Origin of the sequence: Flavobacterium sp. CAN_S2, assembly GCF_015752255.1 — a bacterium.
In the GTDB taxonomy this organism is placed as follows: Bacteria; Bacteroidota; Bacteroidia; order Flavobacteriales; family Flavobacteriaceae; genus Flavobacterium.
Genome location: NZ_JADOVA010000003.1, coordinates 1 through 57,671, shown reverse-complemented (window position 1 = coordinate 57,671; position 57,671 = coordinate 1). Strand labels below are relative to the sequence as shown.

The window sequence follows — 57,671 nt, the reverse complement described above, 5'->3', positions numbered from 1 at the left end:
CATTAACTGCTGCTATTTTCGTTTTCGATTCTCCTTTACTTATTACAAAATAATTATCTTCAATAAAAGCAGCTAATCCGCCTTCACTGCAATGTTTTTTTATCCGTTCATTATTGGCATGCATGCTGAACAATGCAATATTACATTCCAGATTATTTTTCATTTGATAAACCAAATCGTCATCCGCATTCAGAATCGCAGTTCCGGTTTCAAAGGTACTTTGCGCTACCACTGCTTTTACCCGTGCTAATTGTTCAATGGTGTCAATATCATTTAATCCTAAATGATCCTCAGTAACATTGGTTACCACACTGATGTTGCATTTATCAAAACCTAAGCCGGATCTGAGTATTCCGCCTCTGGCACATTCGAGCACTGCAAAATCAACAAGCGGATCACGAAGCACGGTAGCAGAACCGCCGGGTCCGCTGCAGTCTCCAAAACGAATTGTGGTTCCATCGATATAAATTCCATCTGTTGTTGTATATCCTGTATGATGTCCTGCGGCTTGAGCCAAATGAGCAATAAGACGTGTAACCGTAGTTTTCCCATTGGTACCTGAAACAGCAACAACCGGAATCCGACCGTTGGCATTATTAGGGAAAAGCATATTTACTAAAGGCTTAGCCACATTTCTTGCCATTCCTTCAGTAGGGGAAAGGTGCATTCTCAAACCGGGACCTGCGTTTACTTCGATCACAGCTCCGTTTTTTTCGGTGATGGGAATAGTGACATCTTCTGCCATAATATCGATACCACAAATGTCTAAATTCATCAGACGCGCAATGCGTTCTGCTATAAAAACATTCAGCGGATGCACCAAATCCGTGACATCTGTTGCAGTTCCGCCCGAGCTTAAGTTGGCAGTATCTTTTAAAAATAAAATTTCTCCAAGTGGTAAAACCGAATCCAATCTAAGTTCTTTTGCCGCCAAAATGGATAATGTTGCCGCATCAATTGCTATTTTGGTGAGTACTTTTTGGTGACCTTCACCTCTGTTTGGATCAGTATTCGTTTCATGAATCAGTTCCTCAATAGTTGCTATGCCATTGCCTGTCACTAAAGCTGGCGTTCGTTTCGCTACTGCCGCCAGTTTGTAATTGATAACCAAAAAACGATAATCATTACCTGATATAAAACGCTCGATTATTACATCTTCGGAAATTTTTTGAGCATCATAAAAACCATTTTGTGCCTGTTCTAGAGTTGTTATTTGTGTTGTAATTCCTCTGCCGTGGTTGCCATTCACCGGCTTAGTCACCAGTGGAAATCCAATTTTCTTTAAAGCTTCTTCCAGTTCAGTGATCTTATCGATTAGCAAACCTTTAGGTACGGGAATGTAAGATCGGGATAATAGGTCGCGGGTAGCATTTTTATTAGAAGCCATATCAACTGCTATGCTACTTGTAGTTGATGCAATGGATGCGCGGATAATTTTTTGATTGCAACCTTGTCCCAACATCAACAGAGAATCATCATTTAATCTGGTGTAAGGAATATTTCTGCTTTCTGCTTCGTTTACAATGGCAAACGTACTTGGTCCCAATTTTTCTCTGTTGTACAGGCTTTGCAATTCTTGTATTGCAGTGTCCACATTATATTCTAATCCAGCCAACAGTTTTTCTACTAAATCAACGGCAGCTTTGGCAGCATATTTTCCAGCTCTTTCAGTATTATAGGAGAAAATAACATGATAAATACCCTTTACATTGGTAGAGCGCGTTTGTCCGAAACCACATTCCATTCCCGCAAGACTTTGCAATTCAAGCGCAATATGCTCTACGACATGTCCGACTAATGTTCCTTTTTTTACACGCTCCAGAAAACTGTTTTCAACTCCTTCGGAACATTGACGATTTTTTAAAGACGGCAACAGTTGTTCCAGAGCTTCGCAAAAACCTTCAATAGTGTTAGTTAGCTTTTGCTCCCAATCTCCAATGTCAAGTTTCATGACAATAAGTTTTTTCCTTTTATTAGACCAGTAATTGGCCCCTCGCATCACCTTAATTTCTATTATTTTCATTGTCTTTTACTATTTTTTAAAACGTATTATGTTATTATTTAAATCCATTGGCACTAAAATTATCTACTTTCAAATACCCTAAAAAAAGAATTTGATTCCATCTTAGGAGCAACTTGGCACAAAGTATATAAATTGAAAGTTAAGATTTAAAAAGTGTCTTTAATTCCTGTGCATTTAAAACTCCGGCTTCGCTTGCGGTATTATTGAAGTATATAAATACTTGTTCGAATAAGTTTTTGTCAATAATAGCTTCATGAAGCTTTAATAAATCTGTTTGGCTGTATTCAGAATAAAACATTTTAGGAATTCCGTGAAGCCGAACGTAGCCGACAGATGACGTGGCAATAATGTCGGTTGGCATTGTCGGATGACTGACGCTGCAAAAGCTAATATTATTTTTTGCCAATTGGTCATACACCTCTCGTGACCACCAGCTTTGGTGTCGGAATTCAATCGCTGTTTTAAAATCTGGATTCATAGATTCTATTACAAGATCAAGTTTTTCAGGGCTGTAATGAAAACTTGGAGGCAGCTGGAATAGGATGCAACCCAATTTGTCGTTGAGTCCTTGTTTGCAAAGCGAAAAGAATTCCTCTATTTCGGGTTTGCAGTCCGCGAATTTTTTGATATGCGTTATCAGTTTTGGTGCTTTAACGGAATAGATAAAACCATCCGGGCTTTTTTTATACCAATTTGTAAGGATTCGCAAGGTTGGGAATTTATAAAATGTAGCATTTATTTCAAAGGTGTTGAAATGCGTGCAATAATATTCAAACCATTTGGAAGATGGAATGTCTTCAGGATAAAAGACATTCTTCCATTTGGCGTTATAAAAAGAAGAACAACCGATATGTATATTTGTAACAGACATAAAAATAAGAATTAGATTTATGAAAAGGAAGGCTTAAATTTATGCAAGTACACAGCAGAAAAGTCTTCGCCAGTTATTCTGCTTATGGCGAAAAAGGAAATTTTTCTAAAAAAATAAAAATACAAGCGCCCAAATGATTTATTTGGGCGCATTGTAACACGATAAAATTCGTGATTTAGCATTTTTATTTGTGTCCTTCATGCGCAGCATCAACGTTGATATGGGCCATAGCGATTTCGGTTAGCTTTACGTCAGCGTTTTTCTCTTCTTCAAGTGTTTTTGCAAGAAGCAGTGCAGCTTTAGTTTCACCAAGTGTAACTGCATAAACGCGCAGCGTACCATAGGTGGCTATTTCATAATGCTCTACTTTTTGCGCTGCGGCAATCATTGCTGCATCACGCACATCTCCAACTTTAGTTTCTTCGATTATTCCGGCCGCCTCATCCAATAATCCTGCCATTGCATCGCATTTCTTGCCTGTCGCTTTAAGTCCCAGTGATTCGAATACTTTTTCTAAACGAGTAACGTGTTCTTCGGTCTCTTTCAAATGATGCTCGAATGCATGAATTAATTGCGAAGAAGTTGCGTTTTTGGCCATTTTTGGAAGTGCTTTTGTTAAAGCTTTTTCTGCCCAGTAAATGTCTTTTAGTCCGTCTTCAAAAAAATCTTTCAAATCCTTCGCTGCATCAGGTTTTGCTTTTACAACTCCTTTTTTTGATTCAGCCGCTGGTTTTTTAGCTGTTGCTACGGTCGTTTTTTTTGTCGGCTTTACCGCTTTTGTAGATTCGTCTTTTGTCGTTTTCATAACTTTTGATTTTAGAAATTGATTATGTTATTAACTGAAAAACAAATTTAAAAATTAGTAAAATCTGTTCTCTACACAATTACTTTTATTAGTTGTAAAATTCACAGTCTTTTAAATTTGATTGACAAGACTTTATAGCTATTGTTAACTTTTTGAAGAGAATAAAAAATGACTTAATTTATAAATCCCAATGCTATGGAAGATGAAACTTACCATAAATCTATTAGAAAAAGTTTATTTATGATTTTGTCATCTCTTTCAACTAATGAGGGTTTGAAGAAGTATTATTTAAATTCAATACTTTCATCAGTGATTTTAGAAGGTGCTTTGGGAATTAAAATAGTGTATTGAACAGAAAAAGTATACATGAAAAACTACTTTTTATTTATACCGTTTCCATTTGATGTTAGATAAAAAATATAACTCAATTTATAAAATCCCTCACTCCCTTTCCTCACTTGAGCGTTTTAAAGTCGGTATTTTTAAAACATAATTATAATAAAAAACCCTTAAACAGTTAATGTTTAAGGGTTTGTCTTGGTAGCGAGACCGAGATTTGAACTCGGGACCTCAGGGTTATGAATCCTGCGCTCTAACCGACTGAGCTATCTCGCCATGATTGAGGGTGGATAACCATCCCTGAATGCGGGTGCAAATATAAAAATAATAATACAGCTTGCAAGTATATTTTGAAGAAAAAAAAATATTTTTAAAAACACTTTTTTTATGTAGTTATATTCTATATATTTCCGAAAAATTAAATGTAGCTCATGGATCAAAAAGTACGTTACGAAATCGAATTCCCCATCAATTCCTCTCCTCAATTGTTATATCAATACATATCGACACCATCAGGTTTATCTGAGTGGTTTGCCGATAATGTCAATTCTCGTGGTGAATTTTTTACTTTTATTTGGAATGACTCCGAAGAAAAAGCGAGACTGGCCTCTAAGAAAACAGGTGAGAAAGTGAAATTTAAGTGGGTTGACGAGAATAGTAAAGACACCGAGTACTTTTTTGAATTACATATTTTAGTTGATGAGCTTACCAAAGACGTTTCGTTAATGGTTGTGGATTTTGCTGTTAAAGATGAGATTGACGAAGCTACATTATTGTGGGAAAACCAAATCTCTGACTTGAAACATCTGATTGGTTCTGTATAGAAAATCATATTTTATGACTTATATTTGCCCTGAATAAAATTTAGGGCTTTTTTTATGATTAATTTTAATGGAACTATAGTGTCTCAGGATGCCAATATATTGACTCAAAACCGTGCTTTTCTCTATGGAGACGGAGTTTTTGAAACAGTTAAAATAATAAACAATAAAATTCTTTTCCTGGAAGATCATTATTTTAGGCTAATGTCTTCCATGCGTGTAGTCCGAATGGAAATCCCCATGAATTTCACAATGGAATACCTAGAGGAACAAATCCTTTCTTTGGTTAATAAATCTGCATTAGCTGAGTCCTCAAGGGCCCGAATTACAGTTTACAGGAATGATGGCGGTTATTATTTGCCACAAAGTAATACGGTCTCTTTTTTAATTCATGCTATAGCGCTCGAAAACACCTTGTATTCATTCGAAAAGAAAGAGTATGAAGTAGATTTATACAAAGACTTCTATGTGACAAAACAATTGTTGTCGTCTATTAAAACGACTAATAAAATCATAAATATAACGGGAAGTATTTTTGCGAGTGAAAATGGCTTAGACAATTGTTTATTGCTAAATGACAGCAAGAATGTAGTTGAAGCATTACAAGGAAATATCTTTATGCTGTTGGGTAATAAATTGATTACTCCGCCAGTTTCTGAAGGATGCTTGAACGGTGTTATGAGAAAGCAAATTTTAAGTTTAGCTAAAAAAATAGAAAATTTAGAGGTCGTAGAAGAAGTGATTTCTCCGTTTGACCTTCAAAAGGCAGATGAGTTATTTTTGACCAATGTTATCAAAGGAATTCAACCTATAACCCAGTATCGTAAAAAAACTTTTGGCACGAACGTATCCGTTCAACTATTGGATAAACTTAACGAAATGATAAGTAGTACTTAGTTTAAATACGGGTTTTCCGGAGCATTGGACCATATTAGATATTCTCCGCCTAACTCCATGATTTGTTCTTTCCAGAAATGAGTTGCTGATTTACCAATTATTTTGTTTTCGTAGCTATTGGCAGTAATAATCCATGAATGGCTTTTCATTTCACTTTCTAACTGATTTTCATGCCAGCCTGTATATCCTAAAAAGAATCGGATATTGTCTTTGCTTATTTCTCCTTTATTGATGAGTTCTTTGGTAGATTCAAAATCACCACCCCAATAAATTCCATTGGATATCTCAATGCTATTGGGAATCAGGTCTGGAATATTATGAATGAAATAAAGGTTGTCTTGTTCCACAGGACCGCCGTTATAGATCTTAAATCGTGCATCTACATCCGGTATCAAGTCGTGGATTGTATATTTCAAAGGTTTATTAATTATAAAACCAACGGATCCTTCTTCGTTATAGTCAGCTAATAAAATTACCGATCTATTGAATGATAAATCTCCAATTATCGTAGGCTCTGCAATAAGCAAATATCCTTTTTTTAGTTTATCTGTAATCATTGGATTGGATTTTTTATTAAATTTAAGTTTTTTATTATAAGAGTGCCAAATAAAATCGTTGAAACGCATAAAAAAACCTTCCAGAAGGAAGGTTTTGATTATATAGGTTAACTAAATTAGTTTACCGCACCTTCTAATTCTGCACCTGCTTTAAATTTTACTACATTTTTAGCAGCAATTTGGATAGTTTTTCCTGTTTGAGGATTTCTACCGTCTCTTGCAGCTCTAGCAGAAACAGACCATGATCCGAAACCTACTAAAGATACTCTTCCACCTTTTTTCAAAGTACCTCCTACGTTTCCTAAAAATGACTCTAAAGCTAATTTTGCAGCAGCTTTTGTGATTCCTGCATCAGCAGCGATAGCATCGATTAATTCTGATTTGTTCATAATAAATAGTTATTAATTGTTGGTTATTAAAAATTGTTAATACACAAATTTAGTAGGAAATACGTTCCTTGCAAGCGTTTCATGTTAATTTACTTCGTTTTGTTAATAACTTATTTTTTTTGTTGATAAATCAATGGTTATTTCTGATTAAAGTTAAGAAACACCCGTTATTGTTGGTGTTAATGGACTTTCGCCTCCGCTGAAAATGTAATCCCATTCAATAATTCTGATGTACTCATTTTCTTTTTGCCCGGAAACTGCAAATTGAGTATTTGGATGAAACCATTTCTTACCGCGATTTTCATTTCTTTTTTGGTACAAATTAAACTTCCGATAGCATAATTATGATCCTCGGAAATTATTTTGGCTTCATATATTTTTACATTCCATTCTTCATTTTTGTCTTCAAAGAAACACCAAGCCGCTGGATAAGGACTCAAACCTCGAATCAGATTGTTTATTTCCTGAGCTGATTTTGTCCAATCTATTTTACAATTCTCTTTGTTGAGTTTGTAAGCTGTTTTGATATCAGCGGTATCTTTTTGAATAACTGTCGACACATTTCCTGTTTCAATCATTTCCAAAGTGTCAATAACGGTCTTGCTTCCTAATTCCATTAATCGGTCGTGTAAATGTCCTGCATTTTCGGTTTCATCAATAGGAATTTCCGAATTTAAAATCATCGCCCCAGTATCAATTTTATCATCGATAAAAAAAGTGGTGACACCTGTCTTAGTTTCTCCATTGATTATTGCCCAATTTATCGGTGCGGCTCCGCGATAATTTGGCAGGAGTGAAGCATGAAGATTAAAAGTTCCTAAGGATGGCATTTCCCAAACAACTTTTGGCAACATTCTAAACGCAACTACAATTTGTAAATTAGCATTCAGTGCTTTTAATTCAGCCAAAAAAGTTTCGTCTTTTAAGTTCAAAGGCTGTAATAAAGTTAGATTATGAGCCAGCGCGTATTCCTTTACTGCAGAATACTTTAATTTTTGTCCTCGGCCTGCTGGTTTGTCCGCAGCAGTTATGACACCTACAACCTCATAGTTGTTTTTGATTATTGTGTCTAATATTCCCACTGCAAATTCGGGCGTACCCATAAAAACAATTCGTAATTTTTCCATTATGATCGTAAAGTATATTTGTTATTTGGTTTAACCAAAATTGTGTTGTTTTCTAATAAATCCTGAAGTACTCCAATAACTTCGTCCGGACTATTTTTAGTTTTATTTTGAATGTCTCTTGAATTTAGATCTTCGGCTTGTAATAGAGCAATTATTGCTGTAGAAAGCAGCGATACATCTTTCTTCTTTATTTTCTTGGTAATGCAAAACGAACAAATGCCGCAATCTATGGTTGTTTTTTCTCCAAAATGATTTAGAATCAACTTGTTTTTGCACACTTTTTTCTCACTGATGTAGTGAATTACGGATTGAAGCTGCTCTTTTTTTAACTGATTTTGTTTCTCTAAATGTTTCGAAACCCGATTGATTGTTCTGTCATCTTCCCGGACTTCATTGAAAATTAATGTGGCGTCATTATTTTTCGAATGATAATCTATAATTTCTTTTTCTTTTAATTTATGTAAAACTGCTTGGATTTCAGTTTCCTTATGATTTGATTTTTTGGCAATCAGCTGCAGATTGAATGCGGTTTGCATTTCGTAAATTCCCGGATACGTGCGTAAAATAGCTAAAATAATTTCCTCGTCGTTTGGATTTAAACTCATATACCGAATCACTTCTTTGGAAGGAATTAGAAATTGCAGCGTAATTTTTTCTGAAAATTCTTGGGACAGACTGATGATTCCTTGTCGGTCCAGGAATTGCATTGCGTTGTACGTTTTCAGTGTTGGGAATTCATATTTTAAACAAAAATGATGCAAATTGAAATTGAACTGTTCATTGATTCCTTCTCCGTAAGCGATTTGGAAATAGTTGCAGAGCTTGACATACATGAGATTCAAAAACTTTTTATCGGGAAGAATATTGATAAATTGGCTTTGAGCCTGAATAACATCAGAAGGACTGGTCAATAAAACAGCAAAGGCTCTTTCTCCATTTCTTCCTGCACGTCCAGCTTCCTGATAATAATTTTCCATGTTTTCCGGAAGCTGAATGTGAATTACTGTTTTTACATTGGCTTTGTCAATTCCCATACCAAAGGCATTCGTAGCCACAATAACCTGTACTTCTTCGTTCATCCAGGATTGCATGTTTTTGTCTTTTTCTTTGGACGAAAGCCCACCGTGATAATAAGTAGCTTTAAATCCTAAGGAATTTAATTGCGAGGAAATATCCAGACACGATTTTCTGTTTCGCACATATATTATGGAAGGTTGTGGGTTTTTCTTGAGAATTTGTTCTATTCTGAAAAGTTTATCCTCGACCTCAAAAATCATGTAAGCAATATTTTCCCTGGCGAATGATTTTTCGAAAACTTGTGGTTTATGTAGCCCCAACTCATTGATAATATCTTCTTTGACTCTTGGCGTCGCAGTAGCTGTCAAGGCTAAAAATGGTACTGTTGGAAAATGCTTTTTTAATTCCGAAATTTTTAAATAAGCTGGTCGGAAATCATGTCCCCATTGTGAGACGCAGTGCGCTTCATCTATGGTGATTAAATTGATGGGGAGATTTTTTATTCGTTCCAAAATCCAATCGGATTGAAGACGTTCTGGTGATAAATAAAGGAATTTATAATTTCCGAATTGGCAATTGTCAAGTAAATCGATCATTTCCTCGGATCGAATTCCGCCTGTCAACGCGATGGCTTTGATGTTTCGCTTTTGCAAATTGGCTACTTGATCTTTCATCAGTGCTACCAAAGGTGAGACGACGAGGCAAATGCCTTTGTTCATCATAGCCGGGATTTGGAAACAAACTGATTTTCCGCCACCGGTTGGCATCAATGCAAAAGTGTCATGTCCGCTTAAAACTGAATCGATAATTTCCTTTTGCAGCGACCTGAATTTGTCGTGCTTCCAATATTTTTGAAGAATAGCTACTGCTTCTTGCATAAAGTATAGATTTCATTTCATTGAAAAACAGTCCAAAGCTTAAATCTTAAACCTGCAGACTATTTAGAAATTTCATCTAAGATAAAAAGAATTCTGTTATCCATCGTGTCTTTTGGAACTTCTATAAGTTCGTAACCGTAACTTTGATAGGTTTCCGTAAGATGATTGTAGATAAGTTTAGCTTGTTCGAAGTTTTCGTAACGTTCGTGATCGCTGACGTAAATTTCTTCCCAAGGCGGAAGAATGAATATTTTTGAATAGGTATGTTCACGGCAAGCGGCATCAAAAGTAGCAGGATAACTATCGCCAATGTAATGCATGTAAGCCAAAACATCCGGAATTCCTCTATCGATAAATACAACTTCATGCGGCTCTTTTGAAGCATTTTGAAATTGTTTCTTTCTTCCTTCAAGAAGTAATTCGCTGAATAACAAAGGTTTTTCAAGGAACAATTGCTCGATTCCTTGTTTTTTTGCTTCCAAAGTCACCTCCCGTGAAATTTCGGGATAACAACAATGTCCTTTAGCGACCAATCCGTCGATAATAGTGGTTTTACCTGTTCCTGGACCGCCAATGATAACTATGATTTCTTTTTGCACTTTTAAAAAATAAGGGGCAAATTTACTTAAACTTATTGGGATTTGAAAAAATCATTGCGGTTAAAATGCGATTAGACAAAAAATCATAATTCAAAATTCATAATTTACGTTCTAAACCGTATATTTGCCTTTATTTTTAAAAAGAAAATGGATAAGAAGACTGAAGAATTTTATGATAGATTAAAAGTAGAATTGGACTTGAGCAATACATGGCCAGCAGAATACTTATTTAAATTTATTGTACCAACAGAAAGTGATAATATAGAACGAGTGCAGTTGGCATTTGACTGTATGGGCGCAGTTATCAAAACTACAAAATCCAAAACAGGAAAATTTACCAGCATATCTGTTGATGTTACTATGAAAGATTCACAAGAAATAGTAGATAAATACCTGGAAGTTTCTACAATAGAAGGTATTATTTCCCTTTAATTACAACATAAAATTTTTGATTTGCTGCGTTCGAATGGTTCTAATTTTCGAAAAAGCATTTGAATCAAAACAGATACATTCGAATATGAATTCAAAATATATTAAAGAAAACTCGAACGATGTCGTGCATCATTTGGAATATAATGCGGAGCGATCGCATTTGATTATTCCAGAGTATGGCCGTCATTTGCAGAAATTGATTGATCAGGCAACTAAAATTGAAGATGATGTAGAACGCAACAAAGCGGCAAAATACATCATTCAGGTGATGGGTAGTTTGAATCCACATTTGCGTGATGTTCCTGATTTTCAACATAAATTGTGGGATCAGCTTTTCATAATGTCTGATTTTAAATTAGTGGCTGATTCACCGTATCCAATTCCTTCGCGTGAAGTGTTACAACTGAAACCGGATGTTTTAAAATACCCACAGAATTTTCCAAAATACAGATTTTATGGCAATAACATCAAATATATGATTGATGTGGCCAATAAATGGGAAGATGGCGAGATGAAAAGTGCTTTGGTGAAAGTCATTGCCAATCACATGAAAAAATCATACTTGAGTTGGAATAAAGACACGGTGAAAGATGATGTGATTTTCGAACATTTATATGAACTATCCGATGGGAAATTGAATTTGATTCAAAGTACAGAGGAGTTATTGAATACCACAGATTTATTGCGAACCAACAAACGGGTTTCAAATAAAATCTTGCCGGTTGGTCAACCAAAAATTCTCAGCAATAAGAATATAAAAACGGGAAAACCAAATCCAGTGCACAAAAACCAAAATAGAAAACCTTTGTAAATCAGTTATAAATTAAGAGTATTTTAGTTATGAATTTTTTAGTAATAACTTTTAACTCGTAAGTTTTTAACTCATATCTAAATAATTTATAACTCATAACTGTAAAAAATGGGAATTTTCAAAATAGAAGGAGGCATTAGTCTAAAAGGAGAAATCACGCCACAAGGAGCTAAAAATGAAGCGTTACAAATTTTATGTGCCGTTCTTTTAACGCCTGAAAAAGTGATTATCAATAATATTCCCGATATTATAGATATCAATAAACTAATTACGCTTTTAGGAAATTTAGGTGTAAAAATCCAAAAAACTGGATCAGGATCGTATACTTTTCAAGCCGATGAGGTGAACATTCAATATCTGGAAACCGAAGCATTCAAGAAAGAAGGCGGTTCTCTAAGAGGTTCTATTATGATTGTTGGGCCACTTTTGGCACGATTTGGAAAAGGATATATTCCAAAACCAGGTGGTGATAAAATTGGACGCAGAAGATTGGATACGCATTTTGAAGGATTCATCAATCTGGGCGCTAAATTTCGTTACAACAGAGAAGATCATTTTTATGGTGTAGAAGCACCAAAAGGATTGAAAGGTGCCGATATGTTATTAGACGAAGCATCTGTAACCGGAACTGCTAACATTGTTATGGCTGCCGTTTTGGCCAAAGGAAAAACAACAGTTTATAATGCTGCTTGTGAACCTTACTTGCAACAATTGTGTAAGATGTTGAACTCCATGGGAGCTAAAATAACAGGAGTTGGTTCTAATTTATTGACCATTGAAGGGGTTGAAAGTTTAGGCGGTTGCGATCATAGAATTCTTCCTGATATGATTGAAATTGGAAGTTGGATTGGTCTGGCTGCAATGACAAAATCAGAGATTACAATAAAAGATGTCAGCTGGGATAATCTTGGCGTAATCCCCAACACATTTAGAAAACTTGGAATTACTTTAGAACGTCGTGGCGATGATATTTACATTCCTGCTCACGTAGATGGTTATGAAGTAAAAACGGATATTGACGGTTCTATTTTGACAATTGCTGATGCACCTTGGCCTGGATTTACTCCGGATTTATTGAGTATTGTTTTAGTAGTTGCTACTCAAGCAAAAGGCGATGTTTTGATTCACCAAAAAATGTTTGAAAGCAGATTGTTTTTTGTAGACAAGTTAATTGACATGGGAGCAAAAATCATGTTATGTGATCCGCACCGTGCTGTTGTTATGGGACATGATTTCAAATCACAACTCAAAGCAACAACAATGTCATCACCAGATATTCGTGCCGGAATTTCCTTATTGATTGCTGCGCTTTCTGGAAAAGGAACGAGTACCATTCAAAACATTGAACAAATCGACAGAGGATACGAACGCATTGACGAACGATTGAGAGCTATTGGAGCTAATATTGTTAGAGCATAATTCAAATAAATTATTATAAAATATCGTTTAAGTAAACCAGAAAGAATTTGAATCTAAAGTTCAATTCGGTTTACTTAAACGATTTTAGTTTTACTTCACCTATAAATAAAATTCATGTCAAGCGAACAAACGGCAATCAAGGCGACTTATTTTAGTATTGTAGGAAACACTTGTCTGGCAATAATAAAAGGTTTAGCAGGTTTTTTTGGAAATTCGTATGCGCTAATTGCAGATGCAATTGAATCAACGACTGATATTTTCGCCTCTTTTCTAGTGTTGTTTGGAATCAAATATTCCAATAGACCCGCGGATAAAAATCATCCTTACGGACACGGTAGGGCAGAACCTTTGATTACCTTTCTAGTTGTAGGTTTTTTGATTACTTCGGCTACGATTATTGCTTATGAAAGTATCATCAATATTGGAACGCCACATCAATTGCCAAAACCATGGACATTAATCGTTCTGGCTGCAATCATTATTTGGAAAGAATATTCTTTTCGAATCGTAATGAAAAGAAGCATTCAAACAAATAGTTCATCGTTGAGAGCTGATGCCTGGCACCATCGCAGCGATGCAATAACTTCTGTGGCAGCATTTCTTGGGATTTCGGTTGCTTTAATTTTAGGGAATGGATACGAATCTGCTGATGATTGGGCAGCACTTTTTGCTTCAGGATTCATACTTTATAACAGTTACCTTATTTTTAGACCCGCTTTGGGCGAAATAATGGACGAGCATTTATACGATGATTTGATAGAACAAATCCGAATAATTTCTATTCAGGTGGATGGAATTATTGATACCGAAAAGTGTTTCATTCGAAAAGCTGGCATGCAATATCACGTAGATTTACATGCTACTGTTGATTCAAATATTACCGTAAAAGAAGGGCACGATCTCGCTCATAAATTAAAAGATACCTTGAGGGAAGAAATTCCGGAATTAGGACATGTGCTGATTCATGTGGAACCAAATGATTAGAGTTTTATCCAATAAAATTAAAAAAGGCACCAAAATTAAATTTTGGTGCCTTTTTTAATTCGTTATGATTTTGTCACATCGAGCAGTAGACATGCAATACTAGTTCATGACTGCGTTCGAAATGACAAGTAGACTCATTTATTACAGATATTGTTTTATTCCAATATATTCAAAAACTTTAGCCCAAAAACAACACCGTCACCTTGAAAACCATTTTGGTAGGAACGTACATAATCGACACGAAGCATTTTAAATTTTCCAAAACCTAAATTGTCCAGCCCAACGGTGACTTCAGTATAAGGTTTGTTATTAGGAGTAGACAGAGCATGAGCTCCCAATATCAAAGTTGATTTTAGTTTGTTCAACAACGGTATTTTATTCATGATATAGCCTTTGTCATTGTATTCCGTATGTGCTTCAAAATAGCTGTCATTCGTACTATTAGAGTAATACGGCAATAAGTTAAATACATTCAAATAACGCGCTGTTTGTCCTATGTGGGTTTGATTGCCATTAAAATGCTTGTAATCTATAAAAGCAATATTATCCGCATTTAGAAACTTCCCAGCTTTTAGATTCAATCCTAAAACTCCTTTATTTCCTAATGTCAAATCATATATCAATCGGGTGTTGAAGTGGTCGAATTCATACTTCTTTTCGTTAGCTGCAACTGCTTTCTCATAGCCCAAATACAGAGTTGGATATTTTTCATTTCGGATGTTAAATTTCCCATCGGGACGAGAGGAATATTTATTTCCAAAATTGATTTTTGCCAGCAAATTAATTTTTGTCAAATGGTGTTTTTCAAAAGCTGTAGTGGTGAAATCATTCGGTGCCAGCGGATTATTCGAAGTGTATAAATCGTCCTTGCTAAACAAAGAAAAATCAGTGTTATTGAATAATGGTTTGCGTTGCTGGTATTCTATCTTTCCATTTAGATTCACTCCATTTGCAATATCTTGGCTGTAGCCAATTGCCGCTGATTCAAGGTTGTACAACTTCATGAAATTGTTCTTGAAAGCCAAGGAGCTTATCGTGTTTATCGCTTTACTTATGGGCTCATTCGGATTAAATTGCTTTACGGAACTGCCTCCTGTCATATATAAAGTGACATAATTCTGATTGTTGAAACGGTGGATAAATTGCCCTGTGACACGCAATCGATCTTCAGCAAAACCGTAATTGAGTTTTGTACTTATCGAAGTGTATCTTCCTTTACTTTCCTGATTTTTCCAGTTGGTGTATCGAAACCCCGAATCAAAATTATAACCTTGGACGGTATTGAAACTTAGTGAGCCAAGGTTTAATAATCCCTCGTAACTAAAACTGTGTTTTTTAGTACTATTCTTGTACGTGTAACCGGTCAGTAGCTTTAATAGTTTGAATTTATTTTCTTTTGCATCAATTGAATCTAGGTATTTTTCTGAATTTCGGACTTTGTAAATACTGTCTTTTCTAATATAATCAGTGCTTTCTTCCATTGTTAACGGAATGGGTCTGTTGGTATTCCAGAACAAACTGTCTTTTTTATTGGCATTTATTTCTATGCATGTAATTTCATTTGTAAATGTTTTAGGAGCAAATGCATCTATGAATTCATAATTGCTATACACGTAATTGTATTTTCCGTTAAATTTTATACCAAAAGCACCTGCTGTAATTTCGAGACTTTGGGTGTTTTTGGCCCAAATTTTATTGCTTTTGTTGTAGCTGAAATTTTGTTTTAAGGTCATCACATCGAGAAATTCTTCTTTCATTCGGTAGCCTTTTATATCCAGATCAACGGCGTAAATTGCCCAGGAATCTTCCACGATATAAATGTATCCTTCAAAAACCGGTTCGCTATCACGCTTGGCAGTCACTTTTATTTTGTTAATCATATTGGCATTCTCGTCATTAAACGTGCTTTCTAACTTGTAATTATAGTAGTTAAAAGCGTTATTCGCTATTGGAGAAATCATTTGGACACCAAAATCGATAGTGTTATCATAGAAATCATAGAACGAAGATCTGGCCGTATTGTAGCTGTAACCATTGTTGCTGCCACTCACTTTTGACGCAGTAACGACTTCTTTTAAGTTGTTAGGTTTTTCAAAGGCTATTTTCGAAAAGGTCTCAGACAGTGAAATAATCCCGGTTCCAGTTGAATCCAAAGCGCCATTCAAGTCACCAATTTTTTGTCCTAATATTTTTTTCGGAGCATTTTTTAGTTTAAAAATACCTCTGGAATAAAAGTCAGCGTTAAATCGATTCGTTTTTTCGGTGTTTCGTTTTCTGCTGGCGATTGCGCTTTTTATAATTGCTAAAGCCGGATTATTTTTTTTGTTGATGATTACTTCGTTCAACGAGAAACTTTCTTCGATCATTTTGATGTTCAAAGAATACGGTAATTTATCGGATTGTATGGCAACTTTTTGGGTTTTAAAACCTAAAAACTGAAAGACAACCGATTGTTTTCCTTTTTTATTTAAGTTGAACTCGTAATTTCCTTGTTCGTTTGAAGTGGTTCCATTATAGGTGTCTTCCTGGAAAATAGTAACAAAAGGCAAGGGATTTCCTTTTTCGTCCGAGACAGTTCCTTTTATTTGTGCATTGCTGACAAATGAAACTAAGAAAAGCAAAAGTAAGTAGTGTTTTTTCATGAAAGTTTTTTCTTTCACAAAAATAGAAGAAGTTTAAAAAGAGCGTATTAATTATTTGTTAAAGATTTATTTAGGAGGTAATTATAATTTAAAACTATAAAAAGGACTGAATTGCTAGCTCGTAACTTTTTAAACCAAAACCCAGAATAACTCCTTTGGCATTTCCTGAAATATAGGATTGATGTCTAAAACTTTCACGCGAAAAAGTATTCGAAATATGGACTTCGACAACTGGAGTTGTAACGGCTTTGACTGCATCGCCAATTCCAACAGAAGTATGCGTGTATGCTCCGGCATTCAATATTATCCCATCAAATGAAAAACCAAATTCCTGGATTTTATCAATTAATTCACCTTCAATATTGCTCTGAAAATAGGATAATTCAATAGTGGGGAATTTTATTTGTAAAGTGGTGAAATATTCTTCAAAAGTTTGACTTCCATAAATTTCTGGTTCACGTTTTCCTAGAAGGTTGAGGTTTGGACCGTTGATGATACTGATTTTCATACGTAGTTAATATTTGTTTTTATTTGAATATGGAATTCGCATATGACTTATCTGGTTTTTATTACATATTCGATATGCTCATTTCATAATTCCTGTTTTGGTAAAAATAAAAAAACCGTTCCAATTTATAGAACGGTTTTAGTAATTTTAATTTTTTTATTATTTTTAGAAAGTAAATCCGGCTGAAACCTGAAGTACAGAGTTCTTAACTTCTGCTTCTTTTGAAGCCTCAGTTAATCCTAAAACATAGCGCCCTTGAAGAAAAATGTTTTTTGTTACATTTAAAGTTAAACCTGCAGCTGCACCAAACTCAAAAGTTTCTGCATTTTTGACATCAAATTCGTTTCTTTCACTTAATAAGAAAGAAGCTTGAGGTCCAAGATCTAAACTCACGGTTTTATTGAAATGTATTTTTGCTAAAACAGGAATAGATAAATAACCCAATTCGTTTTTGAACTCATCAACAGCATTTTTATAAGTCGCTCCTTGAGTCGAGTATAATAATTCAGGTTGTATAGAAAAACCATCTGTTAATTTAAGCTCAGCCACTAAACCTGCATGATAGCTGGTAATCGCATCAGTGTTGTAATTATCACTGTTTACTGTAATGCTACTTCCGTTTTGATTGGCGTAATTTAAACCACCTTTAAATCCAAACTTTACTAATTGTGCTTGCATGTCCACGGATGCTGCAAGAAGTACTACGGCTACTAAAATTATTTTTTTCATAATTTGTTTTTTAATATTAATTAGAATTAAATGATATTGAACTCCTACTTAAAACTATTTTGTAGAATAATTATTGTTAGGATTTGAGTTTTCTAATACCAATAACTAATCCAAAACACTACTAAATTACTATTTTTCTTCTTTTAGAAATAATTTTGAATTTTAGATTAAGAATTTTAAATTTCAAATACTTGTAAAACAGTATTTTACATTTTTATTTCTAATTTTAAAATTTCTTATTGTTAGGGAATTTTTTTAATAGTTATTTTTAAATCTTTACAAAAATGAATCAAAAGCTTAGCGTAAATTCATCATTGAGTTTGAAAAATTGAATTTTTAATTTTAATAAAAATGTTAATAACTTGTAATGGTAAGAAGTGTATTACTTTAAATTTAATATAATTTTATGCTTTCTATTAACAATTAATAAAAAAAAAATGAAAAAAATTATCTTGTCGGTATGTATTGCTTTTTTTTGTGTTTCAGCTTATGCACAAAAAGAAGGTGGATTTAGAGTAGGTTTAGATTTAGGAGCTGTTCCTACTAATGGTGGCGGAGGAGTTATGTTCTCATTAGAACCAAAATATAATATTAAAGATAATATGAATGTTGGTTTACGAATAGGAGTAGCAGCAATTGTTCGTGATATAAATGATTCTGGGTCCACTACTAGTGCAAAAGTGGCGGCTAATGGTTCGTATGTTGCTACTTATGATTATTATTTCAACGGCGCGGGGAAATCTTTTGTTCCTTATATTGGTGCTGGTGCTGGTTATTATAGTATTGCAAATGTAGAATTTGATGATACAGATAATTCTGATAATGTAATGGTAGATGCAACAGGTAAAATGGGAGGATTAGTTCGTGGTGGTTTTGAGTGGGGGAAATTCAGAATGGGATTAGAATATAATTTAGTGCCTGAATCAACTTTACAAGATATCAATGGAAATAATCAAGGTACTGTAGCTAATTCATACGTAGGGATTCATTTAGGATTTTATGTTGGTGGAGGCAAATGGGGAAAATAATTATTTTCTTTTACTATATCAAAACCACTCTTAGTAGTGGTTTTTTTATGTCTAAAAAAGAGTTACTTTGTAGCCATGAATTGGGACAATTATATAAAGAGTTATCAATCGTATCTAAAAATTGAACGTGGTTTGTCAAAGAATACAATAGAAAACTATTCTTTTGATATTGAACGTTTGCGCCTTTTTTTAGTCACAAATGAAATCGACGTTTCTCCAATTAAAATTAGTGAGGAAACGGTGCAACAGTTTATTTACAGTATTTCCAAAGAAGTAAATTCTCGTTCGCAAGCCAGGATAATTTCCGGTCTTAAAAGTTTTTTCAGTTATTTAATTTTTGAAGATTATCGTACGGACAATCCTTTGGAACTGATTGAAACTCCCAAAACGGGCAGGAAACTTCCGGATACTTTATCTGTCGAAGAAATTGATAATCTTATCGCAGCTATTGATTTGACTACGAATGAAGGAGAGCGCAACCGTGCGATGTTAGAAACGCTTTACGGTTGCGGATTACGGGTTTCCGAGCTAGTAACATTAAAAATTTCCGATTTATTCTTTGAAGAAGGCTTCATTAAGATTACCGGAAAAGGCAATAAACAACGTTTTGTACCCATAAGTGATTTGACACAAAAATTCATTCAAATTTACCGAAATACCATCAGAACGCACCTTACTATTCAAAAAGGATTTGAAGACACTTTGTTTTTAAATAGAAGAGGGAAGCAATTGACCAGAGCGATGATTTTTACTATTATAAAAAATTTAGCGCTTCAAATAAATCTTTACAAAACGATTAGTCCGCATACTTTGCGTCATTCTTTTGCAACGCATCTTCTGGAAAACGGAGCTGATTTACGTTCTATACAATTAATGCTTGGTCATGAATCTATTACTACAACGGAAATATATGTGCATCTTGATCGAAAATTTTTAGCAGAAGTACTAACCTCTTTTCATCCTAGAAAGTAGTGGATTAAGTTTTCATTTGGCAGACTAAATTAATTTTAAGAAGGAAATTTTTATAAAAAAGGGATTTAAATATAGTAATTGTTTAGCAGCATGTTTTTTTACTAAATTGTAAATTTTTTAATTTTATTTTAATTTTTTAATTAAAATATGTACTACATTGTTATCATATTCAAATCGTTTAAAAAGTGATTATGGTTTTTAATTTTCCCCAAAACGGAAATTGCCAAGAGGTAAATGATTTTTACAACAAATTATTTAAAGAAATTCCAGATTTAATTTTTGAATTTGTAATTGCTCCTGACAATACTTATTTATTCCCACTAGTGAGTAAATCAGTGGATAATTTTTTTGAGTTGTCATCGGAACATTTTTCGGATTCGGACAAGCTTCTAATTTATGATCGGGTGTTTGAAGCGGATCGATTGTCATTTTTTGAATCATTAGTCCATGCAAGAAAGAGTCTGACGGAATGGGATTTTGAATTCCGGGTGTTGTTGCCCGAAAAAGGATTGCGTTGGCTGAAAGTTTCCTCTAAACCAGAATTATATCCAGATGGAAATATTGCTTTCTATGGAAGAATTTCAGACATCACGAACTTAAAAGAGCAAGAGATTAAATTGAAAGTGTACGAGGAGCGTTTTAAATTTGCTCAGGAAGCTTCCACATCTGGGGTTTGGGATTGGGATTTAAGGACTAATAAAGTTTTTTATTCTTCGCAGTCCATGAAAATTTTAGATTTAGATTCATTAGATGTTTTTGATAGTCCGGAACGTTGGGACGAAATAGTTCATCCTGATGACCTAGAAAAATACTATTCGGATATTCAAGATCATTTTGAAAATAGAACTCCTTTCTACGAAAACTTTCATCGTGTTTTAACTTCTACCGGAAAATATAGATGGATATTAGATCGGGGCAAAGTAATTGAGCGAGATAATAATGGAAAGCCACTCAGAGTTATAGGAACGCACACTGATATTTCGTCTCAAAAAGAAAAAGAATTAGAGTTAGTGAAAACAATGGAATTGTATAGTAAGCAAAATAGCCGACTATTGAATTTCTCTCATATTGTTTCTCATAACTTGAATACACAGGCAGGAAATATTAAGTCGATTTTAGATCTTATTGACGCGGATGACACTGCTGATAGTAACAAGGAAATGTTATCTTATTTGAGAATGGTTTCGGATGATTTGAATGAAACTATACTTAATTTGACCCAAATCGTGCAGATACAAAGTAACGCGAATACTCCGATGTCTAGTTTGGATTTAAATGTATATCTGAAAAAGACATTAGCTTTGATTAGAGATTTAAAAAGCGAAAATCAAGTTACTATTGTAAATGAAATTCCGGAAGGAGTTACCGTAGATTTTAACCCAGCTTATTTAGAAAGTGTCTTGTTGAATTTTACCACTAATGCTATAAAATATTCAAATCCAGAAAAACCAATTGTCATTAAATATACCTTTTCATTGGAAGATGGCAATAAGACTTTATCTATTTCTGACAATGGATTAGGGATTGATTTAAAAAAATATGGTGATTCACTTTTTGGAATGTATAAAACCTTTCATAATCATAAAGAAGCGCATGGTTTGGGATTGTACATTACGAGAAATCAGATTGAATCAATGAAAGGCACCGTTTCAGTAGAAAGTGAAGTTGGGGTAGGATCCACCTTTAAAATCACTTTTGACAATAGTTTGAATGATTAATAAATGGACTGGGTTTAATACACAAGGAGGGAAGTGTCTTTTAGAATTTTTACTGCAAAAAAAAAACTTCTCAGTTATGAGAAGTTTTTTTTATGAATTAATTTGATGAAACTATTTAGCAATATTCACTGCTCTCGTTTCACGAATTACAGTTACTTTAACTTGTCCTGGATAAGTCATTTCAGTTTGGATCTTTTGTGAAATATCAAAAGATAAATTAGCGGCATTTTCATCAGAAACTTTTTCGCTTTCCACAATTACACGAAGTTCTCTACCAGCTTGGATAGCATAAGCGTTTTTCACACCGCTGAATCCGTAAGCCACTTCTTCAAGATCTTTTAAACGTTGAATGTAAGAATCTAATACTTGTCTTCTTGCTCCTGGTCTTGCTCCTGATATAGCATCACAAACCTGAATGATTGGCGATAATAATGATTTCATTTCAATCTCATCGTGGTGTGCTCCAATAGCGTTACAAACCTCTTCTTTTTCGCCGTATTTCTCAGCCCATTGCATTCCTAATAATGCGTGTGGTAAATCACTTTCGGCATCTGGAACTTTACCAATATCGTGTAATAAACCAGCTCTTTTAGCCAGTTTTACGTTTAGGCCAAGTTCAGCAGCCATGATTCCACAAAGTTTAGAAACTTCACGGGAGTGTTGCAATAAGTTTTGTCCGTAAGAAGAACGGTATTTCATACGTCCTACCACTTTAATCAATTCTGGATGCAATCCGTGAATTCCTAAATCGATAACGGTACGTTTACCAACTTCTATAATTTCATCGTCAATTTGTTTCGCAGTTTTAGCAACAACTTCTTCAATTCGAGCCGGGTGAATTCTTCCGTCCGTTACTAATTTGTGTAATGCCAAACGTGCAATTTCTCTACGTACAGGGTCAAAACAAGAAAGGATAATAGCTTCAGGGGTATCATCAACAATGATTTCTACTCCGGTAGCCGCTTCCAGTGCGCGGATATTTCTACCTTCACGACCAATAATTCTACCTTTTACGTCATCAGATTCAATGTTAAATACTGAAACACAGTTTTCAACTGCTTCCTCAGTTCCAACTCTCTGAATGGTATTGATGATTATTTTTTTAGCTTCTTGTTGTGCGGTCAATTTAGCTTCTTCAATCGTGTCTTGAATATGAGACATTGCTTTACTTTTGGCTTCAGCCTTCAAACCTTCTACCAATTGATTTTTAGCTTCTTCGGCAGATAAACCGGAGATAACCTCTAATTGCTGCAATTGACTTTTATGAAGTTTTTCAACTTCAGCTTGTTTCTTGTCTAAATTCTCAATTTTTGTAGTGTATTCTATAGTTTTTGATTCAAAATCATCATTTACTTTTTTAGCTTTTGACAATTCATTTGAAATTTGAGATTCCTTATCACGAACTCTTTTTTCAATTTCAGCCACTTTTTTATCACGAGATAAAATTACTTGTTCGTGCTCTGATTTTAATTCTATAAATTTCTCTTTTGCTTGAAGAATTTTATCTTTCTTTATATTTTCAGCTTCCAGATTAGCATCTTTCAATATCGATGCTGCTTCTTTCTTTGCGTTTTTAATCAGGTTGGAGATGTTGCTTTTTTCTATCAATTTTGCGATACCAAAACCCGCTACAATACCTATAATTCCTGTAATAATAATCGTTAATATGTTGTCCATGTTTGTTAAAATTTATATATAAAAAAGCCTACATTAGTGGGATTGAATAAACTCGAAAAGACAAGTTTTGAGCTAACTCGTTGTTCAAGCTTCCAAACTGAATTGGCTTGCTATAGTAACGATGATTTGCTCATTCTAAAATGTTAGTGTTGAGTTTACCAAATAAGAACTAATGTAGGCAGTATCTTAGTTTTTGTAAAGAACGTTTATTTGTCGAGATATTGATCTAAAATCGCATTGATTTTTTTAATTCTTTCAATGGTTGCTTCTCCATCAATGGCGTTATCAATTTGTTTTTGTTCTGTTTGTGAGGCAAATTGTAAGGCACACATTGCCAAAACATCTTGTTTGTCACGAACAGCATAATTTTCTTCAAATTGCTTAATCATCTTATCAATTTTTTTAGAAGCGCTTCTAAGGCCTTCTTCCTGTGCAAAATCAACCGTTAACGGGTAGACTCTGTCTGCTATTGATATTTTAATTTTAAGCTTTTCGTCCATATCTTTTATTAATCTGATAGTTGTGCTATACAGTAATCAATTTCGCGAATTAATGAATTTATTTTAAGCTTCGTATCTCTTTTATTTTCGTCACTGCCTAGTAATGTATTTGCTACTTTGAGTGTTTCATACTGCGTTTTTAGCGCTTCAATCTCTTGTGACTGAGTTTGTATTATGGATGCAGTTTTTGTTAATTCGTTTTTCAAATCTTGATTGTTTTTCTCTAAACCTTTCATTTTAATAAAAAGTTTTTCGACTTTATTTTCAAGAGTATCAATAATTTCTGCAATTGCACTCATTATATATCCTATTCATTACATAATCATACAAAGTTAGTATTCCTTTTTAATTTTGCAATATTTTATTATTTTTTTTGCATTAAATTAATTAAATATCAGTTGTACAAATGGTTACGATCGGTTTTTTTTAGTGCTGTTTTGAATACTTTTTTTATCTTAGCAAAAATGTAAATCATGAAATTTTCGCTATATATATTATTTTTTTGCACCTCTGTTTTTGCTCAAGTTGATTATCCAAAAGATTATTTTAGGTCACCGTTGGACATTCCGATGCAATTATCCGGGAATTTTGGTGAGTTGAGACCCAATCATTTTCATGCTGGCTTTGATTTGAGAACCCAACAAAAAGAAGGATTAAAAGTGTATGCCGTAGCCGATGGTTATGTGTCAAGAATAAAAATATCAACTTTTGGTAACGGAAAAACAATTTACATCAACCATCCTAATGGATATACTTCGGTTTACGGACATTTGAAATTGGCTAACGGCGAAATAGAAAATTACATCAAGAAAACGCATTACAAAGAACAATCGTTTGAAATCGAAATGTTTTTTAAGCCTGATGAAATGCTAGTTAAAAAAGGAGAAATCATTGCCTTTTCAGGAAATACAGGAGCTTCAGAAGGACCGCATCTGCATTTTGAATTTCGGGATTCTAAAACGGAGTTTATCATTAATCCGATGCTTTTTGGATTTAATAAATTTTTAAAAGACACGAAGAAACCAATTATATCTGGAGTTTACGTATATCCTTTAGATGCAAAAACTACGGTCAATAATTCAAAACGTCCGTTATTGCTGAATGTTTCTTTACAAAAAGACGGAACTTATTTGTCAGACAAAGTTGTTGCAAATGGTTCAATCGGTTTTGGTATTTCGGCGTATGACACGGATGATGTTTCGTTTAATAATAATGGAGTGTATAAAGTGCAGTCTTTCTATAATGGAAAACCAAATTTCGGATATGAATTCAATACGTATTCCTTTGATGATATGCGCTATATCAATGCGCTGATTGATTACTCGCGATATAAGAAAATGCAACAACGGGTTCAGAAATTATTCATGAAAACGCCTTATAATTTGAGCTTTATTCAAGCCGATGAAAATAAAGGGGTTTTGCCAGTAACACCCAATTTAGCATCGCTCTATCGCATTGAAGTTTCGGATTTTTTTGGAAATAAAAAAACAATAGCTATTCCTATCAAATATGATATTTTACCTACCGTAATAAGTAAGGAGCCTGTACAATCCAATTATTTTGTCCGAGCGAACAAAGACAGCAATTTTGCTTTAGAAAACATGTCTGTTTTCTTTCCTGCGGGAACTTTTTACGAAGATTTTGATTTGAATTTTGATGTAAAAAACGATACGTTGTTTTTGCATGATGATACTGTTCCTGCGCATACTAATTTTACGGTTTCCATTGAAGACACAAAATCTACCGAAGTTCAAAAAGAAAAAATGTTTATTGGCCGAATCGAAGGGAAAAAAGTAAATTATAATCCAACCTATAGAAAAGATAATGTATTTAATACTAAGGTTAAAATCTTGGGAAAATATGCTTTGGTTTCAGATACGGTTGCACCAAAAATAAGCATGGCCGTTCCCGTAGAAGGGAAATGGATTAGTGACCAAAAAACCATTCAGCTTTCTATTTACGATGAATTATCAGGGATTAAATCATACAATTGCTACTTAAATGGAAAATGGGTTTTATTTGAATACGATAACAAGACTAGAAAATTGACTCATTATTTCAGCGATGGAATTGCTGTTGATGGTGCCAATGATTTAAAAGTTGTTGTAACGGATAATGTAGGTAATTCAACTACCTTTGAAACTCGTTTTTTTAGAAGTCAAAAAAAATAAAAACCAAACACTTTGAGTGCGAATCAATTATTAGCTGTATTCATATTTGTCTTTTTGAGCCTAACTCTATCCGCTCAAACGGCTAGAATAAAAGGAGTTATTTTAGATAAAAACAATCAACCGGTAGAAAACGTCAATGTTTCTTATTCGAGCGGCGGTACGCGAACGAATGAAAATGGTTTTTACAATTTAAAAATTCCTGCAAACCAACAAGTGACACTTGTTTTTACGCATGTTTCGTTAAAAAAAATAACTGTGATTTTTTCTTTGGATGCCAATGAACAAAAGGAGTTCAATCCAGTAATGAGCGATCAGGAAGAACAAATGGGAGAAGTTATTGTGACCTCCAACAACCGAAAACAGATTCAGGGTATTACAGTAATTGAACCTGAGATGATTCGGAAAATTCCCGGAGCTAATGCCGGAATCGAAAACATTTTGAAATCCTTGCCAGGCGTAAATTCTAATAATGAGTTGAGTACACAATACGCAGTACGCGGAGGGAATTATGACGAGAATTTGGTTTATGTAAATGAAATTGAAGTCTATCGTCCGTTCTTGATTCGCTCGGGGCAACAAGAAGGTTTGAGTTTTACCAATACGGATTTGGTGCAAAATGTTGATTTCTCGGCGGGAGGTTTTCAAGCGAAGTTTGGAGATAAACTATCGTCTGTTTTAGATATTACGTATCGGAAACCGGTTAAATTTGGCGCAAGCCTTGAAGCGAGTTTCCTTGGCGGAAGCGTTTCTGTTGATGCAGTTTCTAAAAATAAAAAATGGTCTGCGGTTACGGGAGTTCGATACCGCAACAACAGTCTTTTGGTTAATAGCCAAGAGACACAAACGAATTTTACGCCTTCCTTTGCGGATATTCAAACCAATGTAAATTATCAAGCTTCTGCTAAATGGCAATGGAGTTTTTTAGGGAATATTTCTCAAAATAAGTACCAATATCAGCCATTAACCAGACAGACTAATTTTGGAACCATTGATAATCCTATGGCGCTAACGGTCTTTTATGAAGGTCAGGAAAAAGACGAATACGATACGTATTTTGGAGCTTTAAAAACAACATTCAATGTTTCTGATAATTTTACGTTGAAATTTATCGGTTCTGTTTTTCAAACTTTGGAACAAGAATATTTCGATATTTTCGCACAATACCGTTTAGGCGAAGTAGATTCTAATATTGGTTCTGAAACTTTTGGAGAAGTTGCTTTCACAAGAGGAATTGGATCGCAGCTGAGTCATGCCAGAAATGATTTGGATGCCTTGATTGTAAATACAGAGATAAAGGGATTTCACGATTGGAAAGAAAGCCAATTTGAATGGGGAATTAAATATACTAGAGAATCCATTCGTGATAGAATAATAGAGTGGGAGGTGATTGATTCAGCTGGTTTTTCTTTGAATCCACCAATTATTGATTTGCCTAAAAATGACCAGCCGTATTCGCCTTACACTGGACCTCTTCTTCCGTATCAAAATATCCGAGCGACAAATTTTAATTCCATAAATAGATTTTCAGGATATGGTCAGTGGAGTTTAAAATCGAATATTGGTTCGAGTGAGGTTTGGTATAATGCCGGAGTACGTTTTCATAACTGGGAGGTTTTAGGTTCTACTGTAGCTGGCAAATCCCAAATTACTTTCAGTCCCAGAGCACAATTTGCCATAAAACCAGATTGGGAAAAAGATATGGTTTTTAGACTTTCTGGAGGATTGTACCATCAACCACCTTTTTATAGGGAGTTGAGAGATGCTGATGGAATGGTACAACCTAATACCAAGGCGCAACAATCGGTGCATGTTGTTATTGGGAATGATTATAGTTTTGAGATGTGGAATCGTCCTTTCAAGTTGGTTTCGGAATTGTATTATAAATCGTTGACAGATGTGAATACATATACGATTGACAATGTTCGAATTCGTTACGCAGCTAACAATAATGCCACTGCATATGCGCAAGGATTGGATGTTCGCTTGAACGGGGAGTTTGTACCCGGAACTGAATCTTGGTTTAGTTTTGGTTATTTGAAAACAGAGGAAAACAGTAATGATAAAGGATTTATTGCGAGACCTACAGACCAGAGATTGAAATTTGGACTTTTATTTCAAGACTATATGCCAAATATTCCAAGTTTAAAATTATATCTGAATTTAGTTTACAATACCGGATTGCCAGGCGGTTCACCATCGTATGCTGATCCTTATTTGTACCAAAATAGGTTGAATGACTATCGCCGCGTGGATGTAGGTTTTTCTAAAGTTTTTAAAGACAATTCTACTGTAAAAAAGAATTCGGGTTTGTTTAAAGACTTTAAAGAGTTGGCGATAGGATTGGAAATTTTTAATCTTTTTGACAATCAAAATGCCATAACTAATACATGGGTTCGCGATGTGTATTCTAGAAATCAATATGCAATTCCTAATTACATGACCACCAGAGTTTTTAATATAAAATTGACTGCGAAGTTGTAATGGGAATGACTTTAAAAATTTAATATACATATCTATACCCATTTAATTAGGCAAATCGGAGGCAGAATTTCATTACCATTTTTTAAAAATGATTACATTTGGATTTTAAAGTATAGGATTATGAAAAAACTACATATCACATTAATAGGAATAGCAATTTTGTTTTTGACAAGTTGTAAGGAAGAAGTTGAAATTCCAAAAGTAACGTATGACGGTACTGGTAAATCAAAACAAATTACCAGAGCTGATTCGACTCAGATACAAATTGCAGATTTGCCACTGCAAATGGAGGGAACGGATTATTTAATTCATCCTGTGGCTGATTTAAGTATTCGGGAGCGAGGAGTGAAGTCCAGATATGGTTCTTCTAGCGTGAATGATTTGAGTTTTACAATTTCAAATTATGGAGAATTTGAAATCACTGGTTTTTTACAAAATTTAAAATTCCAAAAAGTAGATTCGGATTCCATCCGTAAATTGACAGACAAACCTGTTTTAATTCAAACAGCTACGTATTTGAAGTCGGTTGCTGATAAAACCAATAACCAGATCATGGTGTACACGATGGTTGATATGGATACGAATAAGGACGGAAAATTAGATACAAGTGATATTAAAGCTTTGTATTTAAGTGAAATCAGCGGTGAGAAATTCACTAAAATATCTTCTGATTTTCAGGAATTAATTGATTGGAAATTGATTAGTTCAAAAAATCGTCTGTACTACAGAACCGTTGAGGATACCAATAAAAACGGAGAGTTTGATAAGAAAGATGTTGTGAATTACTACTATATTGATTTGTCGAAAAAAGAATGGGAAATAATTGGTTACGAGCCAGTTTAATAAGATTGGTTTTAAATCAAAATATCACTTTCTAAGTCTGATTTTTCAATGGTGAAATCGAATCCAAGTTGTTTCACTAATTGAATGACCAGATTTTTATACCAGTTTTCGGATTTGGGATGAATGTATATTTTTTCGATTAACTGATTGATATTTACATTGATTTTCAATCCTTCATTGATTTTGATATCGCTTTCGCCAATGTCAGTGATGATGCGTACTTCGCCTTCATACTGAAAACTCTTTCGTTTGAATAAAAAAGGAAAAAACATATCGTCAAACGGAATGTGCTCTTTTTTGTAATCGATATAATTTACTTCTCCAATATATTGCTTGAAATTAGTTTCAGGAATAAGGGATTCCTGCAAACGCCCAATTGTGGATTGAATAGCTAAACCTTCACTGTTTTGTGTGAAAATTTGCCACATCGCAAATGATTCGTATTCGTTGATATGCCAACTGCTAATCGCGACTTTTTCCCTGTGTGTTTTATAATAGTTTAAAAAGTCAGGATTATCAATGGAAAGTTTTTTTATTTCTTCAAAAGTAGGTTCGCTGAATGTACCTTCATATTGATCTTCGAACTTATCCGATCGCGACATGAATAATTTTTCGGACATTAATAAATCTAAGAATTTAGATAAGTCTAGATATTTCCAAACAATTGTATTTGGGTCTTCAGGAAGTTTTATGTTTGGATTATTGATGTACATTTAAATTATTTAATAAAAATGGGAATGCAACAAGTAAATAAGACATGTAAAGTTCACCAATTTATTTTAGAATTATGATTTAAGGACTTGTTTTTTTATAATGATTTTTTGTCCATTCAATTTTTCTATTTCATAATTGTCTTTTTTAAGATTTTCAATTCTCCACAATAAAAAATCACACTCGTCTTTAAAATCAGTTGCAGTGAAACCATTTATTGATTTTATCACTTCTTCTGTTTCTAAGTCCTTTGCTGAACTTTCAGAATTGTTGCTTTTGCCAACAATAATTAACTTGCCATTTTTCAAAAGACAATCGGCATCAAAACTCATTTTTAAAGAAATAGGTTTGTTTGAAAGTTTCAAATAATATTTAGAATTTTTATTGTTTAAAATCATAATTGAGGATAATTGCGAGAAGAATTTGAGCCCGATTTTATTTTCAATATTAGCCCTGATTTCAATTCTTAAATCATCAAATCTTTTATTTCCGATAGTCAAATTATCAAAACTTAAAGTCTCATACTTGTTTATTCTCATATCTGAAAGACTCATTGTCAATCGTGAACCAGAAATTATTCCATCTTGATTTTCTTTTCTTAGTTTTTTAAAAAAGGGCTCTTTTTCAGAAACTTCAAAAAAATCGTTATATCCTAAGTCTATCAAGCAATTTTTGAACTCAGTTTCGTCGATATTAAAAGTGGTAAAATGTCGGTTGTTTTTATAATTAATGTTCATTTCGAGCATTTCGCCTGAATATTCAAAAGTGGATTTAGATACGTACAAGATATTTTTTTCAAAATCAATTTTCCAGTTCAGCTTGTTGATTGCATTTGCACCTAATAAATAATAATTATTACAAGATAAAAAAGGCATGTCATGCACTATACTTTTTACATTTTTAATTTCGAAAGATCCTATAGTTACTGTTTCAATCATAGCTTCTGTCATGGAGTTTACATTTTCATTGCTGTCAGTAATATTCTTTTTTCCGGTAATTTTGATATTAGCGCTAGTAGCTTTTGCTGATGTCACCACGCCAAGCGACGCACCCGTGTCTAACACAAAATCAGTTTGGATTCCATTTATTTGTCCCTTAAAAACTAATAATGAAGATTTAGTTGTAAAGGGAATTGTATCAATTTTGACAGATTGTGATTTGCTTAAAAAAGATACTAATAACAAAACCGGGAGTAGTAGATTTTTTCTCATTGGTATTGATTTGATTTTTGAGTTCTCAATTTTTGTAATGTACGACCGATGAAGATACCACCAATAATTCCGGGTAAACTCCACGCTAAAACTGCGGGTAAAAAAGTGTTGTTAATCACAAGGAATGCCGTAAAAGCTGCAATATAAGCTCCTGTCATTCTTCCGATATGATTTTTTAATCCGTATAATTTATCGGTAATTTTTCCGGTGTAGGCTTTGTATTCGACAGCGCATAATCGCAAACTAGTAAACCCAAATAAGAAATAGACGATTCCAAATAATTGTTTTGCTAACACATATTTAAATCCAATATAAAAGAAGATAATACTGGAAATAAGCATGAGAATAGTTAAAAAGGCATCGCCTATTTTAGGTTTTTGACCCAGATGAGCCTTTTTTAAATGAAATATTCTATAGCCTGAAATAGACAGGTAAATTGTAAACACGCCTACTATAAAAAGGAATAAGTTAGGATGTACATACGAAAGATAGAAAGCGCACAAACCAGTTGAAACCATGGCTAAAGTAAATACTTTGCCAAGTTTTTTATGGATAATATCTCCTTTTTTTCGAATTAAAAGCAACGTTCCTAATAGCAATCCGGTAAAACCGGAAAGAATGTGAAGAGTTAAGATAATTTTGAAAAGCATAAATTTCAGTATTAAATTAAAAAGGTTACGTAAATGTATTAGATGTTACGTAACCTTTTTTTATTTTTTTACTGAACTGTAAATTTAAGTGCCTGAAGTGTGTTTTAAGGCAACTTATTCGAAAGACTGCATGGTGACTAATTTGTTATATGTGCCATTCATTGCAATCAGTTCCTCGTGTTTTCCTTGCTCTACTATTTTTCCTTTTTGCATAACCACAATCATATCTGCTTTTTGAATGGTAGAAAGACGGTGCGCAATAACAATTGAAGTTCTGTTTTGCATCATGTTTTCCAATGCGACTTGAACGAATTTTTCGCTTTCTGTGTCCAATGCTGACGTCGCTTCGTCCAAGATCATAATTGGAGGATTTTTCAAAACTGCTCTGGCAATGGATAATCGTTGTTTTTGTCCACCGGAAAGTTTGTTTCCACTGTCGCCAATATTAGTATGAATTCCTAACGGTAAGTCTTTCACAAATTCGTAAGCATTTGCAATTTTTAGGGCTTCGATGATTTCTGCATCGGTGGCATCATGTTTTCCCAAAGCGATATTAGCTTTAATCGTATCATTAAACAAAATACTATCTTGTGTTACTAATCCCATTAAATCACGAAGGGAATGTAGGTTCATATCTTTGATATCAATTCCATCAATAGCAATTGTTCCTTCATTTACATCATAAAAACGAGTCAATAAATTAGCAATGGTACTTTTTCCACTACCGGATTGTCCTACAAGAGCAACAGTTTGTCCTTTTTTAACTTGAAGAGAAAAGTCTTTTAAAACATTCTCTTCTTCGTATCTGAAATTAATATTCTGAATTGTTATACTGTCTTCAAAAGTTGATTTTTTAACCGCATTTTCGCTGTCTGTAATTTCATTTTTTACTTCTAGAACTTCAAAAACACGTTGGGCTGCCGCCAATCCATTTTTTACAGAATAAGAGGCTTTAGAAATAGCTTTTGCCGGAGTTAGAATGTTATAGGCAAGACCCATGTAAGCTAGGAACTTAGCTCCATCAAGTAGGGCTTTTCCATTAGGAAGCGTGTCTACAAGTACCATTTTTCCGCCAAACCAAAGTAATACACAAATTGTAATAATTCCTAAGAACTCACTTAATGGTGTAGCTAAGTTGTTCTTTTTTCCGATACTATTAGATAATTTTAAAACTCTGGTAACTGAATCATTAAATTTTTCTTTAAAATTTGATTCCGCATTGTAACTCTTAACAACTTTTAGTCCAGATAACGATTCTTCTACAATTGAAATTAGATAACCGTTTTCATATTGTACTCTTTCGGATTTGCTACGCAATGACTTACCAATTTTTGATATTAATAGTCCTGATAAAGGGATGAAAATAAAGACAAACAAGGTCAATTTGAAACTGATTGCAATCATTCCAACCAAGGTGAATATGATAGTCATTGGTTCCTTTACTATCAATTCTAGGATAGAAAAAAAAGAATTTTGAACTTCATTTACATCACCCAACATTCTAGCCATAATATCTCCTTTTCTTTTTTCAGAATAGTAGGAAACAGGTAAGTTGATGATTTTGTGGTACATTGAATTTCTTAAATCCTTTAATACGCCATTTTTAAGATGCATCAAATGATTGGATGCAAGGTAATTAAACAGATTTTTTAACAGGAAAGTGATACTTACTATACCTATAACTAGCAACAGCGCAAATTCAGGACCATGCTCGTCTGTTAGTTGTGTGATGTTATAGTATAAGTATTCTTTAGAGAATTTGATAATATCAAAAATAGATTCTAAAACAGGTTTTTTGCTGATTTTTTCACTTGTACCAAAAAGAACATCCATCATAGGGATTAATGCAATAAAAGACAAAGTACTAAACAGTGCGTAAAAAATATTGAATATTACATTCCAAACCATATGAGAACGATATGGTTTTGTGAAAGGAATAATTTTTTTGAAATTTGAGTCCATTTAAGTTGTTTTTTTTATCATCAAGACCCGATAAGTTCTCTACTTATCGGGTCTGTCTGAAAAATCAATTTTGTTTTTTAATTAATTCAATTGCATTGAACTAATAATATTTTTTATTTTATGGTCCAAAATACTTTCTACTTCGTTGAAATCTTCAACTGAATCCAATTCCGTATTTACACTGATATAGAATTTTATTTTAGGTTCAGTTCCACTTGGTCTGGCGCAAATTTTAGAGCCGTCTTCGGTGTAATAAATTAATACATTCGATTTTGGAATATCCATTTTAGATTCCTCATCTGTAAGTAAATTTTTAGCTATTGAAGATTGGTAATCCTCAACCATTATAACTCTTTGTCCGTTGATTTCTTTCAATGGATTTTCGCGCAAATTAATCATCATTTGATTGATTTCCTGCAAACCATCCATACCTTTTTTTGTCAATGAAACTAAGTGTTCTTTGTAGAAACCATTGTCAACATACAGTTGTAATAATTCTTTGTAGACCGTGCTTCCTTTGGCTTTGGCTTGAGCCGCTAATTCGCAAATCAATAACGTAGCTGCAACAGCATCTTTATCGCGTACAGCATCGCCTACCATATAACCGAAACTTTCTTCACCGCCACCAATGAATTCCAACTCAGGAAAATCCTTAATCATCTTGGCAATCCATTTGAAACCAGTTAATCCCACTTTGCATTCCACGCCGTAGTTTGTTGCTAATTCCATCATCATAGGAGTAGAAACGATTGTGGAACCCACAAATTGTTTGCCATTGATTTTGTCCGCTTTTTTCCATTGTTCTAATAGAAATGCAGTCATCAAAATCATCGTTTGATTTCCGTTCAGCAAGGTCATTTGTCCTTCGTTATTTCTAACGGCAACACCCAATCTATCGCAATCAGGATCCGTCCCAATAACAATATCCGAATTTGTTTTATCTGCTAATTCCAATGCCATTGTCAATGCTTCCGGTTCTTCAGGGTTAGGAGATTTTACAGTCGGGAAATCACCATTCGGCACTCTTTGCTCTTCCACAATATGCACATTCGTGTATCCTGCTTGCGCAAAAGTATCAGGAACTAATGTAATCGAAGTTCCGTGCAAAGAAGTGAAAACAATGTTCAGATTTTCTTTGGCTTCAGCCGAAGTTCCAAAACTCGCATTCTCGATAGTCGATTTGATAAAAGCTTCATCAACTTCCTTATCTATATAATGTATCAAATCTTCATTAGCAGTGAACTTGATTTGATTGTAATTTAAATTCTCAATAACATTGATAATTCCCTCATCTTCCGGCGGTACAATTTGTCCACCATCTTGCCAGTATACTTTATATCCGTTATATTCTGGTGGATTATGTGATGCCGTAAGAACGATTCCGCATTGACAACCCAAATGTTTTACCGCAAATGACAATTCTGGAGTAGGTCGCAATGCCGAAAATAAATACACTTCAATCCCGTTAGCCGTGAAAACATCCGCCACTAATTTAGCCAAAGTATCGCTATTATGACGACAATCGTAAGCAATAACGGCTTTCAAAGGTTGGTTAGGAAAGGCAGTATGCAAGTAATCTGAAAGTCCTTGTGTGCTTTTTCCTAGCGTGTATTTATTGATGCGATTGTTCCCCACGCCCATAACACCGCGCATTCCACCGGTTCCAAATTCAAGATTTTTATAAAAACTCTCTTCCAGTTCTTTCGGCGATGTAGTCATCATTTCTTTAATCGCCTCTTGTGTTGCGGTGTCAAATGTTGGCGTAAGCCACTCATTTACTGCGTCCAAAATATTTTGTTTGATTTCCATTGTATATTTTTTTAGTTTCTAAATTCGTAAATGAAATTTAAATCTAGTTGTTTTGTTTTTAGGAGCTATATCCTGCTATCCGCTGTATCTTTTTCTTTTTTTAAAGAAAAAAAAGAAAAAGGATGCCGCTATTATCAGGGCTAGGTATTGTGCAAACGAGAACTTTTTCGTTTACATAAATTTATAAAAAATTAACCTCGCTTGATACTTTATAACGCTCTTCATTGTTTTTTGTTCGCAAAATTATTTCGCCAAGAAATCCGGCCAAAAATAATTGTGTTCCCAAAACCATTGTGGTAAGCGCAATATAAAACCAAGGATTATTTGTAACCAGACTATAACGCATGTCATTATACATATGGTACAATTTTGAAATGCCAATATATCCGGCAAGCATAAACCCAATAATAAACATTAATGATCCCATGGCGCCAAATAAATGCATTGGTCTTTTTCCAAATCTTGATAGAAACCAAATGGTTATTAAATCCAGAAAACCATTGATAAAGCGTTCCATCCCAAATTTAGTTTCACCATATTTTCGGGCTTGATGTTGTACTACTTTTTCACCAATTTTTCCAAAACCGGCATTTTTAGCCAGAACCGGAATGTATCGGTGCATTTCACCTGATACTTCAATGTTTTTTACTACAATATTTTTGTAGGCTTTCAATCCGCAATTGAAATCGTTCAATTCCACACCAGATGTTTTTCTCGCCGCCCAATTGAACAATTTAGAGGGCAAGTTTTTTGCCACCACGGAATCGTAGCGTTTCTTTTTCCATCCGGAAACTAAATCATATTTTCCGTTGATAATCATATCATACAATCCCGGAATTTCCTCTGGGCTGTCTTGCAAGTCAGCATCCATGGTAATGATAACATCACCCTGAGCTTTTGCAAAACCAGCATGTAGCGCTTGTGATTTTCCAAAATTTTTCATGAAACGAACACCCTTTACATGAGGATTTTCATTTGCAAATCCTTCAATAATAGTCCATGAATTATCTGTACTTCCATCATCCAGAAAAATGATTTCGTACGAATAATTATGAGAATGCATCACTTTGATGATCCAGTTATATAGTTCATTAAGCGATTCCTCTTCATTAAGAAGCGGTATGAGTATTGATAAATTCATTAATTTAAAAACTTAAGGTTTGTCGTTTTTTACTATTGCACCTATTATTAGGGAGTAAATTAAACCTAGAAAAGAATACATAGCTAAAGTAACAGGAAATACAATTAATGGATTTGAGAATTTTTTCATCATTGAAAGTCCCATTTCTAGTTGTTCAGATGTCATTTCTGGATTTTCTTTTAACATCGCAGTTTTAGAAATAGAAACCATCTCATCAATAAATTCAGGAAAAATAAAATTGAAAATAACACTAAAAGCACCATAAATAATTGCTGCTACAAAAGCGATAGAAACACCAACTTTCAAGCATTGACCAAAACTAATATATCCACCATTAATGTTTTTCTTGTAATGATTGCATCCTACATATATAAATATAAGTGGTAAAATAAGATAATTGGCAACATTTACAATTACACCAAAACTGGTATTCACTAAGGATTTCATTCCAATTACATACATAATTACGAACTCCAAGACCATTATAACGCCATATAAGACGCCATAAGAAATTCCAGATTTAGCTGGGGATACATTATTTTCCATAAAGAGTTTATTTATTAATCCACAAATATAACAATTCCCAATATATTCGGAGCTAAAAATCGCTTTTTACGATTATATAAAAAAAGTGATGCAAAGATTTGTTTATTGGAAAAAAATTGTAAATTTGCAAACTCAAAATAATATTGTAAAACAAAAAGTTATAAGGAGTTTATACCTTTTCTGTTAGAAGAAAAGCTTCAAGACAAATTATAATTAACAAATAAAAAAGATTAACAAGATGAAAAAAGGAATTCACCCAGAAAATTACAGATTAGTTGCATTTAAAGACATGTCAAATGACGAAGTTTTTATCACTAAATCTACTGCAGATACAAGAGAAACATTAACAGTTGATGGTGTTGAATACCCAGTTGTAAAAATGGAGATCTCTAGAACTTCTCACCCTTTTTACACAGGTAAATCTAAACTTATTGATACTGCAGGACGTATTGATAAATTTAAAACCAAATACGCTAAACACGTTAAATAATTTTAACTTGTTTTCAAATATATTAAAGCCTTCCTTTTTGGAAGGCTTTTTTATTTTATTTATTTGAAAACTTTGTAACTTTGAAGTCAATATTATAAAAAGGGAAGTTGTTTGAGCTAATTTTTAATCAATAACTAACTGAATCAACAAATAAACAATTTTATGAATTACATACTTTTTGACGGTCCATCTAGAAACGCCTTATTGCCTTTTACTTTTACACGTCCTGTTGCGGATATTCTTATTGGGATTATGACCATTCGTCAAAAATGGGAATTACATTTAGGTTCTACTACAACTACGTTGACAGAGGAATATTTATCAGAAAAATATCCAATGGTAGAATTAGAGGAGAATGTTATGATAAATGCTTCTTTCCTGCCTAACACTATTTTGGTCGAAATGGTTAGTAATCTGGAACCAAATCAGGCAATTTTTAGAGGCGATGAAGTAATCGCTTTTTATACTACGGAAGAACAAGAAGCAGTAGATTTTGATTCCTATGAAATTATAGAATATACCGATGATTGTTTAACGGTTCAAAATACTTGGGATATTTTCTCTAAAAATGATGCTGCCATTCGGGAAGATTTCGAAATCTTGACGGAAGACAGAAGGTCTCAGCCTATTCCAAAAAGTGTGAATGTAATTGCACCTGAAAATATATTTATTGAAGAAGGAGCAAAGTTAGAGTTTGTGACTTTAAATGCTTCTACTGGTCCTATATATATAGGTAAGGATTCTGAAATTATGGAAGGATCTGTAATCAGAGGCCCTTTTGCCTTGTGCGAAAACGCATCGGTAAAAATGGCGTCTAAAATATATGGAGCCACAACCGTAGGTCCTTTCTCCAGAATTGGGGGTGAAGTCAATAATTCGGTATTGTTTGGGTATTCTAATAAAGGTCACGATGGGTTTTTAGGAAATTCAGTTCTTGGTGAATGGTGTAATATTGGTGCCGACAGTAACAATTCGAATCTGAAAAACAATTACGAAGAAGTAAAATTGTGGAGTTATGAAACGGAAGGTTTTGCTAAAACGGGTCTTCAGTTTTGTGGTTTGATGATGGGCGACCACAGCAAGTGCGGTATCAACACGATGTTTAATACAGGAACGGTAGTAGGAGTGAGCGCTAATATTTTTGGAAGTGGTTTTCCTCGCAATTTTGTACCAAGTTTTTCTTGGGGTGGCGCTTCTGGATTTACCACTTATATTACCAAAAAAGCATTTGAAACTGCAAGACTCGTAATGAGCCGACGAAATGTGGAATTCGATGAAAGAGAAGCAGCAATTTTAGAACATATTTTTGAGGAAACAAAAAAGTGGAGAAAAGATTAATTTCTGCATTTAATAATACGACAAAAGCCTCAATTTAGAGGCTTTTGTTGTTTATAGAAAAGAGTAAATGAATGATTTATTGGTAAGCATATACAAGCGATCCGCCTTTTATCAGGTCAATCAGTATATTGGAATTTTTATCGGGAACAGAGAAACAGCCGGAACTGAATTTGCTATACATGCGTTTTGAGGAATGAACTACAATGTTTCTTTTTAAGGCATTAGAATTTTTATCACTTTCTAATCCGTTTAGTTTTAACGAATATCCCCACATTCCTTTATACGTTTGCAAGGTTACGTAACATCCCAGCGAGGTTGCTTTACTTCCTATACTATTACTAAAAGAATGAGGTGTCAATCCTGTTCCAGATCCAGATCCATGATCAACATTGCTGGTCAGGAGTATTTTGCTGTTTTTTAAATCAATAACATAAAGACGAGCTTCCTCTATTGATTTTGAAAAATCAATTAATGTTATGATGTTTTTATTTGTGGCTTTATAGCCCCATTTTGTTTGTATCTCGTTTGCCTTTTTTACAATTTCTTCGCTAGTTTGAGCAATAATTAAATTGATAGTGCATAAAAGAAGTAGTGTAAATATCTTTTTCATCAAACTATTTTTAGAATTTTTCCCCTAATATGAATAATTCAAGAGCGTATTTTCGTATTATTTTTGTTTTCTCAAACAGTTGAATATCAAATGTAAAACTATGAAAAAAGAATAATATTGCAAGAGCATTAAAATTTATATTTCAAGGTTTTAAATTTTTTATTGTTGCAAATTATTCAATTGTCTTCTTCCTGAATTAATCTATATTTGCATTTTTAAAATCTGATAATCCAATTATCTAAAAATCTTATAATCTAAATGATTACAGTTAACGATATTTCCGTACAATTTGGTGGTACGACACTTTTTAGTGATGTTTCTTTTGCTATAAATGAAAATGATAAAATTGCCCTTATGGGTAAAAATGGAGCAGGAAAATCGACGCTGCTTAAAATTATTGCAGGTCAAAGCAAACCTTCAACAGGGAATATTTCTGCGCCAAAAGATGCAGTTGTGGCCTATTTGCCTCAGCATTTATTGACTACAGATGGTGCGACAGTAATGGAGGAAACTTCGAAAGCTTTTGGGGAGATTTTCCAAATGAAAGCGGAGATTGATGAAATCAATGAACAATTGACGATTCGTACTGATTATGAAAGTGATGCGTACATGAAATTAATCGAAAGAGTTTCTGATTTAAGCGAAAAATTCTATGCGATTGAAGAAGTAAATTACGAAGCCGAAGTAGAGAAAATTTTAATTGGTTTGGGATTTGTCCGCGAAGATTTTAATCGTCAAACTACTGAATTTTCTGGCGGATGGAGAATGAGAATCGAACTGGCAAAAATCCTTTTACAAAAACCAGACTTAATTTTGCTGGATGAGCCTACCAACCACATGGATATCGAAAGTATTCAATGGTTAGAGGATTTCTTGATTAATTCAGCTAAAGCCGTGGTGGTAATTTCTCACGACAGGGCTTTTGTAGATAACATTACAAATCGTACCATCGAAGTTACAATGGGACGTATTTATGATTATAAAGCCAAATATTCGCACTATTTGGAACTTAGAAAAGACAGACGTGTGCATCAGCAAAAAGCGTATGACGAGCAGCAACGTATGATTGCGGATAACAGGACTTTTATCGACCGTTTTAAAGGAACTTTTTCTAAAACGGATGCCGTTCAATCGCGCGTTAAAATGTTAGAGAAATTGGTTATTGTTCAGGTGGATGAAGTGGATACTTCGGCATTGAAATTAAAATTTCCGCCTGCTGCACGTTCTGGACAATATCCAGTGATTGTTAAAGATTTGTCGAAATCGTATGGTGATCATGTGGTTTTTTCAAATGCAAATATGGTTATAGAAAGAGGCGAAAAAGTGGCTTTCGTTGGTAAAAATGGGGAAGGAAAATCGACGATGATTAAAGCCATTATGAAAGAAATTGAAATTAATGGTGGTAGTTTAGAGATTGGTCATAATGCACAAATTGGTTATTTTGCCCAAAATCAAGCTTCATTATTAGATGAAAATGCCACTATTTTTGAAACTATAGATGATATTGCTGTGGGCGATGTAAGAACTAAAATCAAAGATATTCTTGGTGCTTTCATGTTTCAGGGTGATGATGTGACAAAAAAAGTGAAAGTGCTTTCGGGTGGGGAAAAAACACGTTTGGCAATGATAAAATTATTGTTGGAACCCGTGAATTTATTGATTCTGGATGAACCTTCGAATCACTTGGATATGAAAACCAAAGATATTATCAAAGATGCTTTGCGAGATTTTGACGGAACTTTAATCTTGGTTTCACACGATAGAGATTTCTTAGACGGATTAGCGACTAAAGTTTTTGAATTTGGAAACAAAAGAGTGGTGGAACATTTTGAAGATATTACCGGTTTCTTGGCCAATAAGAAAATGGATAGCATGAGAGAAATAGAGAAATAAAATTCTTAAACTCGTTATAAATCAAAATCGGCTGTATCCTAAAATACAGCCGATTTTTTTGTTACAGTCTAATTCCCGGAGGAAGTAACTCCTTGTAAACAGGATTTTTTTTGAAAAACACCACTATTTTTGGAAGAATAGGAACCACTTTGAATTTTCTTTCAATGGCAATCTCCATAATGTTTTTCAGGAAATTTGAAATAAATTCTTCATCTTCAAAAGATTCAGGAACATTTATTTTTGTTAAAAATATTTTCTTCTCCTGAAAAGAATATTCAACAGAAACTAATCCCTCATCTACTATAGTTTCAAATTGTCTAGAAAAAGTGTTGTCTTTGATTTCCATAGTGCTTGCTGCATCCATAATAATTAACTCTAATTCATTGGTACCTCTACCAAAAGTATTTTTGATTTGGTATTGATCTTGATATCAAATGCATCAAAATCTGTAATTCCCATGGCATCTCTTGCCTTCAAAACTTGGTTGTTAACTTCTATTTCGCCTTCAATTAAAAATAAATAAACACCATTTTTAGGAATTCGTACTTTATAAGTAGCGCTGGTATTGCTGTCGAATATTCCTAAATGGAAAAAGGTTTTCTGGTAAACCCAAAGTGCATTGCCATCATTTTGATCATTTGGCGAAACAATATTTACAAAGGTATTGATTTGATTTTCAATATCAAACGATTTCTGGTCGTATCTTGGTGTGACGTTCTCTGTGTCAGGAAAAACCCATAGTTGTAACGTTTTTGCCTCTTCTTTCTGACTCGCATTCATTTCAGAATGTTCTACTCCGGATCCGGCACTCGTCACTTGGACTTCGCCAAAACCAATTACGCCTTCATTTCCCATACTGTCCCGGTGTTTTAAACCACCTTCGAGCGGAATGGTAATAATTTCCATGTTGGCATGTCCGTGCGTGCCAAAGCCTGATCCACCTGCAATAGTGTCGTCGTTTAAAACGCGTAACATTCCAAATTGTAAACGCTCCGGATTGAAATAATTTCCAAAAGAAAAGGAGAAATTGGCTTTAAGCCAACCAAAATCTGCCGTGCCTCTTGTATTTGATGTAAATAGTTGTGTATTCATAAATTATTGATAATATAAGATGTATTGTTGGACGAATTCCAATAAAAAAATTAATTTTATACAAAATTCGCCATAAAAATTCGGAATTTTGTTATAAAATCGTTAAAACAATTATGAGTAAAATCCCAGTTTATTTAATGCCAGGTTTGGCGTCAAGTGCTGCCATTTTTGAGCGAATCGTACTTCCCGAAGACAAATTTGAAATCCATTTATTAGAATGGGAGATTCCGCTGGATCACGAATCTTTGACGGATTATGCCAAGAGAATTAGTGCAAAAGTAATTCATAAAAATCCGGTTTTGATTGGTGTTTCTTTTGGAGGGATTTTAGTTCAGGAAATGGCGAAATATGTAGAGGCGCGCAAAGTCATTATTATTTCGAGTGTGCGATGTAATTCTGAATTTCCCCGAAGATTGAAAATCGCTAAGACAACCAAAGCGTATAAACTGATTCCTATGAGTTTATTTGCAAATATCGAAAGTCTGGCTAAATTTTCTTTTGGAGAAAAAGTAAATCAGCGCCTTAAGTTATATGAAAAATTTCTTTCTGTTAGGGATATTCGGTATTTGAATTGGGCTGTGGAACAAGTGATCTTATGGGATAGAGCGGTTATTGATGAAAATGTAATTCATATTCATGGTGATGCGGATGATGTTTTTCCAATAAAATATATCAAGAATTGTATTATTGTAAAAGGCGGAACACATATTATGATTTTGAATAAATACAAGTGGTTGAATGAAAATTTGCCTTCCATTATATTGGGAGTTAAAAAACAATCAAAGACGCTTTTGTAACGAAGCAAAAGCGATAAAAAAGGAAAAGATGAAACCTATTAATAAAATAATACTACTGGTAACCGTAATTTTTGCAAGTGGAATATTCATTTTTGCAACAACAAATGACGCAAAAGGGAAAGATGTAAAAGCAGAAATCAGTTATAGTTTTCCCGTAAAACTGGATTTTGCAGGCGAAGAAACTCCGTTGAAAATATCGGATGTTAAGGAACGCTTTGATAGGGAATTACTAGTAAATGTGAATTTACATGCTTCTACTATTTTGGCTATAAAAAGAGCGAATCGTGCATTTCCAGTGATTGAACCTATTTTGAAAAAGAATGGCATTCCAGATGATTTTAAATATTTAGCTGTTATAGAAAGCGGATTGGTGAATGTAGTTTCTCCTGCAGGAGCAAGAGGAGTATGGCAATTTATGCCGGAAACAGCTAAGGAACGCGGAATGGAAGTAACTGAAAATGTAGATCAACGTTATGATCTTGAAAAATCTACGGAAGCAGCCTGTAGTTATTTTTTGAGTGCCAAAGGAAAATTTGGAAGTTGGACTTTGGCGGCAGCATCCTACAACGGTGGAATGTCTGGCGTAAATAAACAAATTGGAATTCAGAAAGTGTCCAACTATTATGATTTATTGCTTACCGAAGAAACGTCCCGTTATGTTTTTAGGATTTTAGCATTGAAAGAAATTATGGAAAATCCCGCAAAATATGGTTTCAGTATTGCTGCAGAAGATTTATATGGAGCTTTGCCCACCCGTAAAATAGAAGTTGACAGTTCAATTACTGATTTGGCAGAGTTTGCAAAAGGACAAGGAATCAATTATAAAATTTTGAAGATTCATAATCCTTGGCTTAGAGAAACGAAATTGATAAATGAAACTGGTAAAAAATATCAAATCGAAATTCCTTTGAAAGGATATTAACTGATTTTTTGAACCATATAAGGCATTTAAAGAAAGATTTAAGTTTGACTTATAAGTACAAAAAAAGGAGCAAATGTGTATCATTTGACCCTTTTTCGATAAGTATAAAAAAACTATATTTTCTTCATTTGCTCTTTCATCATGACAATCTGATCTTTCAGCATGTTTTGTTTGTCCAATTTTTTAGCCTCATTCAATAGCGAAGTGGCTTCAAGTTTACGACGACGTGTCATAGCAACTCCAGCTAAGTTTAATTTGGCTACAGCCAAATCCATGTCCATTGATAATCCAAGTTCGATTGCTTTCTTAAAATATTTCTCAGCTTGATTGATATTCGTTTGGGAAAGCATGATTCCGTGTAGGTAATTAAAGTATCCTTGTTGTTTTTGTACCAAAGCCGTTTCTGGATTTTTGATGTAAGCCAACCATTTTTTAGCTCCTTCAAAATCTTGTTTTCTAAGTTTTAAGAAAGCTAATAAGATAAATTCATTTTTGAAGTAAAGGAAAATAGGAATTGCGCTCAATATTAGAAGGAAGATTCCGTTACCGATATTACTTTCTGTAAATTGCCAAATGCCAGTAGCGATAATAAGTCCGGCGATAATAAGTTTAATATTTCTGTGAAACATAGTGGGTTTATTTTAAGATCACAAATATAGTAAAATGAATTGAAAATATTTTTACAAAACTACTTGTGAGAAAAAAAAGTCTTTGTATATTTGCACTCGGTTTTAGAATAACAGTTATTCGAAAATAGGAAGACATATAAATAAGATTTTAAAGATACAAAGCAATGAGCAAAAGAACGTTTCAACCATCGAAAAGAAAAAGAAGAAATAAGCACGGATTTATGGACAGAATGGCTTCTGCTAATGGAAGAAAAGTTCTAGCGCGTAGAAGAGCTAAAGGAAGACATAAATTGACTGTTTCTTGCGAACCAAGACACAAAAAATAATGTTTCTATAAACATAAATAAGGCGTTACTTTTTTTAGTATCGCCTTTTTTTATACCTATTCGTTAAAAAAAGTTAAAGATTTACAGGTAAAAGGTTTGAGTTCAGTAACTTTAATCTTTTGATAATAACAACTACACAACACAATACTACCATACAATGCCAAAAGATACATCTATAAAATCAGTTTTAATAATAGGGTCAGGTCCTATTGTTATTGGTCAAGCGTGCGAATTTGATTATGCAGGATCACAATCTGCCCGTTCTATTCGTGAAGAAGGAATTGAAGTTATTTTGATCAACTCCAATCCGGCAACAATCATGACGGATCCTTCTATGGCCGATCATATCTATTTGAAACCACTAACAACTAAATCAATTATTGAAATCCTTAAAGCGCATCCTCAAATTGATGCTGTTTTGCCTACTATGGGAGGACAAACCGCTTTGAACTTGTGTCTGGAAGCCGATGAAAAAGGGATTTGGGCTGATTTTGGAGTGAAATTAATCGGGGTTGATGTAAACGCCATTAATATTACCGAAGACAGAGAGCAGTTTAAAAACCTTCTTAAAAAAATTGGAGTACCATCTGCTCCTGCTGAAATATGTACTTCTTATCTTAGAGGAAAAGAAATTGCCCAGGAATTTGGTTTCCCGTTAGTAATCCGTCCTTCGTTTACTTTAGGTGGAACCGGAGCAGCGATTGTTTATAAAAAAGAAGATTTTGACGAACTTTTAACCAGAGGTTTAGAAGCATCACCAATTCACGAAGTCTTAATTGATAAGGCTTTAATGGGTTGGAAAGAATACGAATTGGAACTTTTGAGAGATAAAAACGACAATGTTGTTATTATCTGTTCAATCGAAAATATGGATCCAATGGGAATTCATACCGGAGATTCCATCACGGTTGCGCCAGCAATGACTTTGTCTGATACGACTTTCCAAAAAATGCGTGATTACGCTATTTTGATGATGAGAAGTATCGGAAACTTTGCCGGAGGTTGTAACGTGCAGTTTGCCGTTTCCCCTGACGATAAAGAAGATATTGTAGCAATTGAAATCAATCCTCGTGTTTCTCGTTCTTCTGCTTTGGCATCAAAAGCAACGGGTTATCCTATTGCAAAAATTGCTTCCAAACTGGCTTTGGGTTACAACTTAGATGAATTGCAAAATCAAATTACCAAATCGACTTCAGCTTTGTTCGAACCAACTTTGGATTATGTGATTGTGAAAATTCCACGTTGGAACTTTGATAAATTTGAAGGTGCTGACAGAACTTTGGGACTTCAAATGAAATCCGTTGGTGAAGTAATGGGAATTGGACGTTCGTTCCAAGAAGCCTTGCATAAAGCGACTCAATCATTGGAAATAAAAAGAAATGGTTTGGGAGCTGACGGAAAAGGATACACGAACTACGAACAAATTATCGAGAAACTGACTTTTGCGAGTTGGGATCGTGTTTTTGTGATTTATGATGCTATCGCGATGGGAATTCCATTGAGCCGCATTCATGAAATCACTAAAATCGATATGTGGTTCTTGAAACAATACGAAGAACTGTATACGTTAGAAAAAGAAATTTTTAACTATAAAGTAGAATCTTTGCCAAGAGAATTGTTATTGGAAGCGAAACAAAAAGGTTTTGCCGACAGACAAATCGCGCACATGATGGGTTGCTTGGAAAGTCAAGTTCATACGTTGCGTACTACGATGAATATCAATCGTGTATTCAAACTAGTGGATACTTGTGCGGCGGAATTCAAAGCAAAAACACCTTATTACTATTCGACTTTTGAAGCGGAAATTGAAAAAGCAGACGGTACACGTTACGTGGACAACGAAAGTATTGTTACTGATAAAAAGAAAATAATTGTTCTTGGGTCAGGCCCAAATAGAATTGGACAAGGAATCGAGTTTGATTATTCTTGCGTTCACGGTGTGCTTGCCGCCAAAGAATGTGGCTACGAAACCATCATGATTAACTGTAACCCAGAAACGGTTTCGACTGATTTTGATACAGCAGATAAATTGTATTTCGAACCGGTTTTCTGGGAACATATCTACGATATTATCCAACATGAGAAACCAGAAGGTGTAATCGTGCAATTAGGTGGTCAAACGGCTTTGAAATTAGCGGAGAAACTATCTAAATACGGTATTAAGATTATAGGAACTAGCTTCGATGCTTTGGATTTAGCCGAAGACAGAGGACGTTTCTCAGAATTGTTAACCGACTTGAATATTCCTTTCCCACAATTTGGAATTGCAGAAACGGCTGACGAAGCTTCTGCTTTAGCGGATGTTTTGGACTTCCCATTATTGATTCGTCCTTCGTATGTGTTGGGTGGTCAGGGAATGAAAATTGTAATCAACAAACAAGAACTGGAAGAACACGTAATCAATTTATTGAAAACGATTCCAGGAAATAAATTGCTTTTAGACCATTATTTGGATGGTGCTATCGAAGCAGAAGCCGATGCGATTTGCGATGGCGAAAATGTGTATATCATAGGAATTATGGAGCACATCGAACCTTGTGGAGTTCACTCTGGAGACAGTAACGCGACTTTGCCACCGTTTAACTTGGGTGAATTTGTGATGCAACAAATAAAAGACCATACCAAAAATATTGCGTTGGCTTTGAGAACCGTTGGTTTAATCAATATTCAGTTTGCGATAAAAGATGATATCGTTTACATCATTGAAGCGAATCCTAGAGCGTCTCGTACGGTTCCATTTATTGCCAAAGCATACGGAGAACCGTATGTGAACTATGCGACTAAAGTAATGTTAGGTCATAATAAAGTAACCGATTTTGACTTCAACCCACAATTGAAAGGATTTGCCATCAAGCAACCGGTTTTCTCTTTCAGCAAGTTTCACAATGTGAACAAAGCATTAGGACCAGAAATGAAATCAACAGGAGAAAGCATTTTGTTTATTGATGACTTGAAAGACGACCAATTCTACGAATTGTACTCCAGAAGAAAAATGTATTTGAGTAAATAAAACTTAAGTTTATATAAAAAAAAGCTCTCAATTTTGAGAGCTTTTTTTTTTGTTTTAAAAATTACAGAATCGGCAATAATACTTTATCAATGGCATGAATGACACCATTGGAACATTGTACATCAGTTATGATAATGTTTGAAATCCTGTTGTTGGCATCTTTTATTTTCGCTCCACCAGTGAGTTGAATTGTAAAGGTTTGTGCTGGTGTCAAAATTGGAGTTACAACTTGTCCTTCTGTTAAACTTGCTGCTAAAACATTAGCTGGACTTACCACATGATATTGTAGAACTTTAGTCAGGTTTGCTGCTGAAACTCCTGCAATTCCACCTGGAGCTAATTCAGTATTCAAAGCAGTAAAGGCAGCATTTGTAGGAGCAAAAACAGTAAACGGACCCGTTGCAGATAATGCAGTTATAAAATTGGGTTGGCCCGAACGATTCAGTACACTAACTAAAGTACTAAAATTGGAATTTGCCGCGGCATGAGTTACAATTGTTGGAAGATCAATAACTTTGTCAACGATATGTACTACTCCATTAGAAGCCATGATGTCAGCAGTTGTAACTGTGGCAACACCATTAAGCTTTACGCCGGCAGTTGTGTTGACATACATACTCAAGTTATTAGATGTTGATGCAGTACCTTTTGCTAAAGTTTTGATGTATCCAGTGGTCAAATCAGTAGACTTCACTGCGCCTGTAACAACATGATTTAATAAAATTTGTGTCAAAGCCTCTTTCGGAACATCATTTATTGTGGCATAAGGCGTTGTGGCAAGGAAAGCGGTGAAAGCGTCATTCGTTGGAGCAAAAACAGTGTAGGGACCAGCTCCTTTTAAAGTAGTTGCTAAATCAGCTTTGACAAGTGCCTGAACCAAGATACTTAAGTTAGCAGTGGCAGTTGCTTTTCCTGTGATGGTGTTGTCAACGACTACATTATTATCGTCGTCATCACACGATACTGTAAAGATTGCAAACAAAGCAATCATTGCTAAATTCCTAATTTTTGATACATTTTTCATGGTGTTTGTGTTTATTTGTTTACTCTAAAGTAGTAAATTGGTTTTTCATTTTGTTTAATAATTTAATAAAAATAATAAACAAGGTAAAAGTTTATTATTTTTTTTAGGTTTGTTTAATTTGTATCTTAATTAAATTTTAAATATTACAACTATCTATTTATCAGTTGTATATAGATTTTATGGGTGTTGATATTAATTTTTTTATTCAAATAAAATCAATTGAGCTTAAACATTTTGTAAAATTGTTTTTAAAGTAACGGTTTGCTTAAGTAAGTGTTAGTGTTGTCTTAATAATTAGAATTTAAAAATGTTTTGTATTTAGAAATTTTCTAAAATAAATGATTAATTACCAACTGTATTAATTTCGTAAATTTGCTGAAATAAAAGTGCACATTATCAGTTTTATAATAATGCCTTTATACAAAGTAACAATGAAAAAATATCAGATTAGTTTTTTTGCCTTTTTGACTTTAGTGCTTTTCAGCCAAAATATAGTATCGCAAACCGATTTTAATAAATTAGACACAAAAGGAAAAAAGCATGGGATTTGGAAAGGTTTTTTTGAAGAATCAAAAAGACCCAGATATGAAGGAACTTTTGAACATGGTAAAGAAATAGGAGTTTTTAACTTTTATGATGATACCAAAGCTAAATCTATAATTGCTACAAGGGAATTTAATGCAAAGGACGATTCAGCGTATACCATTTTTTATGATCAAAAAAGCAATAAAGTCAGCGAAGGCAAAGTAGTTAATAAGTTATTTGAAGGGCAATGGAAATATTACCATTTGGCTTCCAAAAATATTATGACAACGGAAAACTACAGTAAAGGAAAGTTAGAAGGATTGCGAACTGTATTTTATCTGAACGGTAAAATTGCCGAGGAAATTAATTATAAAAATAATTTGAAAAATGGCTTTTATAAAAAATATACGGAGAATGGAATCGTACTAGAAGAGTCAGCTTACAAGAATGATTTGTATAATGGTTTAGCAATCTTTAGAGATTCTAATGGGAATGTGGTTTCTATAGGGCAATTTTTAAATGGAAAAAAATCAGGGATTTGGCAGTTTTTTGAAAAAGGAAAAGTAGTCAAAGAAATGAATATGAGCTTTCCGGAAAACGCTACAAAAGGCAAAAACAATTAACGGTATCGTTAACAAATACTGTTACAAATCTTTTGTAACTTTGCACCCTTATAAAATAAAATTTTTTTGCAGATGAAGCGTGTTGTTGTAGGACTTTCAGGAGGTGTAGATTCAAGCGTAGCAGCGTATTTGTTGCAACAGCAAGGGTACGAAGTTATAGGACTTTTTATGAAGAATTGGCACGATGATTCCGTTACCATTTCTAACGAATGTCCATGGCTTGAGGACAGTAATGATGCTTTGTTGGTAGCAGAAAAATTAGGGATACCTTTTCAAACGGTTGATTTAAGTGAAGAATACCAGGAAAAAATCGTCGACTACATGTTCAATGAATATGAAAAAGGGCGTACTCCAAATCCCGATGTATTGTGCAATCGTGAAATAAAATTTGATGTTTTCATGAAAATCGCCGTAAGTCTGGGTGCTGATTACGTGGCAACCGGACATTATTGCCAAAAAAGTGAAATCCAAGTAAATGGCGAAACCGTCTATCAATTGAAAGCCGGTTCCGATACGAATAAGGATCAGTCTTATTTCCTTTGTCAATTGTCTCAAGAACAATTATCTAAATCGTTGTTTCCTATTGGAGAATTAACAAAACCTGAAGTGCGTGAAATTGCCGCTCAGATGGATTTGATTACAGCCGAAAAGAAAGATTCGCAAGGCTTGTGTTTTATTGGAAAAGTACGCTTGCCTGAATTTTTACAACAAAAATTGCAACCGAAAGACGGAATCATAATCCAAATTGATAAAAACGATTCTATATACAATTCTGAAAACCACATTAGTTTGAGCATTGAAGAAAACTTAAAAGAAGCAGCAAGAAAAATTCCGTACACACCACAAATGGGAAAAGTTGTTGGGAAGCATCAAGGGGCGCATTATTTTACTACGGGACAACGAAAAGGATTGAATGTAGGAGGAACAACGGACCCGTTATTTATTATAGCGACTAATGTGGAAACGAATACAATATACACCGGATTGACCAGCCAGCATCCGGGATTATTCAAGAAAGCATTGCGTATTGAAAAAGAAGAAGTACATTGGATTCGTAAAGATTTGGCTTTGGCCAATGGACAAACGATGGAAGTAATGGCAAGAATTCGCTACAGACAACCCTTGCAAACTGCCACTTTATATCAGTTTGAAAACGAAATGTACGTGTCCTTTGATGAACCACAGTCCGCAATTACCGAAGGGCAATTTGCAGCTTGGTACATAGGAGATGAATTAGTTGGTTCAGGAGTGATTTCTTAGTTTAGTATGATTTAAGAAAGTTTTTGGTTTAAATAAAATTCAATTACCCAAAGCTATAAGTATGATTCAATCCCATTGGCAGTAAGAATCTTTATAGTTTAACAAATAAAGTACCTATGAGAAAATTCTATTTATTCCTTTTTCTATTCATTACTACTGCTGGTTTTTCGCAACAAGATGCTTGGATATATTTCAATGCGAAACCCAATTCTCAGTTTTTTTTCGACTCACCATTGGAGATGCTTTCTCAAAGAGCATTGGACCGAAGAACTAATCAAAATATTGCTTTAGATTTTAAAGACATTCCTGTAGAGGAAACGTATATTGATCAAATAAAATTAGCGTCGGGAATTACTGTCATGGCAAAATCCAAATGGATGAATGCGATTCATGTTCGAGGAGAACAAGCAGCTATTAATTCTTTAGCACTGTTTTCTTTTGTCAGCAAAGTCGATTTTGCTGATAAATCATTAAATCAAACGGGAAAAATAGCCAAATCTGCTAAAGTTAGAAAATCGAATAAGTTTAAGAAAACTAAAATTGATTACGCCTACGGATCTTCTTCAAATCAAATCCAAATGCTTAATGGTCACGTTTTACACGAGCAGAATTATACCGGTTCGGGAAAAATTATTGCCGTTATGGATGCAGGTTTTCCTGGAGTGAATATTACGCAACCTTTTGAACGATTGCGAGAAAAAAAACAAATTTTAGGCGGATACAATTATGTTTTGAGAGATACAGAATTTTATGGAGGAGTGTCACACGGAACCTCTGTGCTTTCCGCAATGGGAGGTTATAAAGAAAATTCGTTAGTGGGAACAGCGCCTGACGCATCTTATTATTTATTTATAACGGAAGATGATACTTCAGAAAATCCTATTGAAGAGTCACTTTGGGTAGAAGCCGCAGAAAAAGCAGATAGTTTAGGGGTCGATATTATCAATACATCTTTAGGTTATTTTGATTTTGATAATGAGGCTTACAATCATACTTATAGTGAAATGAATGGTGCCACAGCATTTATGTCTCGCGGCGCTGAAATTGCATTTAGCCGAGGAATGATTTTAGTAACTTCGGCTGGTAATTCCGGTGGTACATCTGATCCATATATTGCAGTTCCGGCAGATGCCGTTTCGGTACTTGCTGTAGGTGCTGTAAATTCATCTGAAACAAAATCTTCTTTTAGTTCGGTAGGTCCATCATTTGACGGTCGTATAAAACCGGAAGTAATGGCTCAAGGACAAGCGGCAATAGTTTCTGATGCAGCAGGGAATATTGTTACTGCAAACGGAACTTCTTTTTCAGGTCCAATAATGGCAGGAATGGTTGCTTGTTTGTGGCAGGCTTTTCCTGAGAAAACAAATCAGGAAATTAGAAATTTAATCCTGCAATCATCTGATAAATTTTCTATTCCAAATAATCAATACGGGTATGGAATTCCTGATTTTAATTTGGCGCTAAGCAATCAATTGGATATAGCTTCTTTTTCGAAAGATGATTTCATAATTTATCCCAATCCGGCAAGTGATTTTGTTACCTTTTCATTACCGGCAAAATTTGAAATGGGAACCGTTTTTATCTATACTATTTTAGGGCAGAAAATTCTAGAACAAAAAGTAACATCACAATCTTCAATCGTTTCATTGAAGACTTTGGATAAAGGAATGTATTTTTATAAAATGGAATCCATTGGTTTTTCTAAAAGTGGAAAAATAATAAAAGAATAATAGCATCACTTCATCATGAACAAAATCACGGAACTTTTCAAAATTAAATATCCAATTATTCAAGGTGGAATGATTTGGAACAGCGGTTATAAATTAGCAAGTGCTGTCAGTAACGCTGGTGGTTTAGGATTAATAGGAGCCGGTTCCATGTATCCTGAAGTTTTGCGAGAGCATATTCAGAAATGTAAACAAGCTACTTCAAAACCTTTTGGGGTTAATGTTCCAATGTTGTATCCCAACATTGAAGAAATTATGAAAATAATTGTAGATGAAGGAGTGAAAATTGTTTTTACATCAGCAGGAAATCCAAAAACATGGACTTCGTATCTAAAAGAGAATGGCATAACTGTTGTGCATGTGGTCAGTAGTTCGGTATTTGCACTAAAAGCGCAAGATGCAGGTGTTGATGCAATTGTTGCTGAAGGATTTGAAGCTGGAGGTCACAATGGGCGTGAAGAAACAACCACGCTAACGCTGATTCCTATGGTAAAAGAAAAAATCAAAATTCCGTTGATTGCCGCCGGAGGTATTGCCACAGGTCGAGGAATGTTAGCCGTAATGGTTCTGGGTGCAGATGGCGTTCAGGTTGGAAGTAGATTTGCCGCATCTGTAGAATCTTCGGCTCATGATAATTTCAAGGAAACAATCATAAATGTTAAGGAAGGAGATACGCAACTAACTTTAAAAGAACTTGCCCCAGTGCGGTTGATTAAAAATAAGTTTTATCAAGATGTTCAACATTTATATGAAAGCTGTCCAACAAAAGAAGAATTAGTTACGTTATTAGGAAGAGCAAGAGCAAAACGAGGCATGTTCGAAGGTGATTTAATTGAAGGGGAATTAGAAATCGGTCAAATAGCCGGTATTATTCACGAGATAAAGCCAGCTGCAGCTATCGTTCAGGAAATGATTGCCGATTTTGAAACTGCAAAACAAGAAGTAATAAACGTTCATTTTTAAACAATGATAAAGAAAAAAAAATATATAATTCTACTTTTTTTAATCTTGGGGTTTCAGCATTCTTATAGCCAGAATTATAAGTTTAAAACTTCAGGTTTCAGTGTTTTAGAAAAAAACGAAAAGGGAAAGTTGGGTAAATGGTCTGATTTGAATTTGGTCAATATCTTAGTTACGCTAGATACGAGCAAGAATAGAATTGTTGTATATTCTCAAATCATTCAATTATTTGAAATTATAGAGTATCAACCCACGGAGGAAAATGATACTGATATTGTTTATTCATTTACTTGTAAAGACAATGAAGGAGTCGATTGTACGGTGTCTATAATTACTAGAAAAAAACAAGAAAACAGGAAACAGCTCTATATCAATTACGATAATCGAATAATCGTTTACAATATTTTCAATATGTAATTAAGGTCAAGTTATCCTTTTTGTGTTTTTTGCATTTAAAGGGTTTCGATATCCTTAATGAAATCATCGTATTCCGAATAAAATAATTCCAAAGCATTCATTTTTTCATTGTAAAAATCAAAAATTTCATCCCAATATTTTCTGTTACTTACTCCAACGCCTAATTTTTCAATCCAAATTCTGCTGATAGTTTTACCGTTTTCCAGTGTATATTCTTTTTCAAAAACTAAGTCTTTGACAAATTCATCTTCCAGAATACTCTTTAATGCTTCGATTTTTTCAAAATAAGCAATGCGTTTTTCAGAACTGCGGTGTTCAATATCTATTAAGACCTGAGCTTTCTTATTGTCTACATAAAATTTAAAGGAGAAATCTTTAATCTTAGTATCGTACAGTAACCATTTGCGTGGATGTTTTTCTGCAAATGCAATCCAGAATTCACGCTTTAATCTTTGGGTTTCTTCTTTGCTGTACATTAGGAATGTGTTTTGATAGTAGAAAATTTGTGCAACCGTATTTTCTAGACTATATTTATATTAAATTTCAGTGTGCAAAAATAGACTTTGATTATGGATTTTCAAGAATTTTTACAATTTGTTCCCAAATTAATTGATGCCAAGCTTCCAGCCTTTGAGGCACATGTTAAAATGGCGCCATTAGAACGTGTGGAAAGTTTAAAAAAGACCGACTTTAGTAATAAAGATCCAAGGATTGCTGCTGTTATGATGCTTTTTTATCCAAAAAATGAAAACACACATTTAGTTTTGATTGTGCGCAATTCCTATAAAGGTGTTCATTCAGCCCAAATTGCTTTTCCAGGAGGAAAATACGAACTCGACGATGATGATTTCGCCTTTACAGCCTTGCGAGAAACACATGAGGAAGTTGGGATTCATCCTGAGAAAATTGAAGTTTTGAAATCCTTCACTGAATTATATATTCCGCCCAGCAATTTTATGGTGTATCCTTTTTTAGGAATCAGTAAAGAAGAACTAGTTTTTATCCCAGAACCTTCAGAGGTATCGGATATTATTGAGTTGCCGCTATCTGTTTTTCTTAGTGATGCAATTGTGGTGGACACTAAATTGTCAACTTCTTACGCTGATAATATTAGCATTCCAGCTTTCAAAATTGATAATCACATTGTATGGGGAGCAACAGCAATGATGCTTAGCGAATTGAAAGAAGTCTTGAAGGAAGTTTTGGAGTATTCAAATTGATGTGTAATTCCGGCTGTTGTATTGTAAATAAAAATCAATTATTAATTTCGTAAGTTTGCTAATTGAATATAAAAACACATAATTTTATGGGATTGTTTAAGAGAAATCCTTTTGGTCACATACTATTTATAAAGAAATGGTTAATTCGAATTTTCGGAGCCATTACACATAGAAGATATCGAGGGTTTAACGAACTCCAAATTGAAGGTTCGGAAATTATAAGGAATTTACCGGATACCAATGTTCTTTTTATATCCAATCACCAAACTTATTTTGCCGATGTAGTTGCTATGTTTCATGTTTTTAATGCAAGTCTCAGCGGAAGGGACGACACAATTAAAAATGTCTGCTATCTCTGGCAACCTAAAATGAATATCTATTATGTCGCAGCCAAAGAAACCATGCAGGCTGGATTGTTACCACGAATTATGGCTTATGCAGGCGCGATTACAGTGGAGAGAACTTGGAGAGCAAAAGGTGTAGATGTTTTAGAGAAAAAAAACATTAACCCTGACGATACTGAAAATATAAAAATTGCCTTAAAAGATGGTTGGGTAATAACATTTCCACAAGGAACCACTAAATCTTTTAAGCCCGTTCGCAAGGGAACTGCCCATATCATTAAACAACATCGTCCTATTGTAGTTCCTATAGTGATTGATGGTTTTCGTCGTTCTTTTGATAAAAAAGGATTTCGCATGAAAAAGAAAGGGATTCTTCAATCCTTCATTATTAAAGAACCTTTACAAATTGACTATGATAATGACTCTATCGAAGAAATTGTAGAAAAAGTTGAATATGCCATTGAACAACATTGTTCATTCCTTAAAGTAATACCAGCTGAAATCATAAAAGAACAGGAAGAGTTGAATAAAACCCGCAGATGGGAATATTAGACAAAATTGCACCAGTCAAAGCAGTTTGTTTCGATTAGAATGTTGTTTTGTGCGTTCCTCATTATATAAAGAAAGGCGGTTATCAAAAAAGATAACCGCCTTTCTTTATATAATGAGTCGGGCTATTCGCTACAAGTCCTCGTCCCGCCAAAAAAAAGGCGGGGCTGCGGGCTTTCCACTGCTATCCCTAACGCGGTCCTCGAATAATTAGGATATTCAGTTTAATCAAAAGCAGAAGAATTCACACTAACACAAAATCCGATAACCTTATATATAGGAGAAATTAGAAAAGCAATGTCGTATATAAGGTAAAGTATAAAGTCATTTTATTGATTCAACAGTTATTTCTCCATACAAAATAGGCAAGGCAAGCTTTTTATAGGAGAAGATACGAAGAGACGAACCAAAAAATAGGGAGTAAATGATGAATTGAACAAGATTGTAGCGGTAAAGGAAGTAAGTTGAACACTGTTTGAGACTAAAGAAACGCGCATTTTTGTCCATTTCGTCACCCTCTCCTTTGGAGAGGGTGACGAAATGGACAAAACTTTTACTTTCAAAATTCACGTTTTCAGCGAGTTAAATATTGGGTTAAGAAAACATCAAAAAAAAGGTTTGAAAAAGCTTGTAAAAGCGAATAAAGG

General features: G+C 34.1%; 53 protein-coding genes and 1 tRNA gene (1 of these 54 running past the window's edge). 26 read left to right on the top strand and 28 right to left on the bottom strand.

Going from position 1 to position 57,671, the window contains the following annotated elements; genetic code table 11:
* The 4 genes from cphA to IWX80_RS10115 all read right to left on the bottom strand — a co-directional run.
* Positions 1 to 2,023, bottom strand: the 5' portion of a protein-coding gene (gene cphA / locus IWX80_RS10130) for a cyanophycin synthetase (protein ID WP_196853338.1). Its footprint begins 602 nt before the window's first position; the window shows 2,023 of its 2,625 coding nt (coding positions 1-2,023); it begins with the start codon at positions 2,021 to 2,023; the stop codon falls past the left edge of the window.
* 139 nt (positions 2,024 to 2,162) lie between these two features.
* The gene (locus IWX80_RS10125) at positions 2,163 to 2,894 is read right to left on the bottom strand and encodes a DUF72 domain-containing protein (protein ID WP_196853337.1); all 732 of its coding nucleotides are present in this window, start codon (positions 2,892 to 2,894) and stop codon (positions 2,163 to 2,165) included.
* Between the two features lie 184 nt (positions 2,895 to 3,078).
* A complete protein-coding gene (locus IWX80_RS10120; protein WP_196853336.1) occupies positions 3,079 to 3,699 on the bottom strand; it encodes a YciE/YciF ferroxidase family protein in 621 nt (206 codons plus the stop codon).
* A 538-nt stretch (positions 3,700 to 4,237) separates the two neighbouring features.
* Positions 4,238 to 4,314 (bottom strand) — tRNA-Met (locus IWX80_RS10115).
* Between the two features lie 155 nt (positions 4,315 to 4,469).
* Between IWX80_RS10115 and IWX80_RS10110 the strand changes: the two genes are divergently transcribed.
* Together IWX80_RS10110 and IWX80_RS10105 are read left to right on the top strand one after the other, a co-directional pair.
* Positions 4,470 to 4,862 (top strand): START-like domain-containing protein, encoded by a 393-nt coding sequence (locus IWX80_RS10110; protein WP_196853335.1) that lies wholly within the window; start codon positions 4,470 to 4,472, stop codon positions 4,860 to 4,862.
* A gap of 54 nt (positions 4,863 to 4,916) precedes the next feature.
* The gene (locus tag IWX80_RS10105; protein ID WP_196853334.1) at positions 4,917 to 5,756 is read left to right on the top strand and encodes an aminotransferase class IV; all 840 of its coding nucleotides are present in this window, start codon (positions 4,917 to 4,919) and stop codon (positions 5,754 to 5,756) included.
* Here IWX80_RS10105 and IWX80_RS10100 read toward each other — a convergent pair.
* The 5 genes from IWX80_RS10100 to IWX80_RS10080 all read right to left on the bottom strand — a co-directional run bounded on the left by IWX80_RS10100 (position 5,753) and on the right by IWX80_RS10080 (position 10,323).
* The gene (locus IWX80_RS10100; protein ID WP_196853333.1) at positions 5,753 to 6,313 is read right to left on the bottom strand and encodes a YqgE/AlgH family protein; all 561 of its coding nucleotides are present in this window, start codon (positions 6,311 to 6,313) and stop codon (positions 5,753 to 5,755) included. The two genes, IWX80_RS10105 and IWX80_RS10100, sit on opposite strands and share 4 nt — an antisense overlap.
* A gap of 116 nt (positions 6,314 to 6,429) precedes the next feature.
* Positions 6,430 to 6,702, bottom strand: a complete 273-nt coding sequence (locus IWX80_RS10095; protein WP_073017033.1) for an HU family DNA-binding protein — start codon at positions 6,700 to 6,702, stop codon at positions 6,430 to 6,432.
* Between the two features lie 179 nt (positions 6,703 to 6,881).
* On the bottom strand, positions 6,882 to 7,829 hold the full coding sequence (gene fmt / locus IWX80_RS10090; RefSeq protein WP_196853332.1) for a methionyl-tRNA formyltransferase: 948 nt from the start codon (positions 7,827 to 7,829) through the stop codon (positions 6,882 to 6,884).
* A complete protein-coding gene (locus tag IWX80_RS10085) occupies positions 7,829 to 9,724 on the bottom strand; it encodes a RecQ family ATP-dependent DNA helicase (RefSeq protein ID WP_196853331.1) in 1,896 nt (631 codons plus the stop codon). Before IWX80_RS10085 ends, fmt begins: the two co-directional genes overlap by 1 nt.
* A gap of 59 nt (positions 9,725 to 9,783) precedes the next feature.
* Positions 9,784 to 10,323, bottom strand: a complete 540-nt coding sequence (locus tag IWX80_RS10080; RefSeq protein WP_113637921.1) for an AAA family ATPase — start codon at positions 10,321 to 10,323, stop codon at positions 9,784 to 9,786.
* 147 nt (positions 10,324 to 10,470) lie between these two features.
* Here IWX80_RS10080 and IWX80_RS10075 point away from each other — a divergent pair, with 147 nt between their 5' ends.
* From IWX80_RS10075 to IWX80_RS10060, 4 genes are all read left to right on the top strand, one after another.
* The gene (locus tag IWX80_RS10075; RefSeq protein WP_113637919.1) at positions 10,471 to 10,755 is read left to right on the top strand and encodes a DUF493 family protein; all 285 of its coding nucleotides are present in this window, start codon (positions 10,471 to 10,473) and stop codon (positions 10,753 to 10,755) included.
* An 85-nt stretch (positions 10,756 to 10,840) separates the two neighbouring features.
* Positions 10,841 to 11,566, top strand: a complete 726-nt coding sequence (locus tag IWX80_RS10070) for a DUF4290 domain-containing protein (protein ID WP_091171614.1) — start codon at positions 10,841 to 10,843, stop codon at positions 11,564 to 11,566.
* A 108-nt stretch (positions 11,567 to 11,674) separates the two neighbouring features.
* On the top strand, positions 11,675 to 12,985 hold the full coding sequence (murA, locus tag IWX80_RS10065; protein WP_196853330.1) for a UDP-N-acetylglucosamine 1-carboxyvinyltransferase: 1,311 nt from the start codon (positions 11,675 to 11,677) through the stop codon (positions 12,983 to 12,985).
* A gap of 114 nt (positions 12,986 to 13,099) precedes the next feature.
* Positions 13,100 to 13,969 (top strand): cation diffusion facilitator family transporter, encoded by an 870-nt coding sequence (locus IWX80_RS10060; RefSeq protein WP_196853329.1) that lies wholly within the window; start codon positions 13,100 to 13,102, stop codon positions 13,967 to 13,969.
* Positions 13,970 to 14,124: 155 nt separating this feature from the next.
* Here the strand turns inward: IWX80_RS10060 and IWX80_RS10055 are convergent, their stop codons facing one another.
* The 3 genes from IWX80_RS10055 to IWX80_RS10045 all read right to left on the bottom strand — a co-directional run bounded on the left by IWX80_RS10055 (position 14,125) and on the right by IWX80_RS10045 (position 17,848).
* Positions 14,125 to 16,611, bottom strand: a complete 2,487-nt coding sequence (locus tag IWX80_RS10055) for a DUF5686 and carboxypeptidase regulatory-like domain-containing protein (RefSeq protein WP_196853328.1) — start codon at positions 16,609 to 16,611, stop codon at positions 14,125 to 14,127.
* A gap of 94 nt (positions 16,612 to 16,705) precedes the next feature.
* Positions 16,706 to 17,119 carry a type II 3-dehydroquinate dehydratase gene (gene aroQ, locus IWX80_RS10050; protein ID WP_196853327.1) on the bottom strand — a complete coding sequence of 138 codons (414 nt, stop codon included), beginning with the start codon at positions 17,117 to 17,119 and terminating at the stop codon, positions 16,706 to 16,708.
* Between the two features lie 165 nt (positions 17,120 to 17,284).
* A complete protein-coding gene (locus tag IWX80_RS10045; protein ID WP_196853326.1) occupies positions 17,285 to 17,848 on the bottom strand; it encodes a porin family protein in 564 nt (187 codons plus the stop codon).
* A gap of 437 nt (positions 17,849 to 18,285) precedes the next feature.
* Between IWX80_RS10045 and IWX80_RS10040 the strand changes: the two genes are divergently transcribed.
* The 3 genes from IWX80_RS10040 to IWX80_RS10030 all read left to right on the top strand — a co-directional run bounded on the left by IWX80_RS10040 (position 18,286) and on the right by IWX80_RS10030 (position 21,566).
* Positions 18,286 to 18,876 carry a hypothetical protein gene (locus IWX80_RS10040; RefSeq protein WP_196853325.1) on the top strand — a complete coding sequence of 197 codons (591 nt, stop codon included), beginning with the start codon at positions 18,286 to 18,288 and terminating at the stop codon, positions 18,874 to 18,876.
* A 75-nt stretch (positions 18,877 to 18,951) separates the two neighbouring features.
* Positions 18,952 to 19,848 (top strand): site-specific tyrosine recombinase XerD, encoded by an 897-nt coding sequence (gene xerD / locus IWX80_RS10035; protein WP_196853324.1) that lies wholly within the window; start codon positions 18,952 to 18,954, stop codon positions 19,846 to 19,848.
* Between the two features lie 191 nt (positions 19,849 to 20,039).
* On the top strand, positions 20,040 to 21,566 hold the full coding sequence (locus IWX80_RS10030; RefSeq protein ID WP_196853323.1) for a sensor histidine kinase: 1,527 nt from the start codon (positions 20,040 to 20,042) through the stop codon (positions 21,564 to 21,566).
* Positions 21,567 to 21,677: 111 nt separating this feature from the next.
* Here IWX80_RS10030 and rny read toward each other — a convergent pair whose 3' ends face one another.
* From rny to IWX80_RS10010, 3 genes are all read right to left on the bottom strand, one after another.
* Positions 21,678 to 23,243: a ribonuclease Y gene (gene rny, locus IWX80_RS10025; RefSeq protein ID WP_113637898.1), complete on the bottom strand. Its 1,566-nt coding sequence runs from the start codon at positions 23,241 to 23,243 to the stop codon at positions 21,678 to 21,680.
* 206 nt (positions 23,244 to 23,449) lie between these two features.
* The gene (locus IWX80_RS10015; protein ID WP_113637896.1) at positions 23,450 to 23,743 is read right to left on the bottom strand and encodes a cell division protein ZapA; all 294 of its coding nucleotides are present in this window, start codon (positions 23,741 to 23,743) and stop codon (positions 23,450 to 23,452) included.
* An 8-nt stretch (positions 23,744 to 23,751) separates the two neighbouring features.
* Positions 23,752 to 24,042: a hypothetical protein gene (locus IWX80_RS10010; RefSeq protein WP_196853322.1), complete on the bottom strand. Its 291-nt coding sequence runs from the start codon at positions 24,040 to 24,042 to the stop codon at positions 23,752 to 23,754.
* Positions 24,043 to 24,216: 174 nt separating this feature from the next.
* On the opposite strand from IWX80_RS10010, the gene IWX80_RS10005 reads away from it, so the two are divergent.
* From IWX80_RS10005 to IWX80_RS09995, 3 genes are all read left to right on the top strand, one after another.
* Entirely contained in the window at positions 24,217 to 25,914 is a 1,698-nt protein-coding gene (locus tag IWX80_RS10005; protein WP_196853321.1) for a M23 family metallopeptidase, read from the top strand.
* 54 nt (positions 25,915 to 25,968) lie between these two features.
* Positions 25,969 to 28,395 carry a TonB-dependent receptor gene (locus IWX80_RS10000; protein ID WP_334682308.1) on the top strand — a complete coding sequence of 809 codons (2,427 nt, stop codon included), beginning with the start codon at positions 25,969 to 25,971 and terminating at the stop codon, positions 28,393 to 28,395.
* A 120-nt stretch (positions 28,396 to 28,515) separates the two neighbouring features.
* Entirely contained in the window at positions 28,516 to 29,238 is a 723-nt protein-coding gene (locus tag IWX80_RS09995; protein WP_113637887.1) for a hypothetical protein, read from the top strand.
* 11 nt (positions 29,239 to 29,249) lie between these two features.
* On the opposite strand, the gene IWX80_RS09990 is transcribed toward IWX80_RS09995, so the two are convergent.
* The 7 genes from IWX80_RS09990 to IWX80_RS09960 form a co-directional block, all read right to left on the bottom strand.
* Positions 29,250 to 29,951, bottom strand: coding sequence for a hypothetical protein (locus tag IWX80_RS09990; RefSeq protein WP_196853319.1), 702 nt, complete (start codon positions 29,949 to 29,951; stop codon positions 29,250 to 29,252).
* Between the two features lie 72 nt (positions 29,952 to 30,023).
* Positions 30,024 to 31,160 (bottom strand): retroviral-like aspartic protease family protein, encoded by a 1,137-nt coding sequence (locus IWX80_RS09985; protein WP_196853318.1) that lies wholly within the window; start codon positions 31,158 to 31,160, stop codon positions 30,024 to 30,026.
* Entirely contained in the window at positions 31,157 to 31,810 is a 654-nt protein-coding gene (locus IWX80_RS09980) for a hypothetical protein (RefSeq protein WP_196853317.1), read from the bottom strand. The genes IWX80_RS09985 and IWX80_RS09980 overlap by 4 nt, the downstream gene beginning before the upstream one ends.
* 114 nt (positions 31,811 to 31,924) lie before the next feature.
* Complete coding sequence (locus tag IWX80_RS09975) at positions 31,925 to 33,772, bottom strand: ABC transporter ATP-binding protein (RefSeq protein ID WP_196853316.1); 1,848 nt, start codon at positions 33,770 to 33,772, stop codon at positions 31,925 to 31,927.
* A gap of 81 nt (positions 33,773 to 33,853) precedes the next feature.
* Positions 33,854 to 35,581 carry a phospho-sugar mutase gene (locus IWX80_RS09970; RefSeq protein WP_196853315.1) on the bottom strand — a complete coding sequence of 576 codons (1,728 nt, stop codon included), beginning with the start codon at positions 35,579 to 35,581 and terminating at the stop codon, positions 33,854 to 33,856.
* A 181-nt stretch (positions 35,582 to 35,762) separates the two neighbouring features.
* Positions 35,763 to 36,722 (bottom strand): glycosyltransferase family 2 protein, encoded by a 960-nt coding sequence (locus tag IWX80_RS09965; RefSeq protein ID WP_196853314.1) that lies wholly within the window; start codon positions 36,720 to 36,722, stop codon positions 35,763 to 35,765.
* Between the two features lie 12 nt (positions 36,723 to 36,734).
* Positions 36,735 to 37,268, bottom strand: coding sequence for a DUF4199 domain-containing protein (locus IWX80_RS09960; RefSeq protein WP_196853313.1), 534 nt, complete (start codon positions 37,266 to 37,268; stop codon positions 36,735 to 36,737).
* Positions 37,269 to 37,506: 238 nt separating this feature from the next.
* Between IWX80_RS09960 and IWX80_RS09955 the strand changes: the two genes are divergently transcribed.
* Both IWX80_RS09955 and IWX80_RS09950 read left to right on the top strand, forming a co-directional pair.
* On the top strand, positions 37,507 to 37,758 hold the full coding sequence (locus IWX80_RS09955) for a type B 50S ribosomal protein L31 (protein WP_039109118.1): 252 nt from the start codon (positions 37,507 to 37,509) through the stop codon (positions 37,756 to 37,758).
* Between the two features lie 162 nt (positions 37,759 to 37,920).
* The gene (locus IWX80_RS09950; RefSeq protein WP_196853312.1) at positions 37,921 to 39,096 is read left to right on the top strand and encodes a GlmU family protein; all 1,176 of its coding nucleotides are present in this window, start codon (positions 37,921 to 37,923) and stop codon (positions 39,094 to 39,096) included.
* A gap of 76 nt (positions 39,097 to 39,172) precedes the next feature.
* On the opposite strand, the gene IWX80_RS09945 is transcribed toward IWX80_RS09950, so the two are convergent.
* Positions 39,173 to 39,706 carry a murein L,D-transpeptidase catalytic domain-containing protein gene (locus IWX80_RS09945; RefSeq protein ID WP_196853311.1) on the bottom strand — a complete coding sequence of 178 codons (534 nt, stop codon included), beginning with the start codon at positions 39,704 to 39,706 and terminating at the stop codon, positions 39,173 to 39,175.
* Between the two features lie 258 nt (positions 39,707 to 39,964).
* On the opposite strand from IWX80_RS09945, the gene IWX80_RS09940 reads away from it, so the two are divergent.
* Positions 39,965 to 41,599, top strand: coding sequence for an ABC-F family ATP-binding cassette domain-containing protein (locus IWX80_RS09940; RefSeq protein ID WP_196853310.1), 1,635 nt, complete (start codon positions 39,965 to 39,967; stop codon positions 41,597 to 41,599).
* A 61-nt stretch (positions 41,600 to 41,660) separates the two neighbouring features.
* Here IWX80_RS09940 and IWX80_RS09935 read toward each other — a convergent pair whose 3' ends face one another.
* Positions 41,661 to 41,945 carry a GNAT family N-acetyltransferase gene (locus tag IWX80_RS09935; protein ID WP_113637937.1) on the bottom strand — a complete coding sequence of 95 codons (285 nt, stop codon included), beginning with the start codon at positions 41,943 to 41,945 and terminating at the stop codon, positions 41,661 to 41,663.
* 29 nt (positions 41,946 to 41,974) lie between these two features.
* Positions 41,975 to 42,691: a pirin family protein gene (locus tag IWX80_RS09930; protein ID WP_196853309.1), complete on the bottom strand. Its 717-nt coding sequence runs from the start codon at positions 42,689 to 42,691 to the stop codon at positions 41,975 to 41,977.
* 113 nt (positions 42,692 to 42,804) lie between these two features.
* Here IWX80_RS09930 and IWX80_RS09925 point away from each other — a divergent pair, with 113 nt between their 5' ends.
* Positions 42,805 to 43,488, top strand: a complete 684-nt coding sequence (locus IWX80_RS09925; RefSeq protein WP_196853308.1) for an alpha/beta hydrolase — start codon at positions 42,805 to 42,807, stop codon at positions 43,486 to 43,488.
* 28 nt (positions 43,489 to 43,516) lie between these two features.
* Positions 43,517 to 44,410 (top strand): lytic transglycosylase domain-containing protein, encoded by an 894-nt coding sequence (locus IWX80_RS09920; protein WP_196853307.1) that lies wholly within the window; start codon positions 43,517 to 43,519, stop codon positions 44,408 to 44,410.
* A gap of 113 nt (positions 44,411 to 44,523) precedes the next feature.
* On the opposite strand, the gene IWX80_RS09915 is transcribed toward IWX80_RS09920, so the two are convergent.
* A complete protein-coding gene (locus IWX80_RS09915; RefSeq protein WP_113666333.1) occupies positions 44,524 to 45,039 on the bottom strand; it encodes a DUF2892 domain-containing protein in 516 nt (171 codons plus the stop codon).
* A 164-nt stretch (positions 45,040 to 45,203) separates the two neighbouring features.
* Between IWX80_RS09915 and rpmH the strand changes: the two genes are divergently transcribed.
* On the top strand, positions 45,204 to 45,365 hold the full coding sequence (gene rpmH / locus IWX80_RS09910; RefSeq protein ID WP_007136275.1) for a 50S ribosomal protein L34: 162 nt from the start codon (positions 45,204 to 45,206) through the stop codon (positions 45,363 to 45,365).
* 157 nt (positions 45,366 to 45,522) lie between these two features.
* Positions 45,523 to 48,375, top strand: coding sequence for a carbamoyl-phosphate synthase large subunit (carB, locus tag IWX80_RS09905; RefSeq protein ID WP_196853306.1), 2,853 nt, complete (start codon positions 45,523 to 45,525; stop codon positions 48,373 to 48,375).
* Positions 48,376 to 48,436: 61 nt separating this feature from the next.
* Here the strand turns inward: carB and IWX80_RS09900 are convergent, their stop codons facing one another.
* The gene (locus tag IWX80_RS09900; RefSeq protein ID WP_196853305.1) at positions 48,437 to 49,399 is read right to left on the bottom strand and encodes a fasciclin domain-containing protein; all 963 of its coding nucleotides are present in this window, start codon (positions 49,397 to 49,399) and stop codon (positions 48,437 to 48,439) included.
* A gap of 431 nt (positions 49,400 to 49,830) precedes the next feature.
* On the opposite strand from IWX80_RS09900, the gene IWX80_RS09895 reads away from it, so the two are divergent.
* From IWX80_RS09895 to IWX80_RS09875, 5 genes are all read left to right on the top strand, one after another.
* Positions 49,831 to 50,547 (top strand): toxin-antitoxin system YwqK family antitoxin, encoded by a 717-nt coding sequence (locus IWX80_RS09895; RefSeq protein ID WP_196853304.1) that lies wholly within the window; start codon positions 49,831 to 49,833, stop codon positions 50,545 to 50,547.
* Between the two features lie 72 nt (positions 50,548 to 50,619).
* Positions 50,620 to 51,807, top strand: a complete 1,188-nt coding sequence (mnmA, locus tag IWX80_RS09890) for a tRNA 2-thiouridine(34) synthase MnmA (protein WP_196853303.1) — start codon at positions 50,620 to 50,622, stop codon at positions 51,805 to 51,807.
* Positions 51,808 to 51,923: 116 nt separating this feature from the next.
* Positions 51,924 to 53,537, top strand: a complete 1,614-nt coding sequence (locus tag IWX80_RS09885) for a S8 family serine peptidase (RefSeq protein WP_196853302.1) — start codon at positions 51,924 to 51,926, stop codon at positions 53,535 to 53,537.
* A gap of 15 nt (positions 53,538 to 53,552) precedes the next feature.
* Positions 53,553 to 54,497: an NAD(P)H-dependent flavin oxidoreductase gene (locus IWX80_RS09880; protein WP_196853301.1), complete on the top strand. Its 945-nt coding sequence runs from the start codon at positions 53,553 to 53,555 to the stop codon at positions 54,495 to 54,497.
* 3 nt (positions 54,498 to 54,500) lie between these two features.
* Positions 54,501 to 54,911, top strand: a complete 411-nt coding sequence (locus IWX80_RS09875; RefSeq protein WP_196853300.1) for a hypothetical protein — start codon at positions 54,501 to 54,503, stop codon at positions 54,909 to 54,911.
* Positions 54,912 to 54,946: 35 nt separating this feature from the next.
* Here the strand turns inward: IWX80_RS09875 and IWX80_RS09870 are convergent, their stop codons facing one another.
* The gene (locus IWX80_RS09870) at positions 54,947 to 55,387 is read right to left on the bottom strand and encodes a DUF4268 domain-containing protein (protein WP_196853299.1); all 441 of its coding nucleotides are present in this window, start codon (positions 55,385 to 55,387) and stop codon (positions 54,947 to 54,949) included.
* Between the two features lie 93 nt (positions 55,388 to 55,480).
* Here IWX80_RS09870 and IWX80_RS09865 point away from each other — a divergent pair, with 93 nt between their 5' ends.
* Entirely contained in the window at positions 55,481 to 56,131 is a 651-nt protein-coding gene (locus IWX80_RS09865) for an NUDIX hydrolase (RefSeq protein WP_196853298.1), read from the top strand.
* A gap of 86 nt (positions 56,132 to 56,217) precedes the next feature.
* The gene (locus tag IWX80_RS09860) at positions 56,218 to 57,027 is read left to right on the top strand and encodes a lysophospholipid acyltransferase family protein (protein ID WP_196853297.1); all 810 of its coding nucleotides are present in this window, start codon (positions 56,218 to 56,220) and stop codon (positions 57,025 to 57,027) included.
* Positions 57,028 to 57,671 lie beyond the last annotated feature (644 nt).

Bases quoted from the DNA above. Each gene is read 5' to 3' on its own strand.
- carB (WP_196853306.1), top strand. From the start codon at position 45,523: ATGCCAAAAGATACATCTATAAAATCAGTTTTAATAATAGGGTCAGGT.
- IWX80_RS10075 (WP_113637919.1), top strand. From the start codon at position 10,471: ATGGATAAGAAGACTGAAGAATTTTATGATAGATTAAAAGTAGAATTG.
- IWX80_RS10120 (WP_196853336.1), bottom strand. From the start codon at position 3,699: ATGAAAACGACAAAAGACGAATCTACAAAAGCGGTAAAGCCGACAAAA.
- IWX80_RS09960 (WP_196853313.1), bottom strand. From the start codon at position 37,268: ATGGAAAATAATGTATCCCCAGCTAAATCTGGAATTTCTTATGGCGTC.
- IWX80_RS10110 (WP_196853335.1), top strand. From the start codon at position 4,470: ATGGATCAAAAAGTACGTTACGAAATCGAATTCCCCATCAATTCCTCT.
- IWX80_RS09955 (WP_039109118.1), top strand. From the start codon at position 37,507: ATGAAAAAAGGAATTCACCCAGAAAATTACAGATTAGTTGCATTTAAA.
- IWX80_RS09995 (WP_113637887.1), top strand. From the start codon at position 28,516: ATGAAAAAACTACATATCACATTAATAGGAATAGCAATTTTGTTTTTG.
- IWX80_RS09920 (WP_196853307.1), top strand. From the start codon at position 43,517: ATGAAACCTATTAATAAAATAATACTACTGGTAACCGTAATTTTTGCA.
- fmt (WP_196853332.1), bottom strand. From the start codon at position 7,829: ATGGAAAAATTACGAATTGTTTTTATGGGTACGCCCGAATTTGCAGTG.
- IWX80_RS09980 (WP_196853317.1), bottom strand. From the start codon at position 31,810: ATGCTTTTCAAAATTATCTTAACTCTTCACATTCTTTCCGGTTTTACC.
- IWX80_RS09985 (WP_196853318.1), bottom strand. From the start codon at position 31,160: ATGAGAAAAAATCTACTACTCCCGGTTTTGTTATTAGTATCTTTTTTA.
- IWX80_RS09935 (WP_113637937.1), bottom strand. From the start codon at position 41,945: ATGGAAATCAAAGACAACACTTTTTCTAGACAATTTGAAACTATAGTA.
- IWX80_RS10095 (WP_073017033.1), bottom strand. From the start codon at position 6,702: ATGAACAAATCAGAATTAATCGATGCTATCGCTGCTGATGCAGGAATC.
- IWX80_RS09940 (WP_196853310.1), top strand. From the start codon at position 39,965: ATGATTACAGTTAACGATATTTCCGTACAATTTGGTGGTACGACACTT.
- IWX80_RS09880 (WP_196853301.1), top strand. From the start codon at position 53,553: ATGAACAAAATCACGGAACTTTTCAAAATTAAATATCCAATTATTCAA.
- mnmA (WP_196853303.1), top strand. From the start codon at position 50,620: ATGAAGCGTGTTGTTGTAGGACTTTCAGGAGGTGTAGATTCAAGCGTA.
- IWX80_RS09945 (WP_196853311.1), bottom strand. From the start codon at position 39,706: ATGAAAAAGATATTTACACTACTTCTTTTATGCACTATCAATTTAATT.
- IWX80_RS10015 (WP_113637896.1), bottom strand. From the start codon at position 23,743: ATGGACGAAAAGCTTAAAATTAAAATATCAATAGCAGACAGAGTCTAC.
- IWX80_RS10085 (WP_196853331.1), bottom strand. From the start codon at position 9,724: ATGCAAGAAGCAGTAGCTATTCTTCAAAAATATTGGAAGCACGACAAA.
- IWX80_RS10030 (WP_196853323.1), top strand. From the start codon at position 20,040: ATGGTTTTTAATTTTCCCCAAAACGGAAATTGCCAAGAGGTAAATGAT.
- IWX80_RS09860 (WP_196853297.1), top strand. From the start codon at position 56,218: ATGGGATTGTTTAAGAGAAATCCTTTTGGTCACATACTATTTATAAAG.
- IWX80_RS09950 (WP_196853312.1), top strand. From the start codon at position 37,921: ATGAATTACATACTTTTTGACGGTCCATCTAGAAACGCCTTATTGCCT.
- IWX80_RS09990 (WP_196853319.1), bottom strand. From the start codon at position 29,951: ATGTACATCAATAATCCAAACATAAAACTTCCTGAAGACCCAAATACA.
- aroQ (WP_196853327.1), bottom strand. From the start codon at position 17,119: ATGAAAATCAGTATCATCAACGGTCCAAACCTCAACCTTCTAGGAAAA.
- IWX80_RS10060 (WP_196853329.1), top strand. From the start codon at position 13,100: ATGTCAAGCGAACAAACGGCAATCAAGGCGACTTATTTTAGTATTGTA.
- xerD (WP_196853324.1), top strand. From the start codon at position 18,952: ATGAATTGGGACAATTATATAAAGAGTTATCAATCGTATCTAAAAATT.
- IWX80_RS09875 (WP_196853300.1), top strand. From the start codon at position 54,501: ATGATAAAGAAAAAAAAATATATAATTCTACTTTTTTTAATCTTGGGG.
- IWX80_RS10005 (WP_196853321.1), top strand. From the start codon at position 24,217: ATGAAATTTTCGCTATATATATTATTTTTTTGCACCTCTGTTTTTGCT.
- IWX80_RS10125 (WP_196853337.1), bottom strand. From the start codon at position 2,894: ATGTCTGTTACAAATATACATATCGGTTGTTCTTCTTTTTATAACGCC.
- rpmH (WP_007136275.1), top strand. From the start codon at position 45,204: ATGAGCAAAAGAACGTTTCAACCATCGAAAAGAAAAAGAAGAAATAAG.
- IWX80_RS09930 (WP_196853309.1), bottom strand. From the start codon at position 42,691: ATGAATACACAACTATTTACATCAAATACAAGAGGCACGGCAGATTTT.
- IWX80_RS09975 (WP_196853316.1), bottom strand. From the start codon at position 33,772: ATGGACTCAAATTTCAAAAAAATTATTCCTTTCACAAAACCATATCGT.
- IWX80_RS09870 (WP_196853299.1), bottom strand. From the start codon at position 55,387: ATGTACAGCAAAGAAGAAACCCAAAGATTAAAGCGTGAATTCTGGATT.
- IWX80_RS10055 (WP_196853328.1), bottom strand. From the start codon at position 16,611: ATGAAAAAACACTACTTACTTTTGCTTTTCTTAGTTTCATTTGTCAGC.
- IWX80_RS09925 (WP_196853308.1), top strand. From the start codon at position 42,805: ATGAGTAAAATCCCAGTTTATTTAATGCCAGGTTTGGCGTCAAGTGCT.
- IWX80_RS09885 (WP_196853302.1), top strand. From the start codon at position 51,924: ATGAGAAAATTCTATTTATTCCTTTTTCTATTCATTACTACTGCTGGT.
- IWX80_RS10100 (WP_196853333.1), bottom strand. From the start codon at position 6,313: ATGATTACAGATAAACTAAAAAAAGGATATTTGCTTATTGCAGAGCCT.
- IWX80_RS09900 (WP_196853305.1), bottom strand. From the start codon at position 49,399: ATGAAAAATGTATCAAAAATTAGGAATTTAGCAATGATTGCTTTGTTT.
- IWX80_RS10070 (WP_091171614.1), top strand. From the start codon at position 10,841: ATGAATTCAAAATATATTAAAGAAAACTCGAACGATGTCGTGCATCAT.
- IWX80_RS09895 (WP_196853304.1), top strand. From the start codon at position 49,831: ATGAAAAAATATCAGATTAGTTTTTTTGCCTTTTTGACTTTAGTGCTT.
- IWX80_RS09865 (WP_196853298.1), top strand. From the start codon at position 55,481: ATGGATTTTCAAGAATTTTTACAATTTGTTCCCAAATTAATTGATGCC.
- murA (WP_196853330.1), top strand. From the start codon at position 11,675: ATGGGAATTTTCAAAATAGAAGGAGGCATTAGTCTAAAAGGAGAAATC.
- rny (WP_113637898.1), bottom strand. From the start codon at position 23,243: ATGGACAACATATTAACGATTATTATTACAGGAATTATAGGTATTGTA.
- IWX80_RS09965 (WP_196853314.1), bottom strand. From the start codon at position 36,722: ATGAATTTATCAATACTCATACCGCTTCTTAATGAAGAGGAATCGCTT.
- IWX80_RS09970 (WP_196853315.1), bottom strand. From the start codon at position 35,581: ATGGAAATCAAACAAAATATTTTGGACGCAGTAAATGAGTGGCTTACG.
- IWX80_RS10010 (WP_196853322.1), bottom strand. From the start codon at position 24,042: ATGAGTGCAATTGCAGAAATTATTGATACTCTTGAAAATAAAGTCGAA.
- IWX80_RS10045 (WP_196853326.1), bottom strand. From the start codon at position 17,848: ATGAAAAAAATAATTTTAGTAGCCGTAGTACTTCTTGCAGCATCCGTG.
- IWX80_RS10040 (WP_196853325.1), top strand. From the start codon at position 18,286: ATGAAAAAAATTATCTTGTCGGTATGTATTGCTTTTTTTTGTGTTTCA.
- IWX80_RS10105 (WP_196853334.1), top strand. From the start codon at position 4,917: ATGATTAATTTTAATGGAACTATAGTGTCTCAGGATGCCAATATATTG.
- IWX80_RS09915 (WP_113666333.1), bottom strand. From the start codon at position 45,039: ATGTTTCACAGAAATATTAAACTTATTATCGCCGGACTTATTATCGCT.